The organism is Chlorobaculum thiosulfatiphilum (genome assembly GCF_006265165.1).
Classification (GTDB): Bacteria; Bacteroidota; Chlorobiia; order Chlorobiales; family Chlorobiaceae; genus Chlorobaculum; species Chlorobaculum thiosulfatiphilum.
Genome location: NZ_VDCH01000001.1, coordinates 228725 through 286395 on the forward strand (window position 1 = coordinate 228725; position 57671 = coordinate 286395).

Here is a 57671-nt window from a genome sequence, read left to right on the forward strand (position 1 = left end):
AGCGGCTGGCGCTTTGCGATGAACCGTCAAACCGATGAAAAACGATGAGTGAAAAGAACTGGACCGATACCGAACGCTTCGACAGCAAAGCCGCCGAATGGGACGCCAACGCCGTCCGCGCGGCGCTCGCCGACGCGGTCGCCCGCGCGATCATCGCGCACATGCCGGTCGCCAAGCCCGCCAACGCGCTGGAGTTCGGCTGCGGCACGGGCCTCGTAACCACGCGCATCGCGCCGCATTGCGCGCGGCTGACCGCCGTGGACAGCTCGCGCGAAATGCTGCGGATGCTCGCCGAAAAGATCGCCGCCAGCTCCATCGCCAACGTCACGCCGCTGCATCTCGATTTCAGCCGCCCCGAAGAGGCTGCCGGTCTTGAGCGCGACTACGACTTCGTGTGCAGCAGCATGACGCTGCACCACATTCCCGACACCGCGAGCTTCCTGTGCGAGCTCATCGGCCACATCTCGCCCGGCGGTACGCTGGCGATTGCTGATCTGGACGCCGAGGATGGCCTCTTCCACGACGACGCCACCGAAAAGGTGCATCACGGCTTCGACCGCGCGGCGCTGCAAACGCTCCTCGAATCGGCGGGATTTGCGGGGGTCTCCTTCATGACCGCGCACGTCATCGAAAAGAAAAACCGCGAGGGCAATCTGAAAAGCTACCCGGTCTTTCTGGTCACCGCGCTCAAACCCAAGGCTTAACGAATTATGAATCAGTCAGTTACCCCGAAATTCTCCGCCGTGGTGTTCGACATGGATGGCACACTCCTCGACACGCTTCACGATATTTCCCACAGCCTCAACTCGGTGCTCGAAGAGGAGGGCTACCCAACCCACACGGTCGAGGCCTGCCGGGTGATGGTCGGCTTCGGCATGAGGGAGCTTGTTCGCAAAGCGCTGCCCGAAAGCGCCCACGACGAGGCCATCACAGAGCCGCTGCTCAAAAAGATGCAGGCGCGATACGCCGAACACTGGAACGACAGCTCGCGCCCCTACGACGGCATCGCGGAGCTGCTCGACGCCATCGACCGGCTGGGGCTGAAAAAGGCGATTCTCTCCAACAAGCCCGACCGCTTCACCCGCCAGTGCGCCGAAGCGCTGCTCGAGCCGTGGAAATTCGACGTCATCATGGGCTTCCGCGAAGGCATCGCGCCCAAGCCCGACCCGACCGGCGCATTGATGGTGGCCGAAGAACTCGGCGTCCAGCCCGCCTCGATTCTCTACGTCGGCGACAGCGGCGTGGACATGAAAACCGCCAACGCCGCCGGCATGTACCCCCTCGGCGTCACCTGGGGCTACCGCCCCGGCGAAGAACTCCTCGCCACCGGCGCAGCAAAGCTGGTCTCAACGCCAGAGGAGATCATCCCGTTCCTCACCGCCTGACCTCATAACCGCCGGAAAAATCGAGAGTTAACACGTTCGTAACCTTTCCGGCGGAAACTATTTGCTACTTTTCCCCGTACAAAACAGAAAAGCCGTTCTGTATGCGGCTACTTGCGCGATTCGATCGCCCGGCCAATAACCCGGAACCGGATCGCCCTCATCACCGGACTGCATTGCCGCCTTGAAATCCGTTGAACCATCGACCTCCAGCACCATTTCGCGCGTCATGAATCCTCCCGACTCTGAAAATATTCCGGCGGCTTTGCTCCCGGAAACCCGGAAACTCAACGGCAACGCTCACGCCGAAAAGCCAGACTTGTGCGACCCGTCGCTCTACATCAACCGGGAGTTGAGCTGGCTCTGCTTCAACCGCCGCGTACTCGACGAGGCGATCCGGCCCGGTGAGCATCCGCTCATCGAACGCGCCAAGTTCATCGCGATCTTCAGCTCCAACCTCGACGAGTTTTTCATGATCCGCGTGGCGGGCATCGAAAAGCAGGTCGAGGCCGGAATCCGCAAAAAAACCATCGACGGCTTCACGCCATCCGAACAGCTCGAACGCATCAGAGCGGAGGTGCTCGAACAGCTCAGGCTGCGCGACGCCTGCCTCTACGGCGACATCCTGCCCGCGCTCGCCGCGGAGGGCATCACCATCGCGCGATTCGCCGACCTGCGGGAAAAAGATCAGGAGGCGCTGAACGCCTGGTTCCGCAAGGAGATCTATCCCGTGCTCACGCCGCTGGCGTTCGATACCGGCCATCCGTTCCCTTTCATGTCGAACCTGTCGCTGAACCTGGCCATAGAACTCGACGACATCGAGCACGGCAACCTGAAGTTCGCCCGCGTCAAGGTGCCGAGTGTGCTGCCGCGCCTGTTGAAACTCAACGACATCGAGGGGCTGTGCAGCGACCCCGCGTGTATGCGGTTTCTCTGGATCGAGGAGCTGATCCAGCACAACCTCGGCCTGCTCTTTCCGACGATGAAGATCGTGCAGTCGCACCAGTTCCGCATCATCCGCGACGCCGACATCGAAATCGAGGAGGACGAGGCGGGCGACCTGTTGCAAACCATCGAAAAGGGGGTGCGGTCGCGGCGGTACGGCGACGTCGTGCGGCTCGACATCAGCCCGGAAATGCCGGAGTTCGTGCGGCAGTTGCTGATAAAGAACCTCGAAATCGAGGAGCGGAACGTCTATGAAATCGACGGTGCGCTCGGCCTCGGCTGCCTGATGGAGCTGCTCAAAATCGACCGGCCATCGCTCAAGGACGAGCCGTTCATTGCGCACAATCCCTTCGAGGAGCCGCGAAACGCCGATATTTTCCGGGCCATCGATTCGGGCGACCTGCTCTTTTATCACCCGTACGACTCGTTCCAGCCGGTAGTCGATTTCATCGACCGGGCGGCGAGCGATCCCGACGTGCTCTCCATCAAGCAGACCCTCTACCGGGTCGGCGGCAACTCCCCCATCGTCAAATCGCTGATGAAGGCCGCCGAACTCGGCAAGCAGGTGGCCGTGCTGGTGGAGCTGAAGGCGCGGTTCGACGAGGAGAACAACATCGTGTGGGCGCGGGCGCTCGAAGAAGTCGGCGCGCACGTCATCTACGGCCTGCCCGGCCTCAAAACCCACGCCAAGCTGACGCTCGTGGTGCGCCGCGAAGCGCAGGGCCTCAAGCGCTACCTGCACCTCGGCACGGGCAACTACAACCCGTCAACCGGCAAGCTCTACACCGACTACAGCTTTTTCACCGACGACGACCGGCTCTCATGCGAGGTCTCGGAGCTGTTCAACGCGCTGACCGGCTATTTCAGATATACCGATTACCGCCATCTCCTGGTCTCGCCGATCAACACGAGAAAGCGGATCATCGAGATGATCGAGCGCGAAATCGGGTGGGCCGAAAAAGGCGGCGGGAAAATCATGATGAAAATGAACTCGCTGGTCGATCCTGCCACCATCCAGGCACTCTACCGGGCGTCGCGGGCGGGGGTCGAAATCGACCTCGTCGTGCGCGGCATCTGTTGCCTCAAGCCGGGCATTCCGGGCGTGAGCGAAAATATCCGGGTCATCAGTATCATCGGGCGCTACCTCGAACACAGCCGCGCCTACTGGTTCTCGAACGGAGGCAAGCCGGAGCTGTACCTCGGCAGCGCCGACCTCATGCCGCGCAACCTCGACGACCGCGTCGAAACGCTCTTTCCGATCCTCGATCCGACGCTCGTCGAGCGGGTCAAAAACGACCTCGAACTCCAGCTCGCCGACAACCTCAAGGCGTGGAAGATCGAGCCGGATGGCAACTGCACGCTGCTGCGCAACGACGCACCGCAGGTCAACAGCCAGGAGCGTTTTATGAAACGGCGTACGCAGAAAAAGAAGACGACCGGCATCAAGGGCCGACTCGCCATGAACTGACCCGGAACGGCAACAAAGCGGTAACGATTCTGTCAACTCTTTGCAACGAAACGATATATCCTGTCACGACCAGCTAACTTGCACATCGTAAACACTGAAAAAAATCGTTTCAATCATCGATTGCCGCACGGAAGCGGGAAAGTTCTGGTTGTATAAGAACGCAAGGCGATCATCGATTCCGCCAGCATCCCGGCCACGACCGGCATCGAATCATCAAGGTTTCGCAATGATGCGCACATTCAGAGAAATCATGGGCACGCTCGATGGCACCGGCGATATCGACTGCTCGAACATGGGGCTGACCTCGCTCGAAGGGTGCCCGGAGATTGTCGAAGGGTCGTTCAACTGCTCCGGTAACAATCTGACCTCGCTCGAAGGAGCGTCGCGAATCACCGGCAGCTTCGACTGCTCCGGCAACGAACTCACCTCGCTCGAAGGTGGGCCGGAGAAAATCGAGGGTGACTTCAACTGCTCCTCGAACCGCCTCTCCTGCCTCAAGGGCGGGCCGAAAAAGGTGAAGGGCGACTTCAATTGCTCAGGCAACCAACTGATTTCGCTCCTCGGCTCGCCGAAAAAGGTGAAGGGACATTTCGACTGCTCCGGCAATCAGCTCGTTTCGCTCTACGGCTCGCCGCTCGAAACGGGATCGTTCAACTGCTCGTCGAACCGCCTGCGCTCGTTGCAGGGAGCGCCGGACGAAGTCCGCGCCGGTTTCGACTGCTCGGCGAACCTGCTCGTGTCGCTCGACGGCTCGCCGGAGTTCGTCAACGGAGACTTCTGTTGCGCTGACAATATGCTGGAAAATCTCGCGCACGGGCCTATCGAAGTGGCGGGCAGCTTCGACTGCTCCGGCAACCGCCTCATGAGCCTCAAGCGATTTCCGAAGCGGATGGCTGGCGATCTCGACTGTTCGGGCAACCCGGCGCTCGCCTGCGACGCCATTGGGCCGGAGCCAGACCGGAGCTGCATCCGGCTCGTCCATGGCGGCTCGGTGCGCTGCTGCTGCCAGCAAACCGGCGGCAACCATATCGAAGTCTTGTCTTCATAACCGGTCAAAACCGCGAGCCGATGAGCGATACCCAGGAGACCCTTTTTTTCCGGATCAACGGAGAAGCGCCGTTGCTTCAGGCGCTCGGCCAGAACCTGCCCGAGGGATGGAGCCTCGGCAAAATTTCGACGCGGCGGGAGCGGCTCGTTTTTTACGATACTTTCGAGGAGGAGGCGCTGCGCAAAGGCCTGGCGGTGATGCGCAGAAAGGGTGTGCTCTCGATCATCGCGCTCGACAGCGGCGCGGTACAGGCCGAAACGCCGCTCGCCCAGACGCCGCCGCGCTTCCTGGCCGCCGACCTGCCGGAGGGCAAGGCCCGCAAAAAGCTCTCGCAATGCAGCACGCTCCGGGCCTTCATCAACCGCTGCGCCATCGACCGCTTCATTTCGAGCTGGCGGATTCTGAACGAGGAGAACAAAACCGTCGCGACGCTCGAATACGAATCGATCCATCCGGTGGACAAAAGCAGCGAAACCGTTTTTCCGCGCTACTACTCGATCACGCCGCTCAAGGGCTACCACAAGGAGCTGTCGCCGATGCTGATGGCGCTGCCCGAACCGGTTGACGCCTACCGGATCACGAGCATCAAGGAGCGCTTCATGGCCATCATAGAGGCCGCCGAGCCGTTCGGCAGAGGCTACTCCTCGAAGCTCCACCTGCAACTCGACGCCCGCGCGCCCATCCACGAAAACGTCCGGCGACTCCTGCAATTCACCAGCTCGATCATGGAGCAGAACGAAGAGGGTATCCGCAAGGATATCGACTCCGAGTTCCTGCACGACTTCCGCGTGGCCGTGCGAAGAAGCCGCTCGATCCTCCGGCTGCTCAACGGCGTGTTCGATCCCGAAAAGACCGCCTGGGCGCTCGCGGGGCTGCGCGAACTCGGCAAACGCACCAACGAGCTGCGCGACAGCGACGTCTATCTCTTGCGCCGCGAAGAGTACACGCGGCTCCTGCCGCCCTCGCTCCAGCAGGCGCTCGATCCCTTTTTCAGCGATCTCGAAGCGGAGAAACGCTTGCATCACAGGCAGTTCTGTCGCTACCTTACGGGCGGGGAATATCCCGACTTTATGAGTTCGCTGAAAGAGTTCATTGCGGATGGGGCGCTTCCAGACCCGGAATCCGCACCACTCGCCGCGCAATCGACGGGCGAAGTGGCGACGAGAGCGATCCGCAAAGCGCTGAAAAAGGTGCTCGCGCACGGCCGCCGCGCAGGCAGCGAAACGAGCGACCAGGAGCTGCACGAGTTGCGCATCGGCTGCAAAAAGCTCCGCTACCTGCTCGAATTCTTCGCCTCGCTCTTTCCGTCGAAAGCCACCGCGCAGGCGATCCGGCAGATGAAGGCGTTGCAGGACAACCTCGGCGGCTTCGTGGACATGTCGGTGCAGATGGAGTTTCTGCAAAGCCGTCTCGAAGCACTTCCGGCGGATCGCGGCGGCATCGGCGAAGCAGCGGCCATCGGCGGCCTGCTGGCGACGCTCTACCGCGAACGGGAAAAGGTCAGGGAACATTTCCACGAAATCTTCTCCGGATTCGACAGCGACGAAACCGGAGCACTGTTCGACGAACTGTTGACCGGACTTGCCGAAGCATGAAAACCATCGCCCTGTACAGCATCAAGGGCGGCGTGGGCAAAACAGCCGCCGCCGTCAATCTCTCGTTCCTCGCCGCGACCGCCACGACGCCAACGCTCATCTGCGACCTCGATCCGCAAGGCGCCAGCTCGTTCTACTTCCGTATCACGGCGTCGCGCAAGTACAACAGCGAAAAATTCCTCAAGGGAAACAGCAAAATCCTCAAGAACATCAAGGCGACCGACTTCGCCCACCTCGACCTGCTCCCCTCGGACTTGTCATACCGGAACCTCGACATCGAGCTGTCGGAGTCGAAGAAACCGAAAAAGCTGCTCTCGAAAAACCTCGAAGGACTGGATGACGAATACCGCTACCTCTTCTTCGACTGCCCGCCGAACCTCACGCTGCTCTCGGAGAGCGTCTTCCGCGCCGCCGACCTGATTCTCGTGCCGGTCATCCCCACGACCCTTTCGATCCGCACCTTCAACCAGCTCGTGGAGTTTTTCGCGGAGAACGGCCTCGACAGCTCGAAAATCGTTGGATTCTTTTCGATGGAGGAGAAACGGAAATCGATACACCGCGAAATCGTCGAGGAGTTCAGCGCCAATCCGGCGATGCTCCGCCAATCGATCCCCTACAGCTCGGAGGTCGAGAAGATGGGCCTCACCCGCGCGCCCCTCACCGCCACCCACCCCAAAACCCCCGCCGCGCAAGCGTACAGCAAACTGTGGCAAGAGGTGAGGGGGAGAATAGAATTATGAATTATGAATTATGAATTATGAATTATGAATTATGAATTGTGAATTGTGAATTGAATTGCCAAGCGCAATACTAGCCAAAACACCCTCTTTTTACATTCATCCTATTCATCCTATCTGTCCTATCTGTCCTACTCTTTCTTTTTTACGCCAGCAAATGAATCCGCGAAAAGACGTAATCGAGGTGATCCTCGTTGAGCACAATGCGGTAAAAGCCGCTCTGGCCAAGCTCCTCGGGCGGGTTGAGGCGTTCGCCGGTCGAGCGGCTTCGATGGCCGTCGCGCGTCCAGTAAACGAGGCGGATCATGCCTGCCTCGATCTCAATGGCGGTGAGGCCACGCTTGCCAATGCAGCAGCCTGAATTGAAGATGCTCGGAATGGCGATGGCGTCGTACCGCCCGCTGCGCAGGCTTTTGCGGAAGCCGTTGCGGTAGCATGATTCGAGTTCCGCCCTCACCTGGCCGATCTCGGCTTCGATTGCCTGCCGTTGCGTAGCGTCCGCCGGGGCATAGCCGCGGCACAGCGCTTCGAGGCGATAGTTGAGATAGTCGAGCTTGGACATCGACTCGAAGAGCGGGCGGTGCGTGTGGCCGATGATCGAGATGATCTTCGAGCGGTTCGAGAATTCGTACACCGAACGCTCGATAGCGAAGCGCTTGCGGCTGCTGTAGGAGACCGAGTAGTTGCGAAAGCCGAAAGGCCGCGCCAGGTAGCGAAGCAGATAGAAGAGCGAGCGGCTGAACAGTGACGAGGGTTCGTTGAGGTAGGGCGAAGCCTGGTGGCCGTGAAAAAGCAGAAGAGTCTGTCCCTCGTAACGCAACGCGAGCGACTCGACGAGCGCGGAGGCGAGTCTGTAGTCGTGGTGATCGAGAAGCGCCTGATCGTGATTGCCGTACAGTTTCCGGAAGAAACCGTTCCGCCCGAACGCGAGCAAGAGATCGTACAGCCCGTCCCAGGCGGAGGCGATGGCCTGGAGGTCGAACTTGAACAGCTCCTCGACGTCGCCGTTCAAAACGAGGCTGAAGCCATCGGCAAGGTAGCGCTGGCGCAGCACGGTCTCGAAGAGCTGGCCGTTGTGCCGGAACTCGTCGTTACGCCCGCCATCGCCGAGATGCAGATCGCTGACAACCACCACCCGCGAAGCGCGGTCAATCCCGATCGTTTCCGAGGTGTGCAGCAACCGTTCGAGATTGGAATAGCGAGTCATGCGCCGCCTGTCGGGTGAAAAGAGCTGTTTACCTCGGCAAAGGTAAGCCTTTCCAGAACGCTACGTTGCAAACTTCCGGCAAACTCTTTTCGCCAGATCAGTCGGATCCGTCCGATCCATCCTACGCCAGCAGGCGGATTCGCGAAAAGACGTAATCGAGGTGATCCTCGTTGAGCACGATGCGGTAGAAGCCGCTGTTGCCAAGCTGTTCCGGAGCGCTGCTGCGGTCGCTGACGAAGCGCCGCCCCTGCTTCTCCTTGAACCAGTAAACCAGCCGTATCCGGTCGCCGTCGATTTCAAGCGCCGTGACGCCTCGCTTGCCAATGGCGCAGCCCGAGTTGAAAACGCTCGGTATGACAATATTATTATACCGCCCGCTGCGCAAGCCGATCTTCTTGCCCTCGGTGAAGCAGGCGTCGAGCATCGCCTTCAGGTCGCCGATCTGCTCCTCGATGGCGAACCGCTCCTCCGGCCCGGCATCGGGGTACTGGCGGCAAAGCTCCTCGATGCGGTAGTTGAGATGATCGACCTTCGAGAGCGACTCGAACAGTGGCCGGTGGGTGTGGCCGATGATCGAAACGATCTTGGCCTGGTTCGAGAACTCGTAGATCGAGCGCTCGATGGCAAAGCGGCGACGGCTGTTGTAGGCGGTCGAAAAGTTGCGGATGCCGATGGGCTTGGCCACGTAGCGCAGGAACAGCACGACCGCCCGGCTGACCAGCGGATAGGTCTCCCAGAGCAGAATCGAGGCCTGATGGCCGTGAAAAAGCAGCATCACCTCCTCTTCGTACTCAAACCTGATCGATTCGAGCAGATGGTTCGAGAGCGGGTAGTTCCGCTCCTCGAAAAGATCGGAGTCGTGGTTGCCGTAGGTCTTCCAGAAAAATCCGTTCTTTTCGAATTGCAGAAACAGTTCGTACATCTCGCCCCAGCGGCTGACGATATCCTCTACCGAAAACTTGAACAGCTCTTCGACGTCACCATTCAGCACGAGGCTGTACTCACCCGGCAGGTAGTGCTCCTGAAGCATTGAGCGCACCAGCTCCGAGTTGCGCCGGAACTCGTCACGACGCCCGCCGTTGCCCATGTGCAAGTCGCTCAGGATCAGCACCTTCGACGAACCGTCGAGCCTGACGGGCCTGGACGTTTCAAGCAATTTTTCAAGATGGGGATGTTTCTTCTGATGCAGACTCACTGATGCAAACTCATGGTTTCAGACACATTTTTCCGGAAGGATTTTACCGTTTTCCGATACAACAGAGCGCGCCGTTCAAAGGTTCTCGCCCTCGAGACCTCAAAGCCCCCGGCTCTGATTTTGAAACTGAATATACTTTCAAGCCAGCCATTAACAACACATTGCCGAGGAAAGCGCCCGAACGGATGAGTGATTGAAAATTTAACGAAAAAACGCTTTCTTGACCTGAAGCTCCATCAACCAAACCACGCCCCATTGGTCTCACCCGAACGATTCCGGAAAATCCGCGAGCTGCTCGAAAAGCGGCAGACCGACCTGACCCTCGTCATGGACAACGTCAACAAGGCGCACAACCTGGCAGCCATCATCCGGAGCTGCGACGCGGTCGGCATTCACCGGGTGCACGCCATTTCGTACCGCTCCTCGATCAGAACCAGGCAGAACACGGCGGCGGGCGCGAGCCGGTGGCTCAAGGTCGGCCTCAGCGAATCGATCGCGCCGGTCGGCGAAAAACTCCGCGCGGCGGGAATGCAGATTCTGGTGGCGCATCACTGCCCGGAGGCGGTCGATTTCCGCTCGATCGACTACACCCGCCCGACGGCCATCGTCATGGGCGAGGAGCTGACAGGGCCTTCGCGGGAGGCGCTCGACCTCGGCGATAACTTCATCTACATCCCCATGGCCGGGATGGTCGAATCGCTGAACGTCTCGGTCGCCGCGGCGCTCATTCTGTTCGAAGCGCAACGCCAGCGCCAGGCCGCCGGATTGTACGACACGCGCCACTTCAGCGACGCCGAATTCGAGCGCCTGCTCTTCGAGTACACCTACCCGCGCCTTGCTGCCGTGCTTCGCGAGCGAGGCAAACCCTACCCGAAGCTCGACGAAAACGGCGCGTTCGAGAACGACGGAATCACGGAGTGAAACCGCCGCATCCCGCTGGACTATTTTTTAAAACGGCTAATATATATACATCGCACATAAAAGCAAACACAACAGCCCCCCTTTCCATATATATAATAGACAGTTATCTCGTTTTTTTTCGTTTTGCCCGGCGCGAAAATATTGGTAGCTTTTACACATATTTTAGTGCAAGCATCCTTCTTCATCGACTTGCGTCGATTGTTCATACCCGGCACACAGGTCAGCAACCAACTGTTTTTTTGAAAGAGTTTACCGTTTGTCGAGTGTGCGTCATCCGGTATCGTGGTCGAAAAAGTCACTGGAATGGCCCGCTTCTGCCTGCTCTCTCCGTTTTTCCGGAGATCGGCGCTGAAAAAGCAAAGCTGTTGCCCGCCTGGACGGCAAAAGGAACAATGGACGTCAAACTCTTTCCCTGTCGGCCAAATGAAGAAAATGCAAAGCTGGTTTCATCGAACCACCACAACAAACGATGACCGATGATTTCTCATGCCCTGACAATCGTGGTCAATGAGCTGAACTCGCACCTGAAGGAGATCTATGCAATGGATACCGAAGTGGCGCGTCCTGGTAATCCATCCGACGGTTTCGATACGTCGAACAACGCGAGTTCGAGAGATTCGGTGATCTTTTCGGTCATCAACATCAGGGAAGAAAAGACGCTCAAGAACCAGCCCAATTTCCGGCGAGACGAAACCACGCTCAAGGCGCTGTATGAAAATCCGCCGGTATTCCTGAACTTCCAGATACTCATCATCGCGCCTCACGCGAACTACTCCAACGGGCTCTTGATGCTCTCCCGTGTGTTGCGCTTCTTCCAGTACAGAAACGTCTTCACCCAGGACAACGTCAGCCCGGCCTCGATTACCAGCAACGCGCCCACCAACGACCTCGACTGCCTCGAATCGTTCAAGCTGATCTTCGACCTCCACTCCCCCTCGATGGAGGAGATCAACCACCTCTGGGGAACCCTCGGCGGAAAGCAGTACCCTTTCGTGATTTACTGGATGCGCATGCTCGACCTGAAGTTCCTCGGACGCCCGAAGGAGGGCAGCCTCGTCCGGGAGGTCGTCACCAAAATCAGCCATAAACCCTGAAGCGTCATGGCTGAACGATCCGCAAAAGCTTACGGCAAACTCTTCGAGGTGCGCCTCCTCCATCACTACTGGCTGGACGACGGCCCGACGCTGTTCGACCGCCTTCCGGCTGCGCAGCAGGAGCGTTATCTGTTGAATTATAACGTGGGCGCATTTCTGGAGATCACACCGACGGCGGCGACCGAAAAGAGGCTGAAAGCTTTCGGCGCGCTCTGGCGAAAGACGAAGAGCGGCTTCATCGCCGCCGCGCCAAGCGACGCGGCTCTGCCTCTGGACACGGTGCTGGAGTGGAGCCTCAAGGTCATCGACCCCGAATTTTTCAACTACACGGCGCTCACCTTGCGGCCGCAATCGATCCGCGAGTGCTACACCAGCGACAAGAGTACCCGCTACCGTTTCAAAGAAAACGTGCCGGTCTTCAGCAACCTCACCGGCGCTTCGAGGGGCAGCGGCGAAAGCAAGAGCCTCTTTCTGTCGAAAGAGATCGAGACGCTCGACGCCGGAGATGGCATTGAAGCACTTTTCGAGGACGGCGGCGCGCTCTGCCAGCTCACGGCTGACCAGACCGGCGGCGCTCCGGCCTTTCAGACGCTCGAGAGCGACGCCGGTTCGATGCCGGTTTTCGCCAACCAGAACGACGTTCCGGAAGTCGCAGCGCCGGAGGGCGTAACGGATGCGCCGTCGAGAGGCCTCCTGCTCGCCGACGATCTGCCCGCCGACCTCTTCGCGCTTGTCCGGCTGACGGCAACGCGCGGCGACGACGATGGGTTCAGCTTCGTCGGCAACGATGGCAAGCCTCTGGCGAGCGGGCCGGTCTTCGAGGTGCGCTTCAAGAACCGCCGCGCCTGGTGGAAGTGGATCGGACGCGACGGCAGCGAAAGCCTCTCGACCGAACCGCTCCCCATGACCTTTTACGGCAACGCTTCCATCGAGGGCAAGAAGAAAGCCCCCGCGGATACGGTCAAAACCGAAATGGCCGGAACCGCCATATCGAAACTTGTTTCGGAAATTTTTATCTGACCCAACCTCAACCTAAACGGGATACATCATGGCAACAACGTACAAGACCCCCGGCGTCTATATCGAGGAAATCCCGAAGTTTCCACCTTCGATTGCAGCCGTGGCGACGGCGATTCCGGCCTTTATCGGCTATACCGAAAAGGCGCTCAAACAGGGCGAGTCGCTCGTCGGCAAGCCAACCCGGATCGAATCGATCGCCGAGTACGTCGAGCTTTTCGGCCAGGGGCCGTCGCAGGAGATCGAGCTCTATCTCGACGCAGACAACAACTTCATCAGCAGCGGCAAGCCCGACGGCAGCAGCGCCTGGCTCCTGTACGACAGCCTCCGGATGTTCTACGCCAACGGCGGCGGGAACTGCTACATCGTTTCCGTCGGCAGCTACAGCGACACGCTCGACAAGCAGGATTTCCTCGACGGACTCGCCGCCGTGGAGAGCGAGGACGAACCGACCATTCTGCTCTTCCCCGACGCCGTCAATCTGGAGGATCCGGGCCTGCACGACGTTCAGGTCGCCGCGCTCTCGCAATGCAAAAAGCTCATGGATCGCGTGACGCTGTGCGACACGATCAGTTCGGGCGACTTCGGTGACGACGTCCAGAAGCTCCGCAACGGCATCGGCATCAACAACCTCAAGTACGGCGCGGCCTACGGCCCCTGGATCAACACCAGTCTGCCCCGCACCTTCTACTACCGCGACCTCACGCTCAAGCGCGACAACAAAGACGGCGACCCCATCGCGCTCGGCAGCCTGACCAGCGACAGCGCGATCCAGCAAATGCTCTCGGATGTCGCCGAAGCGCAGAACGCGGTCGATGCGCTCAAGGAGGCCGAAGCCGACGGAACCGACGACACCACCTGGGCGGCAAAGTTCAAAAAACTCTCCGACGCTTACAACGGTTCGTCAGCCACCGCTGCAGCCGATCTGCAAGCGCCGTTGCAAGGCATGTACGACCTGCTCGCTCTGGTCGTGGCCGACGTCAGCGACATGATCGCCTCGCTTCCGACGGTTGTCACCACCTCGCCCGATCCGTCGGTTCCGGAGACCAAAGACTTCATCCTCGAAAAGGACATCACGCAGTACCTCGGCAGCTCGGCGCTGAAAAGCTCGGCCTTCGACGTGCTGGCCGCGCACTACAACTATCTGGCCACGACAGGCATGCCCGGCGAGGCCGAGGAAGGATCTGAAGAAGAACCGGAAAATGTGACCATCAAACTCTTCTCGGACAATCCCTCCAGCGCCACGACCGATCTCGGCAAAGCGATCGAGCTGCTTGACTACGCCAACGCCGCCGCTTTCCTTGCAGTATCGAAAACGGATGTCACCGCCAAATACGCCGACGCGAAGACGCCCAGAGAGATGGCCGACATCGCCCGGAACGCCGCCGCGCAGGCCGCAAGCTCCATCATCGCGCTCTTCCGCTTCGCCGAGAGTTCGGCTGCCGAGTACGAAAAGAAGTTCAACGACGCCCTCTTGAGCGGCTTCGGAACCTACAAGAGCCTGGTCAGCAAAGCGATAGAGTCGCTCAACCAGCTTCCGCCGTCGGGCGCGATTGCGGGCGTGTACGCGGCTGTGGACTCGGATCGCGGCGTCTGGAAAGCTCCGGCCAACGTCAGCCTGAACTCGGTGGTCAGCACGGTCGCGAAGATTTCACACGAGCAGCAGGCGGACTACAACGTGGACGCGAACGCCGGCAAATCGATCAACATCATCCGCAGCTTCACCGGCAAGGGCGTACTGGTCTGGGGCGCGCGTACGCTGGCGGGCAACGACAACGAGTGGCGCTACGTCAACGTCCGGCGCTTCTTCAACTTCGTCGAGGAGTCGGTCAAGAAGGCGACAGAACAGTTCGTCTTCGAGCCGAACGACGCCAACACCTGGGTGCGCATCCAGGCCATGATCGAGAACTTCCTGACGGTGCAGTGGCGGCAGGGCGCGTTGCAGGGCATCAAGCCCGAACACGCCTTCTACGTCTCGCTCGGCCTCGGCAAGACGATGACCTCGCTCGACATCCTCGAAGGCCGCATGATCATCGAAATCGGCATGGCCGCCGTCAGGCCCGCCGAATTCATCATCCTGCGCTTCTCGCACAAGATGGCCGAGTCGTAACTGTTGAACGGAGCATTCGATAACCAGTTTTTTCAATCCATAAACCTCACACGACTATGGCACAGGAATATCCGATACCAAGGTTTCACTTTCAGGTTGACTGGGGAGGCGCCAAACTCAGCTTCACCGAAGTCACCGGCCTGGTGATGGAGCGCGAAAAGATCGAGTACCGGCACAGCGACAGCAAGGACTTCAGCAAAATCGCCATGCCGGGCATGGTCAAAAACAGCAACATCACGCTCAAGCGCGGCAAGTTCGAGAACGACTTCGACTTCAATTCGTGGCTCGAAGCGGTGGCCAACGAGCGCGTAGAGAACCGCCGCGACGTCACCATCCGGCTGCTCAACGAGAAGCACTCGCCGGTGGCGGCCTGGACGGCGGCGCGCTGCTTCCCGGTCAAAATCAGTGCGCCCGATTTGAAATCCGACGCCAACGAGGTGGCCATCGAAAGCATCGAGCTGGCGCACGAAGGGCTGAAACTGATGAAGGTCTGAGAGGAACGACGTTATGGTTGATTACTATCCTCCGTGGGGGTTCTATTTCCGGGTGGTCTTTGGCATCAGCAAGGACAAGAACGATGCGCGCTTCCAGTCGGTCTCGGGCCTGTCGGTCGAGTACGACTTCGAGACCTTCCGGGAAGGGGGCGAGAACCGCTTCGAGCACAAGCTGCCGACGAGGACGAAGTATGCCGACCTGGTGCTCAAGCGCGGCCTGTTGACCGATTCGTCGGTCATCGAGTGGCTGACCGACGCCTTCCGGAACCGCTCGTTCACCCCCACGGACTTGTCGGTCAACCTCTTGAACGAAAAAGGCGAGCCGCTGCAAACCTGGAACGTGGTTCACGCCATTCCCAAAAAGTGGCTCGTCAGCGATTTCAATGCGAACGAAAACAGCGTCGTCGTCGAAACGATGGAGCTGAGTTACCGCTACTTCACCGTCCAGAAAGGATAGAGCCATGCCGGTAGAGATCAGGGAGCTGCATATCAAGGTGACGGTCAATGAAGCGCCGCAGGACGAGGGCGCACAGGCCAGCCGGAACGGCGCGGAGCGGAGCGGCGGCGGCGCAGGCGGCGGTGCGGATCGCGAAGCGATCGTGGCCGAGTGCGTCGAACAGGTGCTCCGGATTATGCAAAACAAACGTGAACGCTGATGGCTGAGAGCGGAAAACTCGAAAAGATGCTGATCCTGGCCTTTTCCGATTCGAAGAAGGCCGAAGGCGGCGGCAAAAAGGAGGCGGACGACTACGTCGAGGCGCTCATCAATCCGGAGAACTATACTCAAAGCTTCAAGCTGAAGTTCTCGAAATCGGGTCAGGCTCAAGGCTCCAGCGGCCAGCAGCTCAAGTACGAATATTCCGAGCCGGGCGAGATGAGCTTCGATTTCCTGTTCGACAACACCGGCATCATCGACGGAAATCCGCGTGACTCGATCACCGAGGATATCAAGAAGTTCCGAAAGGTGCTGACCGATTACAAGGGTGACGCGCACGAGCCGAGGCACTTCAAGCTGGTGTGGGGCGAGAACTCGATTTTCAAGGGACGGGTGACGTCGCTCGATATCACCTACAAGCTCTTCAAGCCGGACGGTACGCCTCTGCGCGCCACGGCCAAGGTGACCTTCAAGAGCAGCATCGAGGAGGAGAAACGCGCCGCCACGGAGGACAGGCAGTCCGCCGACCTGACCCACATCCGCAAGGTCAGAGCCGGTGACACCCTGCCGCTGATGTGTTTCAGAATTTACGGCGACTCGAAGTACTATCTCGACGTAGCCGCGGCCAACGGGCTGGACGATTTCCGCTCGCTCACGCCGGGCGCGGAGATCAGGTTTCCCTCCATCGAAAAAACCGGCAGATCATCGTGAGTCCCGAGAACACCATACCGACACCGGCGACTCCGGATGTGTGCACCTTCGCGGTGCTGATCGACGGCGCGGAGATGCCCGGCAAATTCCAGCTCGTGGCGCTCTCGGTATCGCACGAACTGAACAGGATTCCCTCCGCCGAGCTGCATCTGTTAGACGGGCAGGCTTCGACGGGGACGTTCGAGGCGAGCGACGATGAGCTGTTCCTACCGGGCAAAGAGATCGAGATTCAGCTCGGCTACCGCTCGACGAACGACAAGGTTTTCAAAGGATTGATCGTCAAGCAAGGCATCAGAATCCGCAAGAACGGCAGCTTTCTCGCCGTCGAGTGCCGGGGCAAAGCGGTGAAAATGACGAGGGGACTCAAAAGCCGCTACTTCGCCGACGTGAAGGATAGCGACGTCATGGAGGAGATCATCGGCGAGTACGGACTGCAAAGCGACGTAACGGCGAGTACGCCCGAAGCGGGATCGGTGGTGCAGTACGAATCGACCGACTGGGATTTTCTGGTCTGCCGCGCCGAGGCCAACGGGATGGTGGTGGCGGCTTCGGATGATACGGTGACGGTCGCCCCGCCCGACACCTCCACCGATCCCGCCGTGACGGTGCGCTTCGGAGCGACCGTGCTGGAGCTCGACGCGGAGCTGGACGCCCGTGTGCAGCAGAGCGGCATCAAGGCCGCCGCGTGGAATCCGGCGGATCAGGCGCTGGTGGAGTCCGAGGCGAGCGAACCCTCGACGACCGGCAACGGAAACCTTTCGGCGGACGACCTCGCCGAGGTGCTCGGCGGCGATGCGGCGGTGATCCGCCACGGGGGCAACCTGAGCCAGCCCGAGTTGCAGGCCTGGGCGGACGGGCGACTGATGAAGGAGCGGCTCTCGAAGGTGCGCGGACGGGTGCGATTCCAAGGGCTGGCGTCGGTACTGCCCGGCCAGGTGATCGAGGTGACTGGCATCGGCGCGAGGTTCGAGGGCAAGCTCTACGTCTCCGGTGTGCGGCAGACGGTGAGCGGCGGCAACTGGGAGACCGACGTGCAGTTCGGCCTTGATCCGGAGCTTTTCCCGGAGCGCTACAACCTCCGCCCGCTGCCCGCATCGGGGCTTCTGCCCGGCGTCGGCGGCTTGCAGATGGGCGTCGTGACGGTGCTGGAGGGCGACCCGGAGAGCATGGAACGCATCAAGGTGCGGCTGCCGCTCGTCAGCGATTCGGACGAGGGGGTCTGGGCGCGGCTCGCAACGCTCGACGCAGGCGACGGGCGCGGCGCGTTTTTCCGCCCCGAGATCGGCGACGAGGTGGTGGTGGGCTTCATCGCCGACGACCCGCGCCATCCGGTGGTGCTCGGCATGTGCCACAGCGGCGCCAAACCCGCGCCGGAACCGGCCTCGGACGACAACCACCGCAAGGGCTACGTGAGCCGCGAGAAGCTGATGCTCACCTTCGACGACGAAAAGAAGATCATCCACCTCGAAACGCCCGGCGGCAACAAGCTCTCGCTGTCGGACGAGAAGAAGGGCATTCTCATCGAGGATATGAACGGCAACAAGATCACCCTCGACGACAAAGGCATCACCATCGAGAGCGCGAGCGACATCGTCTTCAAGGCGACCGGCGACCTCAAGGCCGAGGGGGTGAACATCGAGCTGGCGGCGCAAAGCGGCTTCAAGGCCGAAGGCTCGGCGACGGCGGAACTCTCCGGAGCGAGCGCGGAACTCAAGGGCAGCGCCACCGCGAAGATCAGCGGCGGCATGGTGCAGATAAACTGAAACCGGAAAACGAGATGGCATTCGCGGCACGAGTCGGCGACATGATCGTCAGCACCGCAACGCAGGGCGCGCCGGCGCCCATCATCCCGCCCGGAGCGCCGACGGTGCTCATCGGCGGAATGCCGGCGGCGCGCCTCGGCGACTCGTGCGGCGCGGACGCCATCGCGATGGGTTCGACAACCGTCCTCATCGGCGGAATGCCCGCCGCCAGAGTCGGCGACCCGACCGCCGGCGGAGGCGCAATCATGCCCCCCGGAGCACCAACCGTGATGATCGGAGGGTAAAATTGATAATTGAAAATGTAGGGGCAGGCCTCGCGCCTGCCCAGCCCGGTAATTCGCAAATAGATCTTATAAGTCCTATACGACCTATAAGACCCATGCGACCCATAACTCTTCTTCTTTGACATGCAATACCCTTTTCTTGGACGTGGCTGGGCTTTTCCGCCGGTGTTCGACCGGAACCTGCCGGGCGCGAGGATGCTCGAAGACGAGGAGGAGATAGCGTCGAGCCTCGCGGTGCTGCTCGGCACGGCGCAGGGCGAGCGGGTCATGATGCCCTGGTACGGCTGCAACCTCGACGAGCTGATCTACGAAAACCTCGACACGCGCATCAAAACCCTCGTCGCCGACAAGATCGAATCGGCCATTCTCTACCACGAACCGCGCATCCGGCTCGAAAAGGTCTCGATCGAAAAGAGCGCCGAGAACGAAGGCATCCTGCTCATCAGCATCGACTACACGGTCAAGACCACCAATTCACGTTTCAACATGGTTTATCCGTTCTACATCCAGGAGGGTACCGACATCGACATGGCAATAACCGTCAATCCTTTGGGGGAGAACTGAAGCATGGCCGCTGGCAACAAGTGCACAAGGCAGATGGACGCGAACCGGCTCAGGCGTGACGGCACGAGCCGGAAGCAGCGCTTTTCCGCCGCGCTCGATCCGGCAAGCGCGCCCATCGACGGGCGAACGCCGGAGGCGCTCATCGCCTTTGCCCGGAACTACTCGGCCTCGATGCGCTACTACGACCTGAACAACGCCGAGATCGACGACTGGAAACGCTTTTTCAGCGACGACATTGCCGTCCGGGTCGCCTGCACGGCCATCGAAACGGTCGAGCTGTACCGCAAGCGGATCAAGGAGCTGCTCGACCTCCTGAAAAACGAAAGCACCTCGGCATCGGCAACGAAACCGGAGACCGCGCTCGGCTGGCTCTTCAGCGACATCGGCACACTCGCCCGCGAGCTTGACCGGCTCAAGGACGACCTCGACCCCGCCGTCGCGCTCAAGGCGACCTTGCAGAACCTGATTACGAGCCGCCTCGCTCCGGCCTTCGGGAAGCTCGTCGCCGCTTACCGTGGCGGAGTCGAACTCGAACTCATCGAAACGACGGTTGCCGACGACCAGCTTGTCATTTTCGAGGCAGCTCCGGAGCCGTTCGAATCCATCTGCGCGGCGGGCCTCTCGAAGGAATGGATCACCGGCACGGCGACGGATTGGGCGGCATACAGCGCCGCCATCGCAGCGGACGAGACGCTCTACGCCACCCTGCCGGGCCTCGACGCCTACAGCCGACTGGCGAGGCACAACCTCTTCACCTCGCAGCTCGACCTCTTCCTGAAAGCCTACGCCCGCACGGTTGCCGACGCCAAAGCCGCCCTGCCGGAGCTGCTGACGGGACGCAACGACCACCAGCCGCACTACGCCCTCTTCCTCGCTTTCGTGCAACTGATGGAGCTGTCGCGCACTCACCTGAACACGCTGACCGGACGCCATCTCGATTTTTACTACAAGGAGGTGCTGAAACTCGCCCCGAACGCCTCGGAACCCGACAAGGTTCATCTGCTCTTCGAGCTGGTCAAGAACCGGGAAACCGCCCGGTTCGAAGCCGGAACCCTCTTCAAGGGCAAGGACGAAGCGGGCCAGAGCGTCGAGTACGCGCTCGACGAGGAGATCGTGGCCAACCGGGCTGCCATCGAAGCGATGCAGGCCGTCCGCCATTCGCTGAGAGACGACAAACCCCAACTCTACGCCTGGCCGAAGATCGACTCCGGCGACGGCATCGGCGGCGAAATCACTGCGACCGACGGTCAGTGGCATCCGTTCCTGAACGATACCGGCGTGACGAGTCTCGCCGAAGTCGGCTTCGCCATCGCCTCGAACTGCCTGCTGCTTCGGGAGGGGAACCGCGAAATCACGCTCACCCTCGAGTTCACCGGAGGCAAGGTCTCGCAGACGGCGTTCTGCAACAGCTTCGACTTTTACCTCTCGACGGGAAAGAAATGGGTGCAGGCCACGCTCGACACTGACAAGCTTTCGAACTCCTCGAGCAAAAAAATCAAAATTCCGCTCACCTTCGACGGCGCGCAGCCGGCGGTCGAGCCGATGAGCGAGGCCGATCCGGGCAACGCGCTTCCGGCGACGCTGCCGATGCTCAAGGCCGTGCTGAAGCAGGAGTCGGCCCAAAGCCTGCCGCTCTCGACGCTGCAAACGTTGCTGCTCGACGCCGCCAATTCGAAGCTCGACGTCAGCGTCGGCTACGACAGCGACAACCAGCCGGACGGCAACGGCCTGAAAAGCCTCGCCGTCTCCAACAAGTTCGGCGACCTCAAGACCGACAAGCCCTTCCAGCCCTTCGGCGCGACGCCCGAAAGCGGCGACTGGCTCCTGGTCGGTTCGGACGAGCTGTTCCAGAAAAAGGGTGCTCGCTTCCAGTTGCGCATCGTCTGGAAAGGACTCCCCTTCTGGAGAGGCGATATCGACTTCGACTGGGTCAACGAATTCTATCCCAAAGCCGATTTCGCCTTCCTCAAACAGGGTTCGTGGCCAACATCCAGCGACCTTGAGAACCAGCGGCTTTTCAGTTGGAAGTATGCCGAGGTGGCCTTTCCGCCCTCGAAAACCACCCTGCCCGCGCAGGCGTTGACCGAGACGCACTTCGACACGACGCGCTACACGCTCGACAGCCGCAGCGGCTTCATGAAACTGACGCTCGACGGCGATTTCGGCCACAAGCTCTACCCGCTCACCCTGGGCCGGTACATGATGCGCAAGGCACAGAAAGATCCCGAGCTGACGCCCGAAGTTGATTGCATGACCCTCTGGAAAAAGGTGCGCAATGATCTCTATGTATGGAAAGACGGGCGGAAAGAGCCGAAAAACCCCCGGAATTTCACACAGGAGTTTGTCGAAGCTTTTTCCGAATGCCTGCCGGTCGAACCCTACACGCCGGTGATCGAATCGCTGACGCTGAGCTACACCTCCTCCGCATCGCTCTCGGACGCGGCCCTGTACCAGCTCACGCCGTTCGGCTGCCAAACGATGACGCCGGGCAAAAAATCCACCCTCTTCTATCCGTTCGACAACGAGGGCGAACTCTACATCGGTATCGGCGGTTTCACGCCGGGCCGGAACCTCTCGGTGCTCTTCCAGCTTGCCGAGGGCAGCGCCTCGCCGACGGTCTCCAAACCGGAAAAGCATGTCATTTGGAGCTGGCTCCGCTCGAACGAATGGGTCGATTTCGAGACCCCCGAAATGTCGGACGACACGGCCCAACTCACCCGCTCCGGCATCATCCGCTTCGCCGTGCCGTCGTCGGCTACGAGCAGCGACGCGCTTCTCGGTGGCGGGGAGCTGCGCTGGCTGCGGGCGACGGTAAAGGAAAAACCGGAGGCGGTCTGCAAAATTATCGGCATCGCGACGCAGGCCGCCAGAGCGACGCGCGTCACCGGCGGCGACGCCTCCGGTCAGCTCGCGGCGGAGAGCATCAAAAAAGCGGTCACGCCCGATGCGTCGATCAAAAAGATCACCCAGCCCTACGCCAGCTTCGGCGGACGGAAGGCCGAGGATGAAACCGCGTTCCGCACGAGAGTGAGCGAGCGGCTGCGGCACCGGAACCGCGCCATCACGATGTGGGATTACGAACGGCTGGTGCTCGAAGCCTTCCCGCAGATCTACAAGGTCAAATGCCTGAACCACACCCGCTACGAAACCGGCGAAACCGGCGCGGGCATCTACCGCGAACTCGCGCCCGGACACGTCACCATCGTGGCGGTGCCGAACCTGCGCAACAACAACGCGGTCGATCCGCTGCGGCCATACACCAGCCTCGGCGAGCTCGACCTCGTCAGGACATTCCTCGAAGCACACGCCTCGGAACTCGTGACCCTGCACGTCGAAAACCCGGTGTTCGAGACGATCGGCACCGAATTCAGCGTCCGCTTCATGCCCGGAATCGACGAGGCTTTTTACATCGGGCAGTTGCAGCAGGAGCTGGTGAAGTTCCTCTCGCCCTGGGCCTTCGAGGAGGGGATGGACATCGCGTTCGGCGGCAGAATCCACAAATCCTCGCTGATCGATTTCGTCGAGGAGCGCTCCTACGTTGACTACGTCACCGCCTTCCGGATGTACCATACCGGCGGCGATGGCAAAAAAAGCGATGAGCTCGACGAAGCCTCGGCCTCCCTGCCGCTCTCGATCCTCGTATCGGCGGAGGCTACCGGACACGAAATCACGCCGATCTCCGGAGAACTCGACGGATGACCAACGATAACCTGTGACGACAAAAGAATTTCCGACATGGCTGTAACGACCGGAACCATACAGAAAGAGCCTCGGCGCGAGCCGGATCAGGAGTTCACCGCCCTGCGCCGCAAAGGCATCGAACTCATCGAACAGATGAGCAGCCGCTGGTGGACGGACTACAACAGCCACGATCCGGGCGTCACCATGCTCGAAGCGCTCTGTTACGCCATCACCGATCTCGGCTACCGGATCGGCTGGGACATCGCCGACCTCTTGCAAAACCCGCCGGGCGACGGCTCGGAGGACTCGATCCAGCCCTTCTTCACGGCGCGTGAAATCCTGACGGTCAATCCGCTCACGGCGGACGACTTCCGCCGCCTGCTCATCGATCACGAGGGGATCGGCAAGGCGTGGATCGCAAACAGCCAAACGGGCTGCGAAAGCGCCTGGTACGCCGACTGCAAGCACGATCGCCTGAGCTTCATGCCAACGGGCGCGCAGACTTTCGAGCGGGACGCCATTTCGCCGCGCGGCATCCGGGACGTTTTCGTGCAGTTCGAGAACGATCCGGAACTTGGCGACCTGAACGACCGCAAAATCCGCCACGCCTTCGCCATTCAGCCTTCGAAAAGCAAGGCGCTGGAGGTCACGGCGGAGTTCCGCCTGCCCGCGTGGTCAACCAAAGCGTGGGGCGAAGCGTCGAGGTTTATCGATGCAAACGGCAAGCTGGCGGGCGGCATCACCAGCGTGAAGCTGACAAACATTGTCGAGGGCGAACGGAAGCAGAGCTATCTGGCCGATATCGAAATAGTGTTCGAGAAAGATTCCGGGAGTGCGGACGAAGCTGCGGAGGTTGTGACGCTCGAGCTCCCGGCTGTGCCGGTCAGGCTGTACGGCTCCACGTCGGAGTTGAAGGGCTACGGCGACGCCTGGGATTTTTCGGATTTCGACAGCGGCGAGCTGGCGAAAGTCGTTGCCGAGCCGTTCCTGCTGAAATCCGCCGCCGTGCAACGCATCACCGAAGAGGCCGCCGCCTTGCTCCGGGCTCGCCGGAACCTGTGCGAGGAGTTCTGCCGCATCGAGCCAATACAGACCGAAGAGGTGGCGATCTGCGCGGACATTCTCGTGACGGCGGAGGCCGACATCGAGCAGGTGTTCGCGTCGATGATCTTCGCCATCGAAAACTACTTCAACCCGCCGCTCGCCTTTCACACGCTCGACGAGCTGCGGCGGGAGGGCGTGACGGTCGAGGATATTTTCGACGGCCCGATGCTCGCGCACGGCTTCCTCCGGCACGAGGAACTCGAAAAGGCGCGGCTCCGCAAAAGCCTGCGCACCTCCGACATCATCAACGAAATCGTGGAGATCGAGGGGGTCGTGGCGGTCAGGAGCCTGCGGCTGACACGGTACGACAGTACCGGCAAACCGGCGAGCGGCGTGGCCGACATCGGGCGCGGGGCGGACGCGAAGAAGATCAGCGCCGAATGGACGCTCGAAATCAGCGAGAACTGCCTGCCAATCCTCTCCATCGAAAACTCGGCCTTCCTGTTCTTCAAGAACGACCTGCCGTTCGTGGCCGACTTCGTGGAGGTGAGCGACACGCTCAACCAGCTCCGTGGCGAGGCGGAGCGGCTGAAAACGCAACGCTCCGGTTCGCTCGACCTGCCGACGCCGACGGGGCGCTACCGCGATCCGCAGCGCTACGCCCCCATGCAATACGCGCTGCCGGAGTGCTACGGCGTCGGCCCCGACGGAGTGCGCGAACCGGCGACGGCGGAGCGGCGGGCGCAGGTGAGGCAGCTCAAGGGCTACCTGATGCTCTTCGAGCAGCTCCTCGCCAACGCCTTCTCGCAACTGGCGGGCGCGCGCCACCTCTTTTCGCTCGACCCGGCGACGAGGCAGACGATGTTCGTCCAGAGCCTGAACGACGAAAATCTCATTCGCGGAGTGACGGACATTCTGAAAGCGGAACTCGACGAGGCGGCGCTGCACGACATGGTTGAAACCACCACAACCATGCAGGAGCGGCGCGGGCGCTTCCTCGACCACCTGATGGCCCGTTTCGGCGAACGCTTCAGCGACTACGCCTTGCAAGTCACCGACTACGACGGCAAAAAAAAACCGGCAGAAACGCTGATCGAGGGCAAGCTCGCCTTCCTCTCCGCCCTTCCGGAACTCAGTCGCGACCGCGCCAAGGGCATGAACACGGCGGCCACGGCGCTGACGCCGGAGGACGAGGCGGTGCTGAAAAAACGGATTTCGCTGCTTGCCGGTCTCGCGCCCGAAACGGCGGAAAAGATCATCGTCGTGGAGCATCTGCTCCTGAGGCCGCGCTTCCCCGGCGACGCCCTAATGGAGGTGTGCCTCGACGAGCAACCTTGCGGCGAGGTCGATCCCTACTCGTTCCAGCTCACCGTGGTGATGCCCGGCTGGCTCGCGCCGTTCGACAAAAATATCGAGCTGCGCCGCTTCGTCGAAAACACGATACGGCAGGAGCTGCCCTGTCACATCCTCGGCAAAATCTGCTGGGTGGGCAATCAGGATTACGACGCGGCTTACCGCGAAAAGCTGATCGTACCGCTGGCGGAGTTTCTGCGCGAGGAGGGCCGGAACGCCGGAAACGCCCGCCCGTCGGTTGGCAATGCGCAGAAAGGAGCGAACAACCTCCACGACGCCGCCCTCGAATCGTTCAGCGCATGGATGGAAAAAGGAGCGTACCGGAAGGTCGCCGCGAACAACCTCGAAGCATCGCTCCGCGACCTTTTCGTCGCCGAACTCGATCCGTTGTCGGACATTTACGGCGGCGTCAGCAACTACGACATCATCGCCACGGAGATTCACGACATGATGGCGAAGCACTTCGCAAGCATCGTCGAGGATGACCGCTGGTATATTTACAAGCGCTTCAAGGATGCCTGGGACGCATGGCTCGCCGCGCTTCCGGAGAGGCAGCGGAGTGAGTGGAAGCCCGCCGGATTCGTCTCACGCGTGCAGGAGACGATGCGCGGCATGATCGGCTCAAGGCTCGATCCGGCGCAAACCGCCCGACAGGCGCTCGAACAGTTCGGCGATTTGTTCGACCGGGCGATGCGCGAGCTGGCCGCCGCAGGCGACGCCGTGAATGACCCGAAAAGCGTGGTCGCGGAGATTTTCGAAGAGGCGCTCGACTGTGAACCCTTCGACAGCTCATCCCTGTCGGCGGATGAACTGGCCAGCCTGAAAGCGCTTTTCATCGAACTCTACGCCCCGCGCGTCCATGACACCCTGCTCTTGCGGGAGGTCGTCGCCATGCACGCCCGGCTGACCAGCATTTACCCGCCCGCGACCCTGCACGACTGCGTTGACGGCAACGACCTCAACCCGGTGCGGCTCGACAGCACGATACTCGGCGCGTAAGAGGAGCAACAAGGAGATCAATCGCTTAAACAACAGTTTGTCATGATTCCTGAAAACAACATCTACCCGTTATTCGAGGTCAACCAGGTGCTGAGCGCCGATCACCTCAATAGGCTCCACGACCGGCTCGACGAACAGAACCGCCTGACGCGGGCCACGCTGCACGGCATCGGCATCGTCTGCGGGTTGGAGGTCTCGATGAGCAAAAGCGGCGGAAAGGCGACGATCTCGATCTCGAAAGGGTACGGCGTCACCTCGGAGGGGTATGCAGTCGTCATCGGCGACGAGGGATTCCGGGCAGACCGCTGCCGTTCGCTCGAAGTGAAGGATGATTACGAACCGCTGCTCCTCGACGATGCCGAGGGGGCCAAAGATATTGTCGAACTGCTCGACAGCGACCACGAGCACTATGACGAAGGCGTCACGATCGACGCCGCTAAAGCCACGGAGATGGCGGTCGTGCTCTACGTCGAGCTGCTCGAAACCAGTCTGAAAACCTGTACGCCCGGCTCGTGCGACGACAAGGGCAAAAAGGTGACGGTCAGTGTGCGCAAACTGCTCGTACCCACAGTCTATCTCGACGAGCTGCAGGAACGGACGGCGACCGACATTGACGAATCCGGCACCGAGGGCGACTTTTTCCCGAACCTCGCCGCCCGGCTCGACCTCGCCGATCTGCGGATGCCGCGCTTCGACGTTCCGGCCACCACACTGACCGACGCGGAGTCGATCATCGCCGCCTACAAGAAAATCCTGATCGATCCGCTCGACGGCGCGGACAAATCGCTTTTCAAACGCATCGGCGAAGCCCTCGACGCGTCGAGAACCGCCTACGCCCCGCTGCTCGACGAGTCGAAAAAAGAGTTCTCCTCCGCGCTGAACATTATCGAATCGGGCTTTCTGAATCCGGAAAGCAAAAAAGACGCCGCGTTCCAGTATTACTACGATTTCCTGAACGACCTCATCCATGCTTACGACGAGTTCCGCACAAAAGCCTTCGAGCTGACCGCGCTCTGCAATCCGCCGTCGCAACTCTATCCCCGCCATCTGGAGCTTGGCGAGCCTGAAGCATCCTCCGGCGACACGCCCTCCGCCGAGGCCGGAATTCTTTCGTATCGCCACTACTTCCGCCCCTCGCCTGCGCTCGGCGTACTGAAAGCCAGACGCGAAGAGATGCAGTCGCTCTATAACCGCCTCCAGGCGATGGTCACCAGCTTCGACCCGCTCGCGCCGGACAGCTCGAAAAGCGCCGATGAAAATATCCGCGTCACCCCCAGCCGTCCGGCGGACGCCCCGCTGTCGCAACGGGCGATTCCCTGCTACTACGATCCGAAATCCGCCCGGTTGCTCGACGCCTGGGACTTCGCGAAAACCGCCGCTGGCCGAAGCGCCCAAAACTGCGGCTGCCGGATCGAGGGAGACGATTCGCTCGACTGGTCGCTCGACCAGCGCGGCTTTTTCCGGATCGAAGGCCACATCGGCCTCGACTGGGACAAAGCGCTCGACGCATTGCAGAAAAAAATCGCCGCCTACCGCCTTCCCTTCGACGTGCTGGTTCTGAAAACTGATACTCCGCCCGGCGACCTCACCGAAGAGGAGTTGCAGGAATATCTGCCGGAGTTCCTCAAGAAACACCCCGGCATCGAGCACTGCTCCGGCGTCATGCCGGGCGGCACCTTCGTGATGGTCGCCAACAGCGCGGCCTCGACCGCTGGCAGCCCGTACAGCGCGATTCTCTCCAGATTCGGCGCGAAAGCGATTGTCGCCGATTTTGCGCTGCCCTACCGCATCGCCGAAACGCTCAAGCCTGCCGATATTTCCGTCGGCGAGTGCCAATACGACTGGATCGACACCATCCGCCACCTCAACAACATCACGCTGCGGGAGTATCGCAAACAGGCCACCCCCAAAGCGCCCGCGGCCCATGAGGCGGAAGCGAATCGGCTGGCCTCGAACTATGTCGTCAGAATCCGCCATTATGAAATCCAGGGCCGTAACCTCCTCGGAAACAACCGTTACGTCGATGTCGCCGTGCCGCTGGCTGACCTGAAACAGTACGGCCACGCCGCCATCATGAAGAAGCTCAACGAAACGTTTCCGCTCGGCCTGCTCTTCGATCACGCGCCGGGAACCGGCAACGTGCTGATCCGCGCCGTCCGTGGCCAGCGCTTCCGCATCGAAATCGAAGGGGTGCAGGGCAACCGGATACGTTACGCTTACACCGAGAATGGGATGTTCCGCCACCAGAACGACAACTGGGAGCAGATCGGTGGATCGGTCGCCAACAGCGGCTGCCGGATGATCGCCACCGATTACGACGAAAAGGTCTATCGCTGGATCCAGAAAACCTTCAAACCGGCGGCCACGCAAAGCAAAATATCGCGCCCGTCGGTGCAGGAGATCGTCAAGTGGGAGAAAATGGCGCTGAGTCGCGCTCGCCGTTACAAATCCGCCGACAAACTGCCGATCCATGCGCTACTGAACGCGGTAGCCGCGGCCATCAGGAGTATCGATCCGGCGGCCAGAATTGTCCTCGTGGGCAGTTGGGCTAACGGAAGCTGGCTTTCGAGAATCGAATCGGACAATCTCAAGAGTTTCAGTTCGGTAACGCAACTGAATACGTTCCGTACGCTGAACCAGAAGGTGACGGGCAGAACCGGCTTCAGCGGCATCGACCTGCTGATCGAGAGCGCATACGCCATCACGCCGGAGATGATACCGGTGACAAGCGGCTACCAGGTAACGATTTTCAGAGGGAAAAAAGATGCGCAGAGGGGACTTGAACTGTGATACCGGAGAGGGACAATAGGAAAACCACCGAACGCAAATCAGAGGTTTTAACTCTGTCGTACATGCTCGCGTTCGGTGGTGCAGGCTCGGATATTATGCCGAATCCCTTGACACCCTTGCCTTGTGGCTTGAGTGAATCCAGTGGTTTAATTTAGCGCTTTCCGGCAATACGATGCAACTTATTTTATGACAATCGGTCAGCGACATACCATCGGCAAACAGTTTCTCGACATCCGCTACAACGGTTCCGAAACCGGAGCGATGGCGCTTCAGTCGGCTATTTCCGGCCTGAACCGGCACGGCATCGCTCCGAAGATCGAGCAGATTCTCGACCGCCATGCCGACTCCGCGAGCGTACTCAAAATCGACCGGCTCGAAGTCGATGCGGGAGCCGTGCCGCTCGACCAGCTCGAAGCGCGCCTGCCCGCGATGATCGCCGAGGCGCTCGACCAGGCGCTCGGAGAGATGGCGATGCCGGACGCGGCAGTTGCTGACGAAGCAGCCATCGACCGACCCGTCGGCAGACGGATGCCGGAGGCTGAAGCCGCCGTCGAGGCGCTGCTCTTCTTCCTCCGGCACGGCACTCTTCCGGCGACCTTCAGGCCGCTGACGCACGAGAGCTTCGAGACGCAGCTTCTCGAAGCATGGAGCCGCGGCGACCTCGTGCGACAAACCGCCGAAGACCTCGCCTCCCCGACGGCGCGGCAACGCCTGCTCGCGCAGTTCTCGCGCCAGATCGCCGTGAGCCTGCTCGAAGAGCTGCTGCCCGGCGCGAGGCCGATCATCGACAATCTCCTCGACCGCTTCCGCCGCTCCGGTCTGCCGGAGGAGTCGATGAGCCGTATCGAGCGCGAGCTGCTTGACGAGACTCTCGCGATTTCCGCGATTCGGACAAACATCGCGCCCGAAGAACTTCAAGCGACGCTCTCCGCCGCCATGAGCCTGCCGGAGGTTGCGGACGATTTCCAGAGGGACGAATCCCTGAAGAATCCGCGCTCCCGAAAAAAACCGCGTCCGTCCGCCACGGACAGCGCGGCGGGCGATGACACAGCCCGTGTGACGCTCGACTCCGCGCCGCCAGCGCAACGGGACAGCGAGCAAGCACCGCAGTCAACCCCGGCGGAAATCCGTCCGGTGAGCCAAACTCCCGGAACCGCCTCGCTGGACGAGAATCGCACACCGTCTGGCCATCAGCGTTCAGACAGATCAGACGGAGTAACGGAAACGTTACCGGACGCCGTATCCGACGCCATCGCGAAATCACCGACAACGCCGGACTCCTCATCCGGCTCACGCGATACGAATGCAAGTGATCGAACGACCGACAACCTGACGAGCGAACAAACGAGCGAACCGTCGGCATCCGGAAAATCTGCGGAACGACCCGCGACCACTTCGCAGGCATCGTTCTCCGATTCCGGCAGCAACCATGCAGCGGCGAAAAACCGGGACTCCGGCAGACAACGAACAATGCGCCCGGACGCGCCGGAAGTCGCTGGTGAGCACCCCGACGAACGGCGCGGGCTGTACGTCGAAAACGCCGGGCTGGTGCTGCTCCACCCGTTCCTGCCGCAGTTGTTCCGGGCGCTGAAGATTGCCGGGGATGACGAGCTGCTCCGGCCCGGCGAGGCGCTCCGGCTGCTGCACTATCTGGCGACCGGGCTGGAAGATGCACCGGAATACGAGCTTGCGCTGCCCAAAATCCTCTGCGGCCTCCAGCCGGCGAACCTTGCCGGAGAGGCTGCGCCCATCACGGATGAAGAGCGGGAGGAGTCGGAGGCGCTGCTCGCGGCGGTCGTCCGCCACTGGGAGGCGCTGAAGAACACCGGCATCGACGCCTTGCGCGAAACCTTCCTCAAGCGCGACGGCAAGCTGACTCGCTGGCACGACGGCGGCTGGCTGTTGCAGGTCGAATCGAAAAGCGTCGATATTCTTCTGGATAGTTTGCCCTGGGGCATTTCGATGATCCGGCTGCCCTGGATGGCCCGGATGCTCCGCGTCGAGTGGCGTTTCTGAGAGATTAAACGAGCGGATATGAAAAGCAGTGCCGATAAATCATCCGTTAGCAGCGCGAGCAAGCCCGCTCACGCCGCCTCCACAAGCCCGTTTTTCGCCCCGGCGCGGCAAAGCGCGTTCTTCGCGCCAGCCGTTCAGATGAAAATGGAGGTCAGCAAGCCCGGCGATCCGCTCGAAAAAGAGGCCGACCACATGGCCGGAAAAGTAATGCGCATGGCCTCGCCTGTCCCCGCTCCGGCCTCGCCGAAGGAGGAAAAAATCCAGAAAAGCCCGGACGAGAAGCTCCAGAAAGAGGAAAAAGAGGTCGTTCAGAAAGCTCCTGCGCCGGATAAAGAGATTCAGAAAGCGGCGGATGACAAGCTCCAAAAAGCTCCGGAAGCTGACGAGAAACTCCAGAAAGAGGTCGTCCAAAAAACCGCTACTCCTGAAAAGGAAATTCAGAAAGCTCCGGAAGCTGACGACAAGCTCCAGAAACAGGACGACGAGAAACTCCAGAAAGAAGAAAAGGAGGTCGTCCAGAAAGCTCCTGCGCCGGAGATGGCGATTCAGAAAAAGGAGGACGACAAACTCCAGAAAAGCACTGATGACAAGCTCCAGCGAAAGGAGGCCGGTGGAGCGGGCGCGGCTTCGTCAAGCGTGCAGTCGGCGATTTCGGGAAAGACGACTGGCGGACAGCCGATGTCGAGCGAGGTGCGCGGGTTCATGGAGCCGCGCTTCAACGCCGACTTTGGCAATGTGCGCATCCACAGCGACCCGGAGGCGGCCAGCCTGAACAACCAGCTCAGCGCTCGCGCCTTCACCCACAAGAACCACATCTTTTTCTCGCGCGACCAGTACCAGCCCGGCACGAGCGGCGGCAAGCATCTGTTGGCCCACGAACTGACCCACACGATCCAGCAGGGCCACGCCGTGCAGCGCTCGCCGCAGGTTTCGACCACCGCGACGCCGCCGCCGGTGCAGCGCCTCGGCATGCAGGACGCGCTCGACTACTTTGCCGACAAGGCGGCCAACATCCCCGGCTTCACGATGCTGACGGTCATCATCGGCTTCAACCCGATCAACCAGCGCAGTACCGACCGCAGCGCCGCGAACATTCTGCGCGCGATGGTCGAGATGGTTCCGGGCGGCCACATGATCTCGCAGGCACTCGACAATCACGGCATTTTCACCCGCGTGGGAGCATGGGCCGAACAGCAATTCGCCACGCTGGGAGACATCGGCAGCGAGATCGTTGGCGGATTGAGGAGCTTCATCGACTCCCTGAGCTGGAGCGACATCTTCGACCTCGGCGGCGTGTGGGACCGGGCCAAGTCGATCTTCACAGCTCCGATAAGCCGCCTGATTTCTTTCGCCACGAACATCGCAAGCGAAATCCTCGGCTTCATCCGCGAGGCGATCCTCAGGCCGCTCGCCGCGCTGGCGGAGGGCACACGAGGGTACGACCTGCTCAAAGCCCTGCTCGGGCAGGATCCCATCACCGGCGAGGCAGTGCCGCGAACGCCCGACACGCTCATCAGCGGCTTCATGAAGCTGATCGGCCAGGAGGAAATCTGGGAGAACATCAAGAAAGGCAACGCCATCCAGCGAGCGTGGGCGTGGTTCCAGAGTACGCTGTCGGGCTTGCTCGGCTTCGCCCGCTCCATTCCGCAAAAGATCATCCAGACGCTCACCTCGCTGACGATCATCGATCTGGTGACGGTGGTCGGCGCGTTCCGCAAGATCGGCAGCGCGTTCCTCGGCATCGCCGGCGAGTTCGGAAGCTGGGCGCTCGGCCAGGTCATCAGCCTGCTGGAGATTCTCTTTTCGGTGGTCGCTCCGGGCGTGATGCCCTACCTCAAGAAAGCGCAGGCGGCCTTCACGTCGATTCTCAAGAACCCCATCGGGTTCGTGAGCAACCTCGTACGGGCCGCCAAACTCGGCTTCCAGCGATTCGCGGGCAACATCGTCAACCACCTCAAAACCGCGCTGATCAAGTGGCTGGTCGGCCCGCTGGCCGACGCCGGGGTTTACATTCCGAAGTCGTTCAGCTTGATCGAGATCGTCAAGCTCGTGCTCTCGGTGCTGGGACTGACGTGGCAGAACATCCGCTCGAAGCTGGTGAAGATCATCCCCGAACCGGTGCTCTCGGGGCTTGAGAAAACGGCGGGCGTTCTGGTAACGCTCGTCAAGGACGGCCCGGCGGCGGCGTGGGAGCAGATCAAGACGGAGCTGAGCGAGCTCAAGGATCAGCTCATCTCGCAGGTCACGCAGATGGTCTCGGTCGAGATTGTCAAGGCAGCGATCATGAAGCTGGTGAGCATGATCAACCCTGCCGGAGCGGTCGTTCAAGCGATCATCGCGATCTATAACACCGTCACCTTCTTCATCGAAAAGATCAACCAGATCGCGGCGGTGGTCGGCTCGTTCATCAATTCGATCGCCGCCATCGCCTCGGGGCAGGTCGATGCAGCCGCCAGCAAAGTGGAGCAGACGCTGGCCAACACGCTGACGGTGGTGATCGCCTTCCTCGCGAAATTCGCCGGACTCGGCGGCATACCGGCAAAACTCGTCGGCATCGTCCAGAAAATCCGCAAGCCAATTGATCGAGGTCTCGACAAAATCGTCGCCTGGCTGGGCAAAATGCTGAAGAAGCTTGGCGGAGCCATTGCACAAGCCGGGTTGCCAGCAGATCCAAACGAACGGCTGAGGCTTGGACTGAATGCCGCCAAAACGGCTGTAACAAGGCTCTCTGGAAACCGGATAGGCCGAGCAGTGATCGTTCCTGTGCTCGGCGCGATCAAAGTGAGGTATGGATTCACTTCGCTGGAACCTGAAATCAGAAACGGAAAATGGTGGATCCGGGGAGCTATAAATCCGACCGGAGACGCAGATACCGGCAAAGTGGCTGATAATGGCAATGCACAAGCTGTTTCAGCTACAGAACTTGCGACCCTCGTTCGTAGAGCCGTGCTGGAAGAAATCGTTGCGAACCCTGCCGTCCAGCAGGCGATGCAGAATCCTGTAGGGCAAACGATTATAGCCGAAGGTGGCAGAACAGCTTTACCTGCCGCCGCGTTGCAATCCAGACAGAATATGGGCCAGCATCCCGTGCTGAGCGGTCCGCCGTTTGCGCTTCTTTCGAGAGGAGCGGCACATCCATCACCACCAGCGACAGTACAAATTCAGATTGGCGGCGGTACAGTGGAAGAGAGACGAGCACGATCAAATTCACCAACCGGAGCGCCGCTGGAACGGGTCATGGGCTTCCCGGGTCAGGGCCATTACAGCCCGGACGTGCTGAATGAAATCAGAAGCAGCGGACTTTCCGAACAGGCATTTTCTCTGAACATGAGAATGCTCGTCCAAACCGGACAAATGGAACCAGGTCTGAATGATAATCAACGACAAAAAATTCGCAGGGTAACCTGGTTGCTGTTCGGCACGGAATCGGCAAGAAACCTTGCCAATATCGCTCATGCACCGATGGGCGTCTCGATGGTCGAATCGGGACACGCCTCTTTCTCAAACCTCCTCGTACCTCAAACCAGTGGAGTTTCGGGAGGAATATTGCCGGCCACGATGGGTCAACTGCCTGCTACCGCACGCTCACTCGAGCATCAGATTGCACAGAACAATCCCGGGCTTGGGTTAGTACCTCGCCAAGGCGGCAGACTGGCTGAAAATGACCCAAGAATACAGCGACTGGCAAATAGAGAGTATGATTTTGTCATGCAATTCGTCAGAACCCAACTGACAAATAACGGACCAACAGCAACTGAAGCTGATCCTGTGATTCGCAGAATTATTCGGCAATACTACTTGCCGCGTTCAGCACAACTCGCCAGCCAGTTGCAGTCGATGTCAACACAATAATTTAGCTTTACCCAAATCCTGATTTTTCCGTATCGTTTCCAGATAGAAAATCTTCCAGCAATCTCTCGTTACAGGTGGGAGATTCACTGAATTTTGTCAATCAGGGAATGCCATTATCATGCAATTTGACCGCCCTGGCATAAAATTGATCTGCATCAAGGCATTTACCCGCATTCAGCGCCGATGAAACTCGTACTTAAAAATACATCCGGTGAAACGGATGTGCGACTGATCGCCATGATAAACGCCTGGGAATTCGTTGTCGAATTTCCCCGTGAAAACAACTCGCCACATCAGGTACAATGGAAATATGGCTCAAGTACTATCATTGTATTTATGGAAGATTTTTTACTGAACATGAATTATCTCGTTGTCGATGGAAATGATTGTCAAGTCATTAAAAAACAGGTAATTGACGGTCTCGAAATCTATCAGGAAGCTGATATTGACCGACTGAATACCGAAGTCGTCAACACCCCTGAAGCTTCCTTGTTGATAAACGCGGCCGCATTGATGATAACTGGCTCATTCGAGCAGAGCTATTATGACCTTATTTTACGCGCGATGAACTCTACCTGTGAGGAGGTTCAGCGAAGCGCAATCTTTGCCGTAAATTACACCCCATGGATTGAGTTGAGAGATACACTGCTGTCATTGAAAAACACCTATCCATATTTATCGAAAGACATTGAAATTGTCATTGAAGCAAACGACACTCATGGCTGGATCAAGTAAGCAACCTGACGCTCCGCGAAACTTCAACGTAATCTGAAAACTCATAAACTGACAGGCAATTACATGCCAACGGATTCCACTAACATTCATGTATTGACTGTTTGGTTGCAAGGCATCATCACTGCACGGCTGAAAATCCGGTTCAATCAAGCCGATGCCATCAATATCGCGCCTCCGCCGTTGCATGGCGATGATTCCCGAATAACAGCATTCATTGCCACCCACAACCCGTCATTTGAAGAGCTGAGTCTGTTCGCTTTGTCGCTGACACCGCATATCCTGCCCAACTTCTTCGGCAAAATCATCGCCGAATTCCTCCCCGACGGCGGGGACTTCCCCGAGTTTGGCGGCGTTCGGGGCGTGAACCATCGAGGGTTTTTGCCGACTGGCGAGACAGCGCAGTTCGTCATTGGGGGCGACGATCTCGAAAAGCGGCTCGATGTGCAGCGCTTGCTCGGCGCGGAGCACTGGTTCTCGAAAGAGCACATCCTGTGGCTCGAACCGGTGCCGGAGGGCGAGCCGGTGATGAGCGGGCGGCTGACGCTGAACCCGGAGGTGGTCGAGCAGCTCACGCTCGGCACGGCGAGCAAGCCGCGCTTCAGCATGGACTTTCCGGCGGAATACATCGAAACCGGCATGGAGTGGAGCGATCTGGTGCTGCCCTCGACCACACTCCAGCAGATTCGTGAAATCGAAAACTGGATCACCCACAACGACACCCTGCTGCGCGACTGGGGCATGAAGAAGCGCGTCAAGCCGGGCTACCGGGCGCTCTTCTACGGCCCGCCCGGCACCGGCAAAACGCTCACGGCGACGCTGCTCGGCAAGCAAACCGGCAAGGAGGTGTTCCGCATCGACCTGTCGCGCATCATCTCGAAGTACATCGGCGAGACCGAAAAGAACCTCTCGCGCCTCTTCGACAAGGCGGACAGCAAGAACTGGATTCTCTTTTTCGACGAAGCCGACGCGCTCTTCGGCAAGCGCACCGACATCCGCGACGCGCACGACAAGTACGCCAACCAGGAGACCGCCTACCTGTTGCAGCGCATCGAGAGCCACAACGGCCTCGTCATTTTGGCCTCGAACCGGCGCGGAAACCTCGACGAAGCCTTTTCGCGGCGCTTTCAGAGCATCATCCACTTCCCGATGCCCAAGCCCGAAGAGCGCCACGCCCTCTGGCTGAACACCCTGCCGGAGCGGATGATGACCGACGCCGAAATCGACTGGCGATCCATAGCCTCGCGCTACGAACTAAGCGGCGCAAGCATCCTGAACATCGTGCACTACTGCGCCATCGAGTCGCTGGCCAACCCGGCCCACCCTTTCGACAACAAACGCCTCGAAAAAGCGATCATGCGAGAGTTCATCAAAGAAGGCAAAGTGGTATAATCCCTGAGAATCGTCTTCAACTCTTCTCCCAAGAGTCCCAACTGTCCCAAAAGTCCCAGCGCACCAAACCATGAAAAGAGCCGGAACCAGCATCATCCTGCAAAACCACCGCAACGAGGTCTTGCTCTTCCTGCGGGACGACAAACCGGAGATACCCTACCCAAACCTGTGGGACATTCCCGGCGGCCACTTCGAAGCTGGAGAAACCCCCGAAGCGTGCATCATGCGAGAGATGATTGAGGAGATCGAAACCGACGTTTCCACCTGCCGACGTCACTCGATTTACGACTTCCCCGACCGGATCGAATATGTTTTTCTGATGGATTTTGAAGCTGACGCTGACGCCATCCCGCTGCACGAAGGGCAGTGTTTGCGCTGGTTCGCGGAGGAGGAAATTCCGTGGGACAACCTCGCCTTCGGCTTCGACCTCGTGCTCCGGGACTATTTCGCCGGGCGGCAGCGGTGGGATAAAGACAGTGAATGTCAGTGCTGATTGCTGCCGGAGGCGACAAGCGGAAATCATACCGCCCCGCATTGCAGCGGGACGGTACATGACGTAAAAGAAATGATCAGCTCAGAGCCGCTTCGACGATCTGTTCGGCTTTGGCGTTGGGGAGGTAGAAGTAGCGGCCGCCAAGTTTTTGCGCAAGCCTGGGGGCTTCGCCTCTCGACAGATAGTTCATCTGGGTATCGACCACGATCGAGGCGATGCCGTCGGCCTGGATGGAGAGCGCAAGCGCTTCAACCTCCTTCTCCAGCTCCTCCTTCGGAGCCTTGGTGGCGTTGGCATCGTAGGCCGCGCCCAGCGGAATGTTGCCGCGTCCGTCGGTGATCATGACGAACATGATCTGCGTGATACCCTTGGTACGCGCCTGCTTGGCCGTCTCCCAGCCGGTGAGCAGGGCCGAGGCGAGCGGAGTTCCGCCGCCGGTGGGCAGCACGTCAAGCTCGCGCTTGGCGCGATCCACGCTCTGCGACGGCGGCAGGAGCACCTGCGCCTGCTTGCCGCGGAACGAGATCAGGGCCACCTGGTCGCGGTGCACGTAGGCGTTCTGCAACAAGCTCGACACGGCACCTTTGGCTTGGCGCATGCGGTTCAGCGCCATCGAGCCGGAGGCATCGACCATGAAGATGAAGAGTGTGCCGGACTTGTCGCGGAAACGCTTGATTTTCACGTCATCCTTGGCAATGATGAGCGCGGCGGTGGACTTGATTCCTTTTTTGAGCTGTTCGGCTTTCCTCGCGGCCTGCCACGGCGCGGCGGAGATGAGCGTCGGAATCAGGGCGACCTTGCCGCTCTTGATCTCGCCGGGCTGCGAACGCACGAAGCGGCCACGCTTGTTGTTGAGCGCCTCGCCACGGCTGCCGGACTTCGCCTTCTTTTTCGATGCGAGCGAGATGTTGAGAATGTTGTCAGGCAGATCGGTCTCGATGGCGTCCATCATCAGCTCCTCGATCATGTCGGGAGTCTCCTCCTGCTCCTCGTCGGCATCGGAGTCGGTCTCGTCCGGCGGCGCGTTTTCGTCCTCGCCCTCCTGTTCGGGCTGCTCCTCCTCCTGCGGCGGCGGCTCCTCCTGAGCCATCTCCTCAGGAGAAGGTTCGCGCTCGGGCATACGGGTCGCCCTCGGCACCAGCACCAGCTTCATGGCGAGCTTCAAGTCCTCGTCGTCCACCTCGGTGCGCTGGCTGAGCGCGGCGTTGGCGATGGCGGCGCGGATGGCGAAAATATCGACGCGGTTGCCCTCGACGCCGAGGCTGATGGCGGTCTGGATGAGACCCTTGATCTGCTCGTTGGTCATGGAGACCTTGTGCAACAGCTCCCTGGCCGCGCCGATGATGCCACGCAACATGCGCAACTCGTCCTGCGTGTCCTCCTCGTCTCGCGTACCCATGACGATATTGACGATCTGCTTGCGGGCGCGATAGTCATTGACCGGCGTGAACGGCACGATGATGCCGATACGGTCGAGCAGCCCCATGCGCACCTCGCCGTCGCTCGGGTCGTAGGTGCCAACCAGCATGAAGTCCGCCGGATGCACCTCGCTGAGACCCTCGCGTTCGACAAGCACCACGCCACGGCTCATGGCGTCCATGATGTGCGACACCGCCGAGCTGTCGAGCAGGCTGAGCGAATCGACGTACAGCACACCCTTGTGCGCCTTTGAAAGTACGCCGTGCTGCACGACGCGCAGGCCGGAGGCGAGGGTGGCTTCGAGATCGACGCCGCCGATGAGGCGGTCTTCGGTCACGTTCAGCGGCAGCTCCACGAAGGGCGTGCCTTCAGGCAGAATATCGGAGAAAGCCCTTGCGAGCGTCGATTTTCCCGAACCTACGGTCGAAGGAATCACGACACCGCCAAGGGAGGGATCGACGGCCAAGAGCATGAGCGCCTGCTTGGCCAGATCCATTCCTACAATGTCGGTAAATGCTATCATGCTGCTGCTTCGGCCTCTCCCAGTACTTTTCCGAGTTCGCGGTCGATCTTTTCGCCCGCATCGACGGTTTCGAGCGGATCCTTGCGGAGGCGGTGGCGAAGGCAGAGGCCGGCGATCTCGCGAACGTGCTTCATGGTCACCTCCTTGTCACCCTCCCAGGCGGCAAAAGCGTGGGCGGTGCGGGTGATGGTCAGCTCGCCGCGGTGGCCATCGATACCGAGGTTCATGCAGAGGCGGGCAATGTCGGTGAGCACCGCGTCGTCCATCGAAACCTGCGGCAGAAGCTGCTGCGCGGCGACGATCTTCTTCTGAAGCTTCTGCTGCTCCTTGGTGACCTTCTTCATGAAGGCTTCCGGATCCTCGTCGTACTCGCGGCGGAGCTTAACGATCTGCACCCTCTTGGCGACATCGTTGATGGTGATGATGCGGGCGTGGAGACCGAAACGGTCGAGGAGCTGCGGACGAAGCTCGCCCTCTTCGGGGTTGCCGGAGCCGACCAGGACGAAGCGAGCGGGGTGGCGAATGCTGATGCCTTCACGCTCGACGACGTTCTTGCCGCTGGCGGCCACGTCGAGGAGCACGTCAACGAGATGGTCGTCGAGGAGGTTGACCTCGTCGATGTAGAGGAAGCCACGGTTGGACTGGGCAAGCAGGCCGGGTTCGAACGCCTTGACGCCGCTGGTGAGCGCTTTTTCGATATCGATGGTGCCGCAGACGCGATCTTCGGTAGCGCCGAGCGGAAGGTCAACGACCGGCACGGGAATCATTTCGGTCTTGACATCCTCTGGCTTGATGACGGCAGCGCCCTTGGAGCCTGACTCCATCTCGATGTACTGCTCGACGGTGCGGTTGTAGATATCGCCCTTGACGCGCGGAATGAACGGAAGCACCTCGGCAAGCGCCCTGACGGTCGTGCTCTTGCCGGTGCCGCGATGACCCATGACCAGAACGCCGCCGATCCTCGGATCGATGATGTTGAGAATCAGACTGAGCTTCATCTCCTCCTGTCCGACAATGGCGGTGAAGGGGAATGCCAAGGCACTTTTCTTTTTTGCAGCCGGCTTCTTGACTTCAGTCACAGCCTGTTCTTCTGCAGTTGCCTTTGCCTTGGCTTCCTTGGTGGCCGATGCCTTGGCTGAAGTAGTTTTTTTTGCGGCTTTGGCAGTCTGGGTCATAGTCGATTGGTTGGTTAGTACCCGGCCCGGGTTGCGCCGATCATGGTTTTCCCGGCAGGGGCTTGCTTGGTTAAGACGAAAGACGAAAATCAAATAATAAACTCTGAATTTATGCTTTTACCATAGACATAACAAACGCTTTTCAAGAATGTGACAGGTAAAAGCGCTGTGCCGAAAATCGCCGCGATTGTTGGTTTTTCGGGGATTTGAGATCAGGCGGATCGGACGGATCCGACTGATCTCAAATCCCCCGCCCCCCGCCGTTCACCCCATGCTTTGCAAGGCTGCGAACGCGGCCTCTTTGACCGTTTCCGAAAGCGTCGGGTGGGCGTGAATCGTGCTGGCGAGGCCCTCCGCCGTAACACCCAGGCGACAGGCCAGGCCGAGTTCGCCGATCAGCTCGACGGCGTCGTGACCGATGAGGTGGCCGCCGAGCATTTTACCGTTGGTGGCGTCGAACACCAGCTTGACGAAGCCTTCGAGCTGGCCGAAGGCGTTGGCCTTGCCCGAAGCGGCGAACTGCGAACGTCCGACGAGCACCTGATATCCGGCTTTGATCGCGGCCTCTTCGGTGAGGCCGACCGACGCCACCGACGGCTGGGCGTAAACACAACGCGGAATGAGCGGCTCGGACAGCGGCTCGGGCGACTTTCCCACGATGGCTTCGACGGCGATGGCCGCCTCCGCCGACGCCTTGTGCGCCAGCAGCATCCCGCCGCGCACGTCGCCGATGGCGTAGATGCCCGGCGCTGAGGTGTGGCACAATTCGTCCGTGCGGATGAATCCGCGCTCCGTTTCGACGCCCGCCGCTTCGAGGCCAAGCTCGTCGATCGCGCCGCTCACGCCGACCGCCACGAGCAGGAGCGTCGCTTCGAGCTTTTGCGGCTCCGCACCTTCGACGATCAGCTCGGCGCTCACGCCGGACTCGCTGACGGCGACACGGTCGAGCTTCGCCCCGCAGTGCACCGCGATACCCGCCTTCTCGAACGAGCGCTTCAGCGCCTCGGAAACCTCCGCCTCTTCGGCGGGCAGGATGCGCGGCATCAGCTCGACAATCGTCACCTGCGCGCCCGCCTTGGCGTAGAACCATGCCATCTCGACGCCAATCGCCCCACCGCCAACCACGATCATCGACGCCGGAACCTCCTTGAGAATCAGCGCCTCGCGGCTGGTAATGATCTTCTTGCCGTCCGGCTCCAGCCCCGGAATCACGCGCTGCTTCGACCCCGTGGCGACGATGATGTTCCGCGCTTCGAGCAAACGCGCGGAGCCATCCTGCGCCGTGACCGTCACGCCCGCGCCGCCGGTCAGCACCGCCTCGCCCGCCCACACCTCGACCTTCGCCTTTTTCAGCATGAACTCGACACCCTTCGAGCTTTTCAGCGCCACGTTCCGGCTGCGCTTCACCGCCTGCGCGAGATCGAACGACACCTCGCCGACGTTGACGCCGAAGTTCGCCGGATTCTGCGCAAGATCGTACACCTCGGCGCTCCGAAGCAGCGCCTTGGTCGGAATGCAGCCCCAGTTGACGCACACGCCGCCAAGCGCCGCCTTTTCGACGAGGCACACCTTCAAGCCGTGCCGCGCGGCGTGAAGAGACGCTTCGTAACCGCCGGGGCCGGAGCCGATCACGGCGAGGTCGAACTGCGCCGACGGGGTATCTGACTGCTGCTGCATTGCTGTATAAGGTTATGGATCGGCCATCTCGCGCCTTGACATCGGCTGCGATAAACGATCACGGTTGCAAAGGACGATTCTTTGACTATACTATGTCAAAGAAAATCATGAGCGAAGCTGTCTCGAAAGTGAAGCATATTTTACGCCTCATGTCATTCTGAACGAAGTGAAGAATCCAGTTTTCTGAAAGTGTCACTAACCGACAGATCAGTAATGACTTACAAAACTTACTGGATTCTTCACTTCGCGTTGCTCCGTTCAGAATGACAGTCGTCCGTAAACTCGAAGTTCACCTGTTGCGCACAACTTTCGAGACCGCTTCAAGCCGTCACAAAATGCAAAAAGAGCCGCTAAAAACCGAATTACCAGCCGACCCGCAGCCGGAAGCCGCGCCGAAACAGATGACCATCCAGGTCAGCAAGGTGCAGACGCCGATGCGCATCGACCGCTACCTGGCCCAGCAGGTCGAAAACGCCACGCGCAACAAGGTGCAGGAGGCCATCGAGGAGGAGCGCGTACTGGTCAACGGCAAGCCGGTCAAGTCAAACTACCGCATCAAATCGTGCGACCACATCCACATCACCTTCCTGCGCCCGCCCGCGCCGGAGCTTGCTCCGGAGGACATTCCGATCAGCATCCTCTACGAGGACGACGACCTGATGGTGATCAACAAGGAGGCGGGCATGGTGGTGCATCCGGCCTTCGGTAACTGGACGGGTACGCTCGCCAACGCCATTTTGCACCACCTCGGCAAGGATGCCGACGAGCTCGACAGGAGCGAGATGCGCCCCGGCATCGTGCACCGGCTCGACAAGGACACCTCCGGCCTCATCATCATCGCAAAAAATCCGGTCGCGCTGCACAAGCTCGCCTCGCAGTTCGCCCGGCGACAGGTCGAAAAGGTCTATAAAGCGATGGTGTGGGGCCTACCGAATCCGCCGTCGGGGACAATAAAGACGAATATCGCCCGGTCGCACAAGAACCGCAAGGTGATGGCCAACTTCCCGTTCGAGGGCGCCGAAGGCAAACACGCCATCACCGACTATCTGGTGGCCGAAGATTTGCAGTACTTCGCCCTGATGGAGATGACGCTGCACACGGGACGGACGCACCAGATCCGTGTGCACCTGCAACACCTCGGCCATCCGATCCTCGGCGACGCAACCTACAGCGGCGCGACGCCGCGAACGCTGCCTTTCAGCAAGAGCGAGCCGTTCACCCGCAACCTGCTGGAGCTGATGGCCCGCCAGGCGCTGCACGCCGAGACGCTGCGCTTCCGCCAGCCCACCACCGGCGAGCCGCTCGCCTTCACCGCCCCGCTTCCGGCGGATATGCAAGCCGTGCTCGAAAAAATCCGAACGGTCATCACGGCAGCCCAGAGCTGATCGACCGCGACAGCTCCAATCCGGATGCAAATCCAAATCGAACAGAATTCTGATGGATTTCGATGAAGAGGTGCCGCAGAACTGAAAACGGATTACCTCGCACCGGCGTTACTTCTCCGACCTTATCGCGTATATTGCCTGTACATATTTTTCAACTCACCGGAAAACAACCGCTCTCCGGAACAGCGCAAACCCATGAAAGTCATCGGCATCAACGGCAGCCCGCGCCCGGCGGGCAACACCTCGATCATGCTCAAAACCGTCTTCGAGGCGCTCGAAGCGGAGGGCATCGAAACGGAGCTGATCCAGGTCGGCGGCACGGACATCAAGGGGTGTCGCGCCTGCTACGCCTGCATAAAAACGAAAAACAGCAAGTGCGCCACCAAAGGGGACGGCTTCAACGAAATCTTCGCGAAGATGGCGGAGGCCGACGGCATGATTCTCGGTTCGCCCACCTACTTCGCCGACATCACGCCAGAGCTGAAAGCGCTGATCGACCGTTCGGGCTTCGTGTCGCGCACCAACGGCCAACTCTTCCGCCACAAGGTTGGCGCGGCGGTAGTCTCGCTCCGGCGCGGCGGCGGCATCCACGCTTACGACAGCATCAACCACCTCTTCCAGATTTGCCAGATGTTCATGGTCGGCTCGACCTACTGGAACCTCGGCTTCGGCGGACGCGACGGCGGCGAAGTGGTGAACGATACCGAAGGCATGGAGAACATGCGCGACCTCGGCAAGTCGATGGCGTTCCTGCTCAAAAAACTGCACAACTGATTTGATACCAACATTCACAGCCTGTTGAAACACCGTTCCATGACCCGCAAAACCTTGCTCGCCCGCCGCATTCCGGCCACTCTCTGCCTCTCGGCTCTCCTGTTTTCCACGCCGGTTTCCGCCAGTGCAGGAAGCCCGGCGAACATGGACGCGCCCTCCGCCAATGTCGTCGAAACCATCTGCGGAGAAGCTGTCGCCGACCCGTACCGGCCGCTCGAAAATCTCAAGGACCCGGCAGTTCAGGCCTGGTATATGCGGGAGGCGGATCATGCGCGCGCGGTGCTCGACGCCATTCCGGGACGGAGCGAGTTGATCGCAAAGATGGTGGAGTTCGACAAGCGGCGGCAGGAGAAAATCTTCGACCTCTCGATCACGGACAACGACTGCTACTTCTACCTCAAGCAGACTCCGGCGGACGAAACCGGCAAGCTCTACTTCAGGAAAGGGTTCAAGGGAAAGGAGCGCCTGCTTTTCGACCCGGACACATGGAAAAACGTAACCGGCAGCACGTACGTCGTCAGCGAAATCGCGCCGAACATCGACGGCTCGAAGGTGGTGATCGGCGTCTCGCCGAACGGTTCGGAAAATGCGATCCTGTTCGTAATGGAGGTTGAAAGCGGACGAATTTACCCGGAACGCATCGACCGCGGACGGTTTGCCTCGCCGTCGTGGCTGCCGGACGGCAACTCGTTTTTCTATAATCGCCTCAACAGCCGTGACCCGCTCGACAAGAACCGCCAGAAAGACAGCCGCATCTGGCTGCACGTCGTGGGAACCAATCCCGCGACCGACCGCGAAATCTTTTCGCGCGCCCATGACGCGAACCTGCCCATCAAGGCGGAGGCCATTCCGTCGGTCGTCTATGACCGCAAAAGCGGCAAACTGTTCGCCTTCGTCGGCAGCGTCGATCCGAGAGTCACGGCCTGGTACGCGCCCACCGATGCCCTGAACGAAAAGGTCATTCCATGGCAACCGCTTTTCCGTCCGGAAGACGATGTGTACGATTTCGTTACGACAAAACAAGACCTCTACATTTACACGCCAAAGAACGCTCCTCACTTCAAGGTGCTGAAAACCTCGCTCGACCAGCCCGATCTGGCGAGCGCCGAAACGGTCATTCCGGAACCTGCCGACGCGACGCTCACGGGCCTCGCGCTGACCAGCAAGGGACTCTTCTACACCCTCTCGTTCAACGGCGTCCGCGAGGAGCTGTACCATCTGGAGCATGACGGCCAAAAGCCAGAAAAGCTCGACACGCCGTTTGATGCAGGAACCATGGCTATTACGTCTAAGGGGTTCGACCACCCGGAAATGTGGGCGATCATGGGCGGCTGGAGCCACGATTTCCGCCGCTTCCGCTACGATGAAGAGGACAAGCGCTTCATCGACGAAACGCTCTCGTCGAAGGCAAGCTACCCCGAGTACGACAATCTCGAAGTCCGGGAAGTGATGGTTCCATCGCACGATGGCGTCAAGGCGCCGCTGTCGCTCATCTACAACCGAAGCATGACGAAGGATGGCAAGAACCCTGTGCTGATCTACGGTTATGGCGCATACGGAAATTCGATCACGCCCTTCTTCAGCCCGTCGCTGCTGCTGTGGACCTGGAAAGGCGGCATCCTCGCGGTGGCGCACGTGCGCGGCGGTGGCGAGCTTGGCGACGCCTGGCACAAGGCTGGCATGAAAACCACCAAGCCGAACACCTGGAAAGACCTCATCGCTTCTGCCGAATACCTCGTCAAGAAGGGCTACACCTCGCCAGAGCGCATCGCCATCAACGCAGCCAGCGCGGGTGGAATCCTCGTGGGACGGGCGATGACCGAGCGCCCCGATCTGTTCGCCGCCGCCATGCCGCAGGTGGGCGTGCTGAACGCGGTGAGGGGCGAAACCAGCCCCAACGGCCCGGTCAACGTGCCTGAATTCGGCACCATCAAAAACCCGGAAGAGTGCAAGGCGCTCCTCGAAATGGACGCTTACCACCACCTCCGCGACGGCGTGAACTACCCGGCAGCGCTCATCACCGCAGGCATGAACGACCCAAGAGTCCCCGCCTGGCAACCCGCCAAATTCGCCGCCAGATTGCAGGAAGCCACCGCCTCCGGCAAACCCGTGCTCTTCTTCACCGATTACAAAGCCGGCCACGGCATCGGCGACACGAAAACCAAGCAGTTCGAATCGCTCGCCGATATGCTGAGCTTCGGGCTGTGGCAGACGGGCGGCAGCGACGGCGACAAAGCCACCGAATGATGAATTTTGAATGATGAATTGCAGGGGCACATGGGAGGCCGCCCTCTCCTCCATCGAAATCCAAATCGCTATCGAAATCGTCTTTTCTTCTCTCCCTTGACGTGGCTTCCGTAGGAGCGCATGGCATGAGCCCCTACGGAAGCCATACCCCAGGCTGCTGGACTCTGGTTAAATAGTAATCGCGACACTGCTTAACAGAAGGCTTCAACGGCACAGCTCTCTCGCATCTGTCACCCGAGTTGTAGCGTCTGAATCGAGGACAGGTACAACTCTGAATCCATACTGATTCTCCAACTTTACCCACTGAGGTTTTGTGAGCGCTCCATTACTGACTATCACCGCTTTTTCAAGCACTGTTGAAGTACCTGGGTATGACTTGAATGCTTCCACAATCTGACGATATTCAGGACGATTGCCTCGGACATAAGCGATCTGCTTGAATGCGTGCTCAATATCAGTCCCTTTCAGCTCCACCAGAATAACGCACTTTTTCGAGGAGCCCTTTTTCCAGAGAAACAGGCCCTCGCATTTCGTGGTTTTCTTGTCCCTGAAAACGCAGCCATCCAGAACCAGTGCGACCCCTTCTTCCTCACTTTTGAGAGTCAACCGGATTTTCTTCCCATTTTCTTGAAATGCCAATTTACCATCGCATAAACAATGAGGAACCACCCTTTCTTTACAAACGCAACGTTCATAACCAGCTACTGATATTGTCATTGAATCTCTCCCAACTCGATATCGCGCATCCGATCAAAAAGCATTGTCAATTGGTTAAATGGCTCGATCAGGCGATCATCCAGAAGACCGAGTTCGGTATCCATCAACGGCTCGACGCCTTCCGTTCCTCGCATGAAATATGCCGACGTATCTGCGGGATCGAGCGGAACAAGCTGCCTAATCTCTTCGCTTTCAATTGACAGGTTTCTGATCTGGTGACGTTTGAGATTGTTGTTTGCCGATTCTATGATATAAGGAGAGTGGGTTGTAACAATGAACTGGGTGTTCGGAAAGGTCTTCAGCAAGTCCCCGATGACCCGCTGTTGCCATGACGGGTGCAGATGAAGGTCGATTTCATCAATCATCACAACAGCTTCAGCAGCAAGAGGATCATCGAGGTGGGGATTGGCCATAGCCATACGTCGGCTCAGATCGATCACGACCGCAAGCAAGGTCTTGTAACCATCACTTAACTGCATAATATCAAGCAATTCATCCCCTTGCCTGACCACAAACCGCAAAGGATTGACTTCAATATGAGGTTCAGAAATATCCGGAAACATTCCGGCAATAGCCCGCCGCACAGTGTCGAGTTCTTTAAGGGTCACCTCAAAACTCTGCTCAGCCTGTTTATGACGAAATTCTTCATTTTCCTTGTTGTAAAACCAGATAAATGCCGATTTGAACGAAACGTGAGCCTCAAGGGCTCCCTGAAGCGCTTCAAGACGTTGGTGCGTTTTGGGAAAACCCTTTCTTGTGTATGGTGGATTAAGTAATGCCCGACTCACTCCGTAGAAAGCAAAAACCGGCAACAGAAACTTTTCGTCTCTGTTGATCGGGTCGATCATTTCACCATCGACATATCGGTGAAGCTCTCGAACACCGCAGCCATCTGACGGCAACAACCGTGCAGTGTTTCTGCTTTTGTCCCGCTTTTGCATACGATCCCATTTCAATCCCTGAACAGTTTCAATTGAGATTCGACAATAGGGCGCTTTTTTGTTCTCGAACTGACGAATTTCCTCGCCTGTTTTACTGAAAGCGCGACCGCTCACTTCAGGCAAATGAGTAAGAACGGATCCAAGAGTTATCGACAGCCCCTCCATGACAGAGGTCTTTCCGGAACCATTAGCACCACTTAACAATGTCAGACGACGTCCGAGATCAAGCTGAGCCTCTTCGATAATCCGAAAATTTTCAAGCCTTATGCTTTTAAGTATCATGAACGGGTTATTTTGAAAAAGAAAACGATATGATTAAGGAATATGTGAAACTTGAAGAAAAGTACCATATCAATAGCTATCCCTGTTGTATCCAGCTTCATTGTTTCACCCCCTCTTCAGCCACGCCAAGCGCTGCTCCTCCGGCAAGCGCTCGATAGCGTAGCGTAGCATCGTGCGCGGCATAACCGTAGCATACCGGTCGAGGAAGGCTTCGAGCAGCGGTTGGTCGCGCTTGCCGACTTCTCGGAGCATCCAGCCGGTGGCTTTGTGGAGCAGCGATTCGGGGTCGCCGAGCAGGCGTTCGGCCAGGGCGATGGTGTCAGCGAAGTCGTTGCTGCGGATGAAGTGGAAGGTCGAGACGATGGCGATGCGCCGCTCCCAGAGGTTGGGCGATTCAGCGAAGCGGTAAAGAAGCGAGCGGTCGCGGGAGTGGAGGTGGCGACCGACGATGTGCGGGCAGGTGACATCGACCAGGTCCCAGTTGTTGATGCGGTTGGTTCGTGAACAGTAGAAATCGTACAGCACTTCCCGGCCCGCTTCGTCCGACGCGCGGTAGCGCTCGATGAGCAGAAGCAGCGCGAGCATCCGGTCTTCGTGCCACGGCGAGTCGAGCAGCCCTGAGATCGTCTCGATGCCCGTGTGCCGGAACTCGCGGCAGAGCTTGCGAAGCACCGGCACACGGACGCCGCGAAACCGGTCGCCTTCGCCATACTCGCCGGGGCCGGTCTTGAAAAAGCCCCGGAGAATCTCCGCCGTCGCCTCATCGGCGAGGGATTCGAGGCGGGTGCGGATGGTGGCGATCATGGTGTTTTGCGTTATTTGCAAAGAATAGGTCGCATGGGACGAATGGGTCTTATGGGACACATGGGAGGAAAAAATAACTGGCAATGTCCCGAAAAGGCGAACACGCAGGTTCACCCCCACGAAACCGTTTCATTCCCCGTCCGCGCTGTCCACGCCTCCCTCACGCCAGCTCGGCAAGCTCCGACCAGCGTTCCATGTCTTTATTGAGCTTTTCCTGAATTTTGTGCAGTTCGTCGCCCAATCTTTGCACGGCTTCGAAGTCGGAACCGGCGGCGGCGAGTTCTGCGTTTATCGCTTCCTGCCGCTCTTCGGCTTCGGCGATGGCTACTTCGAGCTGCTCCAGTTCGCGCTTCTCGTTGCTGTTGAGCTTGCGCTGTTTCGGCGATGATGCCGGCTTTGATGCCGTTGGCGCAGGTTTTGCGACGGCTGGTGCTGGCTTTTTCTTCGCGGCTTGCTCTTCGGCGGCGGTTGCGGCCTTGATGTCGAGATAGACGCTGTAGTTGCCGGGGTAGCGCCGCACGATGCCGCCCTCCTCGAAGGCGAAAATGTGCTCGACGGTGCGGTCGAGGAAGTAGCGGTCGTGGCTCACCACCACCAGGCAGCCGGGGAAGGTGTCGAGGTAGTCTTCGAGCACACGCAGGGTCGGGATGTCGAGGTCGTTGGTCGGCTCGTCGAGCAAGAGCACGTTCGGCGCTCCGATGAGCTGGCGCAAAAGATAGAGCCGCCGCCGTTCGCCGCCGGAGAGGTTGCCGATGGGGTTGTACTGCGCGGACGGGGCGAACAGGAAACGTTCGAGCATTTTGGCGGCGGAGACCAGCGTACCGTCCTTCGTTTTGATCTGCTCGGCCTCCTCCTTGATGTACTCGATCACCCGCTTGGAGTCGTCGAGGTGGCGGCTCTCCTGGTCGTAGTAGCCGATCCTGACCGTCGGGCCGACTTCGATGCGCCCGCTGTCGGGCTTGACGCGCCCGGCGATCATTTCGAGCAGCGTAGTTTTGCCGGAGCCGTTCGGGCCGATGATGCCGATGCGGTCGCCCTTTTCGAGCAGGTAATCGAACGAGCGGAGCAGCGTTTTGGAGTCGTAGGACTTCGACACGTCGTGGAACTCGACGATCTTGTTACCGAGCCGCTCCGCGCCGAAGCCGATCTCCATCTCCTGCTGCTTCTCCTTCCTGGGAGCATAGACCAGCGTTTCGGCTCGCTGCAACCGCGCCTTCTGCTTGGTGGTGCGAGCCTTCGCGCCGGTGCGCATCCATTCGAGTTCCTGCTTGGCGAGGGCGTTGCGCTTGCGCTCGTCGCGAACGGCCTGCTCCTCCTCTGCCGATTTCTGCACCAGGTAGCTGGCGTAGCCGCCGGTGTAGGTCAGCGCCGTGTGGCCGTCAAGCTCGATCATGCGGGTGGCGACGCGGTCGAGAAAGTAGCGGTCGTGCGTAATCAGGATTACCGCACCGGCGTAGCGGCGGATGTAGTTTTCGAGCCACTCGACGCTGTCGGCATCGAGGTGGTTAGTCGGCTCGTCGAGAATCAGCGCGTCACTCGGCACCACCAGGGCGTGGGCGAGCGCCACGCGCTTGCGCTGGCCGCCGGAGAGTTCGCCCATCCTGGCCGTCAGGTCGTTCAGGCCGAGCTTGCCGAGCACCGACTTGGCGTTCGACTCCAGGTCCCACGCGCCGCTCACATCGAGTTCGTGCGACAGATGCGTCATCTTCTCGATGAGCTCCGTCTGATCGCCCTCCGCATGTTCGAGAGCCTGCAACGTGAGTTCATACTCGCAGATCAGCGCCATCACCTTGTCGCCTGACTTGAGCACCGCTTCGAGCACGGTGTCATCAGCGTCGTACGGCGAATCCTGCGGCAGATAGGAGATGCGCTTTTCGCGCGAAATCATCACCCGCCCGGTATCGGGCGTCTCGCTCCCGGCCAGAATTTTCATCAGCGTACTCTTGCCGCTGCCGTTCGCGCCGATGATGCCAACCTTGTCGCGGTCATCGATGCCGAACGACACCTCCTCGAACAGTGTTTTCAATCCATACGTCTTGCCAATCCCCTCAACCGTCAGAAGCACCATGCCGAATCCTGTTTATCGCTGAAAAAGCTGAAATATAGCCTATTACCGCCGGAACCCGCACCCCTCACACCTCGAAATCGAAATCGTAAAAACAGCTCACTGGAAAAAGATGGCCGGAACATCATATCGATAACCAGATCAAGCGGGCTGGAACCGTGCCCCATTGCTGAAAACTGACAGAACTATAAGCAGTTGCGCTCGATTTCGATGACGATTTTCAATCTGGATAAAAAAAGCCCCGCGCGAAACGAGGCATTCGGGAGTGATTTTCACAGCCGGGCTTACCTGCCTTCATGCTCGCCGGTGGGTTCCAGTTCGCTGGTGCCGACCATGCCGATTTTGCTGTTGTCGTTCAGGAAGAGATAGAGCGGTTTTTCCTCGCGCAAAATCGTCATCACGTCGTTGAACCTGCTCAGCGGAAAGTGAATCGACGGCTCCGGATAGCTCACGTTGGCCGGAACGTCGGCGCCATCCTTGAAAAAGATGATTCTCCCCACATACGCGCATTCTTTATAGACATAGATAAGCGCTTCGTAGGGCTGGCCGCTGCAATACCAGAGTTTGTACGAGTCGAAATCAACCTGGATGGATGCCATAGCAATCCTCCTTTTTCGTTGAATGCTGAAGTCTAAAAATACGACAAGAGACTCACATAGTTATGAAATATACATTAAAATAGTACTCTAAATTTTTCACATTATACTTTAATTCCGGCAAGGCGCAAGCCAGAGGGGAACCGCAAGCACGAAACAGTTACGGCAAATTACAGACAGCGACAGGCGTAATACCGGCCGCATCAGTATTCTGAAGCGTGGTTTATGTATGGCAATGCGACAGGATTGCTCAATTGAAGATGAATCGCGCTCGGGACGAGCTTTAGCAGGAGAGAAGAATCATTTCTGGGAAATTTGCGTCTTATCCACTGAGATAACTCGTTCAAAAAGGACAATCGAAGTGTTTTCAACATATTATTTTTGCGCCTCTCAATGCACAAGTTCCATCATTGATGCTACAACAGAAATGCGAGGCTCACAAGATAACGACGAAATTATGGCGTCTTACCTGCCCGGAGAACAGAATACCAAAGAAGTTGCAACCAGCGAACATATACACCAACAGATAAGGCAAAGACACCATCTATACCATCATATTTTTCATCAGTCGCGCCATCTCAACCTATTGAAATGAAGGCAAAGAAATAATTGATCTGCTATACAGAATATAGATATTCACAAAATCATTTCCTGAAATAATCGTAGTGCGAATCATATCTGAAATATTCCATAATAACAGGAAAGACAGTATACACGAATCAGTTACAATCCAGCGATCCACGCAAAACAGAAACATCGCATATTTACGTCTGAACACAAAACCAGGAGTGGAGCCTGAAGTTCTCAGCAAACAATCTCCTTTGACCGGGATTGTGCAAAAGCACGAGTTTCATCCAAAAAAAGATAACCCGTTTGAAACGCATGTTCCAGACAAAACAAGCGACCGCTTCCCGAAAATGGAAAAAGCTCAAAAACAGGAAATAATCCCCTGAACGAGAACAAGGAACACGGCAAAATTATCAGAAAACTGAAGATCGATACCGACTGCCTCAAAAGGAAAATCCCTTATAAGACCTTTATATGAAAGGGTTTGCATAATCACAAAAGAACATCCGAACATCAGCGCCCGTCGGCAGTGCGATCTGATGACGATTCACCGTTCAAGCTTCTATCACCAGCCGGGCATGAACTAAAAATACCGAATCTGAAACACGCATGGACAGTATATCCTGAAGCCTTGTACGGCATGTACCGTATGCGGGAATGGATGCACCAGGCATCAGGAACATTACCTGAACCGCCGATGATGGAACTGAGCTCTGAAAAGACTTCGAGAAAGGCTCGACAAAAACAACGCCAAACAACGTCAAAAATCGCTCATATGTGCGATCAACGAAACGATTTACCATACAAAATAAACATCATACTCCAGTGGGCGCTTTAACGACCTCAAGCCCTTTAGACAAGTGTACTGCAAGTGGCGATTGCTTTACATATACCACCGCTGTCACCGTCAGAATCAATGAAAACAGATAGAGCCAGATTGTAATGAAATGCTTTTTCATGAGATCATATGTTTTAGTTAATCGGAACGGAAGAAGCTATAAAAAAATCCATATAACAGCAACACCGGAACGCTTATTAACAATTGTTAAATAATAAATAAATGCAACTTTTCAAAAAATTTTTTGAGCAACCATAAAACACCAATCAGCTTATTTAAAGAATATATATTATTACAATAAGCATCAGGCCCTTCACACACTCAAACTCAATACAGAAAATCCTGCGTAAAAAGTATATCCAGTTATCACTCATGACCCTGGAAGTGGCCTGATATTTCGATACTGCGCGGCAAGCAGTCGCCAGGCCGTAACCTGCTGAAAAATCCATTGCTGATACTTTTCAATTCTGAGGTATTTTGAATACCATTATTGAATGCACTTCGCCGGACAATTCCGGCCCCACCAAACGGCGCTACGGCTCCGGAAAATCTTGCACAACGCGATGGCAACATTCGAAGAAACGCTCGCCTGGACCGAAACTCCCCTTCCCGAAGCGCTGAAAAACCTCAAGGGTGATGAGCAGGAGGCGCTCGTCCGTTACGTCAAAACGGTGGTTGACTCCAAAACCGATGGCTTCGACGAGCTTTACCGCGCCATCGGCTCGATCGTCCGGTTCATTCCGCACTTCATCGTCATTCCGCTCATGGTCGAGCACATCGTCCCGCAGATTTCGGCTGGCGTCTGCCGGACAATGGGCGTTGACCAGGCGGTCAACTACGCCAACGATTTGCCGCTTGAATACTTCAGCGAGGTCTCGCGCCATCTGGACAACGACCTCATGGCTCGCATCCTCGAAAAAATGAAGCGCAACCAGGCCGAGAAGGTAATTCTCTTCGAGCTGCTGCACCACCGCTCGCACATGCTCGGCATCGCCGAACACCTCGACCGGAAAATGCTCGAATTCGTGGCCAAAAACCTCGACACCAACGGCTTCTCCGAGAGTGATCCGGAGCTGGCGGCGCACAAGGTGCTGATTGAAAAAATACGCGATCTGCGCTAAGCAAAAATAGCGGAGAAAATAACCGTCAACCGATAAACCTTTTGAGTGATATTCCTGGTTTAGTTTTTTCACTGATTGATGAAAGATTTTCCAGGTGACAGCGTCGCATTGTATGAAAATGGCGGAATTCGACGTCCCTGCACTTTGAGACCATCCTGATTCCGGCCATTGAAACTGTCTGTGACGCTAAAATCAAACTGTGACGTTAAACTCAAAGAACCGACCCATGAAAAAATCACTCTTTCTGGCCGGCGCCGGTGTTGCGGGACTGCTGCTCTGCACAACGCCCCCAAACGATGCCAATGCTGAAGTCAATCTGAACATCAACCTTGGCGGACCTCTTTATGTCGATGACTACGGCCCTGATTTCATCTACCTCGACGATTACGGCTTCGCCGTCTCCTATGGCTGGGACTACGACGTCGTTCGTTATGGCGATTTTTACTTCATCTACCGCGACGGCGGATGGTTCCGCTCACGGTACTCGCGTGGTCCGTGGGCTCCGGTGAGATACCTGAGCCTGCCCTACCAGATCAGAAGACACCGTTGGGATGACATCAGGAGACGCCGCGACCGCGAATACCGGCGTCACGACAGGACTTACTGGGACAGGCACTTCAGGGAGCAGAGAATTCGCGACAACCGTGACAGACCCGACAGAAGGCCAGATGGCAGACCGGACTTCAGGCCGGGTGACCGACCCGGCGGCAGACCCGATGGACGGCCCGATGGTAGGCCGGACTTCAGACCGGGTGACAGGCCCGGCGGCAGACCCGATGGACGGCCCGACGGCAGACCCGATGGACGGCCCGACGGTAGGCCCGATGGCAGACCAGACTTCAGGCCTGGTGACAAACCCGGCGGCAGGCCCGATGGACGGCCCGACGGTAGGCCCGATGGCAGACCAGACTTCAGGCCTGGTGACAAACCCGGCGGCAGGCCAGACGGCAGACCGGACTTCAGACCTGGTGACCGACCCGATGGACGGCCCGACGGTAGGCCGGATGGCAGACCCGACGGCAGGCGTGACGGCGACAGAAAGGATAGAGATGGCAAGCCTGACGATAACAGAAATGACAGAGACGGCAGGCCTGATGGAAGACCTGACGGCAGACCGTAAAACGTAAAAGCTCTAAACGAGGCTGTCTCGGGATCAAACCTGAGACAGCCTTTTTGTACTCCAAACGAACCTGAAGAAGCGCTGAATTCCGTCAGACAAGAAGAAGGCTGCTTCATACCCCTCCATCTTGCCTATATCTATATTTCAGGTTGTCACCGATGACTGCACGTCAAAATCACGTTGACGAATAAAGACGCCCTCACGATCCGGATGCCGGGCAAGTTCTGCCTCCTGCCGATAGCAACGCCCTCGTCATTACGTTCATTATGTTGTGATTACACGTATTACTTCACGGAGGAAATTTCTTTCAGATCGTCGATTCGGGCATTGGGCGAATAACTCCGGCAGACACAAGATAGAATCGCTCGATTTTTTATGGAATTAAACGTGATTAACAATAGTTCATAAATGCCCGTTTGTTACATTTGTGACATTTGTAAGCTCTTTATATTCTAAAGAGAAGTCGCCGTTGTAGTAAGTCCGTAGCCTCGGCACTACGGTAATTTCGTCGATAATGGAACTCATGGCAGAAAAAAACCCGATTATTACAGCAAGCATCGAGAACGAAGAAGCCGTCAGCCGCCTCGAAGCCGAGAATGCCGAGCTGAAAAAAGAGCTGAACCGGCTCTCCCTGGTTGTGGAAGGCACGAAAGCCGGATACTGGGACTGGAACATCCAGACCGGCCTCGTTACCATCAACAGAGCCTGGGCTGAAATGATCGGCTACACCCCGGAAGAGCTTGGGCAGGTTACAATCGCCACCTGGGAAAACCTCAGCCATCCAGAAGACCTGCGCGAAGCGACCGTTCGCATCGAAAGCCACTTTCGCGGCGAAACCGATTTTTATGAAGCTGAAGTGCGGATGCGGCACAAAAATGGGCATTGGGTCTGGATTCTCGACCGCGGCAAGGTGTTCGAGCGTGACGCCGAGGGCAAGCCGCTTCGCATGGCAGGCTCGCATCAGGAGATCACGAAACGCAAACATGTCGAGGAGAAGCTTCAGCAAGAGCGAAATCTCTTTCTGGAAGGGCCGGTCACGGTGTTCCGGTGGCTGAACAGCAAAGGCTATCCAGCCGAATATGTCTCACCGAACGTCATCATGCTGACGGGATATTCGCCCGCCGACTTCACCTCGGGAATCATAGCGTATAACGATATTGTCCACCCGGACGATCTCGACAAGGTTCTGAATGAAGTGACACGCTACTCCTCAGAACCGGCCCGGACTTCTTTCGAACAGGAGTACCGGATCACCCGCAAAGATGGCCAGGTCGCCTGGATTTACGACTTCACGACCATCATCAGGAATATCGAGGGCGGCATTACCAGCTTTGAAGGCTATGTGCTCGACAACACCATACGAAAGCAGTCAGAACAGGAAGTTGCCTACAACCGAAGGTTCGAGCATCTGATTTCAACGCTGGCCAACCAGTTCATCAGCGCCTCGGCAGAGCAGATCGACGCCATGATCGACAAGGCGTTGCAGGCCATCGGAGAGTTCGTGCATGCCGATCGGAGCTATATTTTTCAGTACTACGACAATCAAAAACTCATGGACAACACCCATGAGTGGTGCGCCCAAGACATCGAACCGCAGATCGATATTTTGCAGCACCTTCCGACCGCCGAGTTCGAATGGTCAACGAAAAAAATCACCGCTGGCGAGGTCATTATCGTACCGAAGGTTTCGGAGCTGCCGGACGAAGCCGCCACGGAGCGGGAGATTCTCGAACAGCAGGATATACAATCCCTGATTCTCATTCCGCTCGTATCGGGCAACGTGCCGTTCGGCTACATCGGCTTCGACGCCGTGCGTGAAGAGCGGCAATGGCCGTCGAATTCAGCCTCGATCCTGGCGCTGGCCGGTGGCATCATCGC

General features: G+C 58.7%; 45 protein-coding genes (1 of these 45 cut by a window edge). 34 read left to right on the top strand and 11 right to left on the bottom strand.

Annotated features, from left to right (window positions below; translation table 11 throughout):
* Window positions 1-44: 44 nt before the first annotated feature.
* From FGF66_RS01070 to FGF66_RS01095, 6 genes are all read left to right on the top strand, one after another.
* Entirely contained in the window at window positions 45-704 is a 660-nt protein-coding gene (locus FGF66_RS01070; protein WP_139455845.1) for a class I SAM-dependent methyltransferase, read from the top strand.
* Between the two features lie 6 nt (window positions 705-710).
* Entirely contained in the window at window positions 711-1385 is a 675-nt protein-coding gene (locus tag FGF66_RS01075; protein WP_170181130.1) for an HAD family hydrolase, read from the top strand.
* 226 nt (window positions 1386-1611) lie between these two features.
* Window positions 1612-3795, top strand: coding sequence for a polyphosphate kinase 1 (ppk1, locus tag FGF66_RS01080; protein ID WP_139455927.1), 2184 nt, complete (start codon window positions 1612-1614; stop codon window positions 3793-3795).
* A gap of 229 nt (window positions 3796-4024) precedes the next feature.
* Window positions 4025-4843: an NEL-type E3 ubiquitin ligase domain-containing protein gene (locus FGF66_RS01085; RefSeq protein WP_170181131.1), complete on the top strand. Its 819-nt coding sequence runs from the start codon at window positions 4025-4027 to the stop codon at window positions 4841-4843.
* A 20-nt stretch (window positions 4844-4863) separates the two neighbouring features.
* Entirely contained in the window at window positions 4864-6438 is a 1575-nt protein-coding gene (locus tag FGF66_RS01090; protein WP_139455847.1) for a CHAD domain-containing protein, read from the top strand.
* Window positions 6435-7178 carry a ParA family protein gene (locus FGF66_RS01095; protein WP_139455848.1) on the top strand — a complete coding sequence of 248 codons (744 nt, stop codon included), beginning with the start codon at window positions 6435-6437 and terminating at the stop codon, window positions 7176-7178. The genes FGF66_RS01090 and FGF66_RS01095 overlap by 4 nt, the downstream gene beginning before the upstream one ends.
* Before the next feature lie 142 nt (window positions 7179-7320).
* Here FGF66_RS01095 and FGF66_RS01100 read toward each other — a convergent pair whose 3' ends face one another.
* Complete coding sequence (locus tag FGF66_RS01100) at window positions 7321-8382, bottom strand: metallophosphoesterase family protein (RefSeq protein ID WP_139455849.1); 1062 nt, start codon at window positions 8380-8382, stop codon at window positions 7321-7323.
* A gap of 121 nt (window positions 8383-8503) precedes the next feature.
* Window positions 8504-9577: a metallophosphoesterase gene (locus FGF66_RS01105; RefSeq protein WP_139455850.1), complete on the bottom strand. Its 1074-nt coding sequence runs from the start codon at window positions 9575-9577 to the stop codon at window positions 8504-8506.
* Window positions 9578-9832: 255 nt separating this feature from the next.
* Here FGF66_RS01105 and trmH point away from each other — a divergent pair, with 255 nt between their 5' ends.
* The 20 genes from trmH to FGF66_RS01205 all read left to right on the top strand — a co-directional run bounded on the left by trmH (window position 9833) and on the right by FGF66_RS01205 (window position 37542).
* Entirely contained in the window at window positions 9833-10498 is a 666-nt protein-coding gene (gene trmH, locus FGF66_RS01110) for a tRNA (guanosine(18)-2'-O)-methyltransferase TrmH (RefSeq protein WP_170181132.1), read from the top strand.
* Window positions 10495-10971: a hypothetical protein gene (locus tag FGF66_RS12490; protein WP_170181133.1), complete on the top strand. Its 477-nt coding sequence runs from the start codon at window positions 10495-10497 to the stop codon at window positions 10969-10971. Before trmH ends, FGF66_RS12490 begins: the two co-directional genes overlap by 4 nt.
* Window positions 10972-10974: 3 nt before the next feature.
* The gene (locus tag FGF66_RS01120) at window positions 10975-11592 is read left to right on the top strand and encodes a DUF4255 domain-containing protein (protein WP_139455852.1); all 618 of its coding nucleotides are present in this window, start codon (window positions 10975-10977) and stop codon (window positions 11590-11592) included.
* A gap of 6 nt (window positions 11593-11598) precedes the next feature.
* Window positions 11599-12612: a hypothetical protein gene (locus FGF66_RS01125; protein WP_139455853.1), complete on the top strand. Its 1014-nt coding sequence runs from the start codon at window positions 11599-11601 to the stop codon at window positions 12610-12612.
* Window positions 12613-12640: 28 nt separating this feature from the next.
* The gene (locus FGF66_RS01130) at window positions 12641-14719 is read left to right on the top strand and encodes a phage tail sheath family protein (protein ID WP_139455854.1); all 2079 of its coding nucleotides are present in this window, start codon (window positions 12641-12643) and stop codon (window positions 14717-14719) included.
* 56 nt (window positions 14720-14775) lie between these two features.
* Window positions 14776-15213, top strand: a complete 438-nt coding sequence (locus FGF66_RS01135) for a phage tail protein (RefSeq protein WP_139455855.1) — start codon at window positions 14776-14778, stop codon at window positions 15211-15213.
* A 13-nt stretch (window positions 15214-15226) separates the two neighbouring features.
* Window positions 15227-15670 (top strand): phage tail protein, encoded by a 444-nt coding sequence (locus FGF66_RS01140; RefSeq protein WP_139455856.1) that lies wholly within the window; start codon window positions 15227-15229, stop codon window positions 15668-15670.
* Between the two features lie 4 nt (window positions 15671-15674).
* Entirely contained in the window at window positions 15675-15869 is a 195-nt protein-coding gene (locus FGF66_RS01145; RefSeq protein WP_139455857.1) for a DUF5908 family protein, read from the top strand.
* Window positions 15869-16579, top strand: a complete 711-nt coding sequence (locus FGF66_RS01150; protein WP_139455858.1) for a CIS tube protein — start codon at window positions 15869-15871, stop codon at window positions 16577-16579. The genes FGF66_RS01145 and FGF66_RS01150 overlap by 1 nt, the downstream gene beginning before the upstream one ends.
* The gene (gene vgrG / locus FGF66_RS01155) at window positions 16576-18342 is read left to right on the top strand and encodes a type VI secretion system tip protein VgrG (RefSeq protein WP_139455859.1); all 1767 of its coding nucleotides are present in this window, start codon (window positions 16576-16578) and stop codon (window positions 18340-18342) included. The genes FGF66_RS01150 and vgrG overlap by 4 nt, the downstream gene beginning before the upstream one ends.
* Before the next feature lie 14 nt (window positions 18343-18356).
* On the top strand, window positions 18357-18626 hold the full coding sequence (locus tag FGF66_RS01160) for a PAAR domain-containing protein (RefSeq protein ID WP_139455860.1): 270 nt from the start codon (window positions 18357-18359) through the stop codon (window positions 18624-18626).
* Between the two features lie 123 nt (window positions 18627-18749).
* Window positions 18750-19190: a GPW/gp25 family protein gene (locus tag FGF66_RS01165; protein WP_139455861.1), complete on the top strand. Its 441-nt coding sequence runs from the start codon at window positions 18750-18752 to the stop codon at window positions 19188-19190.
* A gap of 3 nt (window positions 19191-19193) precedes the next feature.
* Window positions 19194-22889, top strand: a complete 3696-nt coding sequence (locus tag FGF66_RS01170) for a baseplate J/gp47 family protein (RefSeq protein WP_139455862.1) — start codon at window positions 19194-19196, stop codon at window positions 22887-22889.
* A gap of 36 nt (window positions 22890-22925) precedes the next feature.
* The gene (locus FGF66_RS01175; protein ID WP_139455863.1) at window positions 22926-26267 is read left to right on the top strand and encodes a hypothetical protein; all 3342 of its coding nucleotides are present in this window, start codon (window positions 22926-22928) and stop codon (window positions 26265-26267) included.
* Between the two features lie 42 nt (window positions 26268-26309).
* Window positions 26310-29057, top strand: a complete 2748-nt coding sequence (locus FGF66_RS01180) for a hypothetical protein (RefSeq protein WP_139455864.1) — start codon at window positions 26310-26312, stop codon at window positions 29055-29057.
* A 186-nt stretch (window positions 29058-29243) separates the two neighbouring features.
* Window positions 29244-31073, top strand: a complete 1830-nt coding sequence (locus tag FGF66_RS01185) for a contractile injection system tape measure protein (RefSeq protein WP_139455865.1) — start codon at window positions 29244-29246, stop codon at window positions 31071-31073.
* Between the two features lie 18 nt (window positions 31074-31091).
* Complete coding sequence (locus tag FGF66_RS01190) at window positions 31092-34925, top strand: eCIS core domain-containing protein (RefSeq protein WP_139455866.1); 3834 nt, start codon at window positions 31092-31094, stop codon at window positions 34923-34925.
* A gap of 183 nt (window positions 34926-35108) precedes the next feature.
* A complete protein-coding gene (locus FGF66_RS01195; protein ID WP_139455867.1) occupies window positions 35109-35660 on the top strand; it encodes a hypothetical protein in 552 nt (183 codons plus the stop codon).
* 63 nt (window positions 35661-35723) lie between these two features.
* Window positions 35724-37049 (top strand): ATP-binding protein, encoded by a 1326-nt coding sequence (locus tag FGF66_RS01200; protein WP_139455868.1) that lies wholly within the window; start codon window positions 35724-35726, stop codon window positions 37047-37049.
* A 70-nt stretch (window positions 37050-37119) separates the two neighbouring features.
* Window positions 37120-37542, top strand: a complete 423-nt coding sequence (locus tag FGF66_RS01205) for an NUDIX hydrolase (RefSeq protein ID WP_139455869.1) — start codon at window positions 37120-37122, stop codon at window positions 37540-37542.
* 76 nt (window positions 37543-37618) lie between these two features.
* Here FGF66_RS01205 and bchD read toward each other — a convergent pair whose 3' ends face one another.
* The 3 genes from bchD to lpdA all read right to left on the bottom strand — a co-directional run bounded on the left by bchD (window position 37619) and on the right by lpdA (window position 42336).
* Window positions 37619-39484: a magnesium chelatase ATPase subunit D gene (gene bchD, locus FGF66_RS01210; RefSeq protein WP_139455870.1), complete on the bottom strand. Its 1866-nt coding sequence runs from the start codon at window positions 39482-39484 to the stop codon at window positions 37619-37621.
* Window positions 39481-40659 (bottom strand): magnesium chelatase ATPase subunit I, encoded by a 1179-nt coding sequence (bchI, locus tag FGF66_RS01215; protein WP_139455871.1) that lies wholly within the window; start codon window positions 40657-40659, stop codon window positions 39481-39483. The genes bchD and bchI overlap by 4 nt, the downstream gene beginning before the upstream one ends.
* 264 nt (window positions 40660-40923) lie before the next feature.
* Window positions 40924-42336: a dihydrolipoyl dehydrogenase gene (gene lpdA / locus FGF66_RS01220; RefSeq protein ID WP_139455872.1), complete on the bottom strand. Its 1413-nt coding sequence runs from the start codon at window positions 42334-42336 to the stop codon at window positions 40924-40926.
* Between the two features lie 335 nt (window positions 42337-42671).
* On the opposite strand from lpdA, the gene FGF66_RS01225 reads away from it, so the two are divergent.
* From FGF66_RS01225 to FGF66_RS01235, 3 genes are all read left to right on the top strand, one after another.
* Window positions 42672-43721 carry an RluA family pseudouridine synthase gene (locus FGF66_RS01225; RefSeq protein WP_170181134.1) on the top strand — a complete coding sequence of 350 codons (1050 nt, stop codon included), beginning with the start codon at window positions 42672-42674 and terminating at the stop codon, window positions 43719-43721.
* Between the two features lie 195 nt (window positions 43722-43916).
* Complete coding sequence (locus FGF66_RS01230; protein WP_139455873.1) at window positions 43917-44495, top strand: flavodoxin family protein; 579 nt, start codon at window positions 43917-43919, stop codon at window positions 44493-44495.
* Window positions 44496-44534: 39 nt separating this feature from the next.
* A complete protein-coding gene (locus tag FGF66_RS01235; RefSeq protein WP_246046464.1) occupies window positions 44535-46742 on the top strand; it encodes a prolyl oligopeptidase family serine peptidase in 2208 nt (735 codons plus the stop codon).
* Between the two features lie 204 nt (window positions 46743-46946).
* On the opposite strand, the gene FGF66_RS01240 is transcribed toward FGF66_RS01235, so the two are convergent.
* The 5 genes from FGF66_RS01240 to FGF66_RS01260 all read right to left on the bottom strand — a co-directional run bounded on the left by FGF66_RS01240 (window position 46947) and on the right by FGF66_RS01260 (window position 52150).
* Complete coding sequence (locus FGF66_RS01240) at window positions 46947-47459, bottom strand: hypothetical protein (RefSeq protein ID WP_211341961.1); 513 nt, start codon at window positions 47457-47459, stop codon at window positions 46947-46949.
* Complete coding sequence (locus FGF66_RS01245) at window positions 47456-48682, bottom strand: AAA family ATPase (RefSeq protein ID WP_139455874.1); 1227 nt, start codon at window positions 48680-48682, stop codon at window positions 47456-47458. Before FGF66_RS01245 ends, FGF66_RS01240 begins: the two co-directional genes overlap by 4 nt.
* Window positions 48683-48787: 105 nt before the next feature.
* The gene (locus tag FGF66_RS01250; protein WP_139455875.1) at window positions 48788-49486 is read right to left on the bottom strand and encodes a DNA alkylation repair protein; all 699 of its coding nucleotides are present in this window, start codon (window positions 49484-49486) and stop codon (window positions 48788-48790) included.
* A gap of 160 nt (window positions 49487-49646) precedes the next feature.
* Window positions 49647-51554 carry an ABC-F family ATP-binding cassette domain-containing protein gene (locus FGF66_RS01255; protein ID WP_139455876.1) on the bottom strand — a complete coding sequence of 636 codons (1908 nt, stop codon included), beginning with the start codon at window positions 51552-51554 and terminating at the stop codon, window positions 49647-49649.
* 281 nt (window positions 51555-51835) lie between these two features.
* Window positions 51836-52150, bottom strand: coding sequence for a hypothetical protein (locus tag FGF66_RS01260; RefSeq protein ID WP_139455877.1), 315 nt, complete (start codon window positions 52148-52150; stop codon window positions 51836-51838).
* A gap of 226 nt (window positions 52151-52376) precedes the next feature.
* Here FGF66_RS01260 and FGF66_RS01265 point away from each other — a divergent pair, with 226 nt between their 5' ends.
* Together FGF66_RS01265 and FGF66_RS12495 are read left to right on the top strand one after the other, a co-directional pair.
* Entirely contained in the window at window positions 52377-52742 is a 366-nt protein-coding gene (locus FGF66_RS01265; RefSeq protein WP_139455878.1) for a hypothetical protein, read from the top strand.
* A gap of 193 nt (window positions 52743-52935) precedes the next feature.
* Complete coding sequence (locus FGF66_RS12495; protein ID WP_170181135.1) at window positions 52936-53100, top strand: hypothetical protein; 165 nt, start codon at window positions 52936-52938, stop codon at window positions 53098-53100.
* A 429-nt stretch (window positions 53101-53529) separates the two neighbouring features.
* Here the strand turns inward: FGF66_RS12495 and FGF66_RS12500 are convergent, their stop codons facing one another.
* Window positions 53530-53673 (bottom strand): hypothetical protein, encoded by a 144-nt coding sequence (locus tag FGF66_RS12500; RefSeq protein WP_170181136.1) that lies wholly within the window; start codon window positions 53671-53673, stop codon window positions 53530-53532.
* Between the two features lie 442 nt (window positions 53674-54115).
* Here FGF66_RS12500 and FGF66_RS01270 point away from each other — a divergent pair, with 442 nt between their 5' ends.
* The 3 genes from FGF66_RS01270 to FGF66_RS01280 all read left to right on the top strand — a co-directional run.
* Window positions 54116-54673, top strand: a complete 558-nt coding sequence (locus FGF66_RS01270; protein WP_139455879.1) for a hypothetical protein — start codon at window positions 54116-54118, stop codon at window positions 54671-54673.
* A 226-nt stretch (window positions 54674-54899) separates the two neighbouring features.
* Entirely contained in the window at window positions 54900-55793 is an 894-nt protein-coding gene (locus FGF66_RS01275; protein WP_170181137.1) for a hypothetical protein, read from the top strand.
* A gap of 523 nt (window positions 55794-56316) precedes the next feature.
* Window positions 56317-57671 carry the start of a PAS domain S-box protein gene (locus tag FGF66_RS01280; protein ID WP_139455880.1) on the top strand. Its footprint extends 2839 nt past the window's final position, so only the first 1355 of its 4194 coding nucleotides appear in the window; it begins with the start codon at window positions 56317-56319; the stop codon falls past the right edge of the window.

Coding starts and splice junctions, on each gene's coding strand:
- FGF66_RS01070 (WP_139455845.1), top strand. CDS start 45: ATGAGTGAAAAGAACTGGACCGATACCGAACGCTTCGACAGCAAAGCC.
- FGF66_RS01075 (WP_170181130.1), top strand. CDS start 711: ATGAATCAGTCAGTTACCCCGAAATTCTCCGCCGTGGTGTTCGACATG.
- ppk1 (WP_139455927.1), top strand. CDS start 1,612: ATGAATCCTCCCGACTCTGAAAATATTCCGGCGGCTTTGCTCCCGGAA.
- FGF66_RS01085 (WP_170181131.1), top strand. CDS start 4,025: ATGCGCACATTCAGAGAAATCATGGGCACGCTCGATGGCACCGGCGAT.
- FGF66_RS01090 (WP_139455847.1), top strand. CDS start 4,864: ATGAGCGATACCCAGGAGACCCTTTTTTTCCGGATCAACGGAGAAGCG.
- FGF66_RS01095 (WP_139455848.1), top strand. CDS start 6,435: ATGAAAACCATCGCCCTGTACAGCATCAAGGGCGGCGTGGGCAAAACA.
- FGF66_RS01100 (WP_139455849.1), bottom strand. CDS start 8,382: ATGACTCGCTATTCCAATCTCGAACGGTTGCTGCACACCTCGGAAACG.
- FGF66_RS01120 (WP_139455852.1), top strand. CDS start 10,975: ATGATTTCTCATGCCCTGACAATCGTGGTCAATGAGCTGAACTCGCAC.
- FGF66_RS01125 (WP_139455853.1), top strand. CDS start 11,599: ATGGCTGAACGATCCGCAAAAGCTTACGGCAAACTCTTCGAGGTGCGC.
- FGF66_RS01130 (WP_139455854.1), top strand. CDS start 12,641: ATGGCAACAACGTACAAGACCCCCGGCGTCTATATCGAGGAAATCCCG.
- FGF66_RS01135 (WP_139455855.1), top strand. CDS start 14,776: ATGGCACAGGAATATCCGATACCAAGGTTTCACTTTCAGGTTGACTGG.
- FGF66_RS01140 (WP_139455856.1), top strand. CDS start 15,227: ATGGTTGATTACTATCCTCCGTGGGGGTTCTATTTCCGGGTGGTCTTT.
- FGF66_RS01145 (WP_139455857.1), top strand. CDS start 15,675: ATGCCGGTAGAGATCAGGGAGCTGCATATCAAGGTGACGGTCAATGAA.
- FGF66_RS01150 (WP_139455858.1), top strand. CDS start 15,869: ATGGCTGAGAGCGGAAAACTCGAAAAGATGCTGATCCTGGCCTTTTCC.
- FGF66_RS01160 (WP_139455860.1), top strand. CDS start 18,357: ATGGCATTCGCGGCACGAGTCGGCGACATGATCGTCAGCACCGCAACG.
- FGF66_RS01165 (WP_139455861.1), top strand. CDS start 18,750: ATGCAATACCCTTTTCTTGGACGTGGCTGGGCTTTTCCGCCGGTGTTC.
- FGF66_RS01170 (WP_139455862.1), top strand. CDS start 19,194: ATGGCCGCTGGCAACAAGTGCACAAGGCAGATGGACGCGAACCGGCTC.
- FGF66_RS01175 (WP_139455863.1), top strand. CDS start 22,926: ATGGCTGTAACGACCGGAACCATACAGAAAGAGCCTCGGCGCGAGCCG.
- FGF66_RS01180 (WP_139455864.1), top strand. CDS start 26,310: ATGATTCCTGAAAACAACATCTACCCGTTATTCGAGGTCAACCAGGTG.
- FGF66_RS01185 (WP_139455865.1), top strand. CDS start 29,244: ATGACAATCGGTCAGCGACATACCATCGGCAAACAGTTTCTCGACATC.
- FGF66_RS01190 (WP_139455866.1), top strand. CDS start 31,092: ATGAAAAGCAGTGCCGATAAATCATCCGTTAGCAGCGCGAGCAAGCCC.
- FGF66_RS01195 (WP_139455867.1), top strand. CDS start 35,109: ATGAAACTCGTACTTAAAAATACATCCGGTGAAACGGATGTGCGACTG.
- FGF66_RS01200 (WP_139455868.1), top strand. CDS start 35,724: ATGCCAACGGATTCCACTAACATTCATGTATTGACTGTTTGGTTGCAA.
- FGF66_RS01205 (WP_139455869.1), top strand. CDS start 37,120: ATGAAAAGAGCCGGAACCAGCATCATCCTGCAAAACCACCGCAACGAG.
- bchD (WP_139455870.1), bottom strand. CDS start 39,484: ATGATAGCATTTACCGACATTGTAGGAATGGATCTGGCCAAGCAGGCG.
- bchI (WP_139455871.1), bottom strand. CDS start 40,659: ATGACCCAGACTGCCAAAGCCGCAAAAAAAACTACTTCAGCCAAGGCA.
- lpdA (WP_139455872.1), bottom strand. CDS start 42,336: ATGCAGCAGCAGTCAGATACCCCGTCGGCGCAGTTCGACCTCGCCGTG.
- FGF66_RS01225 (WP_170181134.1), top strand. CDS start 42,672: ATGCAAAAAGAGCCGCTAAAAACCGAATTACCAGCCGACCCGCAGCCG.
- FGF66_RS01230 (WP_139455873.1), top strand. CDS start 43,917: ATGAAAGTCATCGGCATCAACGGCAGCCCGCGCCCGGCGGGCAACACC.
- FGF66_RS01235 (WP_246046464.1), top strand. CDS start 44,535: ATGACCCGCAAAACCTTGCTCGCCCGCCGCATTCCGGCCACTCTCTGC.
- FGF66_RS01240 (WP_211341961.1), bottom strand. CDS start 47,459: ATGACAATATCAGTAGCTGGTTATGAACGTTGCGTTTGTAAAGAAAGG.
- FGF66_RS01245 (WP_139455874.1), bottom strand. CDS start 48,682: ATGATACTTAAAAGCATAAGGCTTGAAAATTTTCGGATTATCGAAGAG.
- FGF66_RS01250 (WP_139455875.1), bottom strand. CDS start 49,486: ATGATCGCCACCATCCGCACCCGCCTCGAATCCCTCGCCGATGAGGCG.
- FGF66_RS01255 (WP_139455876.1), bottom strand. CDS start 51,554: ATGGTGCTTCTGACGGTTGAGGGGATTGGCAAGACGTATGGATTGAAA.
- FGF66_RS01260 (WP_139455877.1), bottom strand. CDS start 52,150: ATGGCATCCATCCAGGTTGATTTCGACTCGTACAAACTCTGGTATTGC.
- FGF66_RS01265 (WP_139455878.1), top strand. CDS start 52,377: ATGGCAATGCGACAGGATTGCTCAATTGAAGATGAATCGCGCTCGGGA.
- FGF66_RS12500 (WP_170181136.1), bottom strand. CDS start 53,673: ATGAAAAAGCATTTCATTACAATCTGGCTCTATCTGTTTTCATTGATT.
- FGF66_RS01270 (WP_139455879.1), top strand. CDS start 54,116: ATGGCAACATTCGAAGAAACGCTCGCCTGGACCGAAACTCCCCTTCCC.
- FGF66_RS01275 (WP_170181137.1), top strand. CDS start 54,900: ATGAAAAAATCACTCTTTCTGGCCGGCGCCGGTGTTGCGGGACTGCTG.